Origin of the sequence: Streptomyces sp. NPDC096046 (assembly GCF_040303285.1) — a bacterium.
Classification (GTDB): domain Bacteria; phylum Actinomycetota; class Actinomycetes; order Streptomycetales; family Streptomycetaceae; genus Streptomyces.
On record NZ_JBEOSZ010000014.1, the window covers coordinates 57,221 to 112,997 of the forward strand.

Genomic DNA, 55,777 nt, shown 5'->3' on the forward strand with positions numbered 1-55,777 from the left:
CGCAACCGCTCCCCGTACACCCAAGAAGATGTCTGTCATGTGCCTTCACATTGGGACACTTCACCCGCGTCGGCCCACACGGAGAAGTGCGGGACGGGCCGGACGTACCCGCCCGGCCTGGGCGAATAGTCAGCACTGGGGGTGAGTGTCAAGCCATCGCACCGTATCAGCCGCACATAAGCCCCTCAAGACGCGCCCGGCCTCACGGGCCGCAGGATGCGGCCTGTTATCCATCCGCAACGTCCCACCCACTCAACCCGGCCGGGAAAAGCTCGGCATGGGCACACGACCTGTGCGCCAGCGAATCGGCGTCCGCCCCAACTCCCGTGCGCGTGCGACTTGTTCGTCACCTGGCGGCCATCATGCCTGCACGATTCACTCACGAAGTCGGGGCGGGGCTTCGCGCGATCGCGCTCTCGCGAGGATGACTGCCGTAAGCCTCGCCATCAGCCTTCGGAGGCATCCAGACCCAGGCGACCTGGTTGCGGATCCGGCGAGGGATCCGACCCGGCTGACGTGATCTGTAGCACTCACGAACGGCCGAGTAGAGTGCCGCGCGAACATCGAACGGACCGCGGGGGACTCACCGGTGAGAGCAATCACGACGAACGACGCCTGCCCAGTGCCGATATGGGCAACGAGCAGCAGGCGCAAGCGCGTTCTCCGGCTGCTTCTCACCCTGTGCGCGCTGACAGCCCTCTTCGCGACCGCCACACCCGCCGACGCCATGGACACCGCCCACGCCGCCGACGCCCCCACCCAAGCCGCCTACCTCGCCGACCGCCTCCGCGAGAACCCGGTTCACGTCACTGACCAGCTCCCCCGCGAGATCCCCCGCTCCACCGCCCCCGACCTCGCCCGCATCGCGAAGAAGACCGGCGTCCCGACCTACGTCCTGGTCCTGCCCATGCAGAGCAGCACGGACGGCGGGCAGTTGCTCGGCGCGGTGCACGACCGGCTCGGGCGGGACGGGCTGTTCGTCCTGTTCGGGGGACCGGACATCGCGGAGGCGAGGGCCTTCGGCGTCCGCGCCCCCGCTGACGCCGCCCTCACCGTCACACGATGCGAACTCCCTTACGACGCGGGTCCGTTGCGCAGCTTCGAGCGCTTCGCCGACGTCATCGCGCAGGGCGACGAGAAGGCCACCGCCCGCGCCGAGGCCGCCCGCGAGACGTACCGGGACGACGAGGCAGCCGACATGTACATCGGCCCCTCCGACCGCCGCAACCAGTCGTTCCTCACGGGCATCCTGCTCACCGGCGTACCCCTGACGATCCTGCTGCTCGCGGCCTTCGCGGGGCGCGGGCGGCCGAAGAAGCCCGTGCTGCGCCGGTCGGTCTGGGGTGCGGCTCTCCTCTCCGCCGCCGCTGTCGCCCTCACCGCCACCGTCGTCTTCGACCAGACACGGTCGAGCGCGGCGCGGCCTCCCACCCCCGCCGACCTGTCCGCCCGTGTGGAGCGGGTCGCGGCGGGACTGAAGCAGGACCCGGTGTACGCCGATCCGGAGAGCCCGCGCGTTCTCGACGCCCGGCAACTGGACCGGCTGCACGAGCGGATCCGGGACTTCCGGCGTTCCGACGGCGGCGGCCCCGTGTACGTCTCCCTCGTGCCGCAGACTCCGGCGAGCGAGTCGGCCGGCGACTCGGGGCTGTTCGCCGCGGCGGTGCACGCCAAGGTGGGCAGGGACGGGGTGTACGTGGTCGCCGACCCTGACGACGGCACGATCGACGTCTACAACCACGGCCTGCGCCTGGACGGCAACCGCCTCTCCTTCGACGTACCGGACTCCGTCACGCTGGGCGACAGCAGGGCGGACGAGGCCGACGACCACCTCCTCGGCGAGCGCCTCGACGCGCTGATGACCTTCCTCGACGACACCCCGCGCACCGACCGGCCCTGGTCCGAGCCCGCGCCCCCCGCAGCACCGAGCGCCGCCGACGAGACCGCCCTCCCGCCCCTGTTCTCCACGGACTTCTGGCCGGGCCTGGTCGTGGGCGCCTTCGCGGCCCTCCTGCTGTCGAGCGTCGTGGCCGGGGCGACATGGATCGTCCGGGCCGTGCGGCGGCGTTCCCCCGCGCCCGAGCCCTCCGGCCGCCTGCCGCTCACCGCACCGACCGAACCGTCTGTGTCCTACCTCCGACGCATCGCCTACGCCGAACTCACCGCGCTCACCGCTGGATTCACCGACCCGGAGGACCGCTACCGCGCCTGGGACCACCTCGACGCCGCGCTGCTCCTGGTCGACGGCGACCCGGGGCGGGTGCGGCAGCCGGGGACGGATGCCGCGACCCTGGTCGCCGTCATCGTGCTCGCACGAGCCGGCCGTGCCGCGCTCGCCGGCGAAACGGCCGACCTGTGCTGCGGCGTCAACCCGCTGCACGGCCCCGCCGCCCGCCGTCACCACGTCCGCGTCTCGGCCGAGGGCAACAGCCGCCGCCTGCTCCCCGTCTGCCCGCCCTGTGGCGACTCGGCCGTCGCCGAACCGCGCGGCATCCCGGGCCGGTTGCTCAAGCTGCCCGACCCCTCACTCGGCAACACCCGCCTCCCCTACTACGACGTGACCGACGGCCCCCTGACCGCCGTACCGCAAGGAATCGCCCGGCTCATCGACAAGGTGAGGGAGACCACAGGTGTCCACTGACGCGAAACGCCTGATCACCGCCCTCGCGGCACTGCTGCTGACGGCGCTCACCACGACGAGCGGCGCCGTCGCGGCGGACGGCGAAGGCCCGAGCGCCGGGCAGCGCATCGCGAACGCCCTGCGCACCTCCCCCGTCTACGTCGACGAGGCCTACGCCGAAGCCGTACCGCCGTCGCGGCGGCGGCAACTGGCGGACCGGATCCGCCGCACGGGCCTGCCCATCAAGGTCGTGCTCATCCCCCTCACCAAGGGTGACGCCTTCGACGGCGAGTCCGACATCCTGGCCGGAACGGTCCGCGACCGGCTCGCGGACCGGCGCGACCTCGTCCTCATCACATCGGACAGCGACTTCCCCGACTCCCTGCGGGGCTACGAGTGGCCCGGCGGCGCCCACCAGGCGAGCAGGGCCGTGGCGGCCGCCGGGTTCCTGGACGAGACGCGGGACGCGGGACTGGCGGACCTGGCCGCGAAGGCCGTGGACCTGGTGGCGGAGGGCAAGGGCGAGCAGCGCTACGAGGAGGCGACGAGGGACCTGGGGGGCTCGGCCCGGCCCACGCAGTCCGGGCCCGGCTCCGATTCCGGCTCCGACCCCGGCTCCGGCGGGGCCGGCTGGTGGCTGCTCCTCGCCGTACCCGCCCTGTCCCTGACCGCGCTCGCGACCCGCGCGGCCCTGGTCCGTTCCCGTACGCCCTCCCCGGCCGTTCCCCAGCTGGTCTTCGCCACCGCCCGCGCCGCCGACGAGGCGCAGGTGCGGCGCCGGGCGGAGGCGGAGGTACTGGCGCTGGGCGAGGCGACCCAGGCCGCCGACGTGACCGCGACCCCGGCACTCCAGCAGGCCCTCGACGCGTACGCCGCGGCCGGCAGGGTCCTCGACGAGGCCCGGGGCCTGCCGGACCTGGCGGGCGCCCTGGCCCTGGCGCACGAAGGCCGCGATGCCCTGACCGGCTCCCCCGGCCTCCCCCTCTGCTTCTTCAACCCCCTGCACGGCCGCGCCGCCCTCCGCACCGGCTGGCGTCCGCTCGGCCGCCGGGACCGGCTCGACGTGGCGGCGTGCCAGGAGTGCGCGGACGCACTGCGGGACCGCCGCGCCCCGGAGGTCCTCCCCGACACGGACGAGGACGGCCGTACGGTGCCCTACTTCGAGATCCCGGCCGAGCGGAGCGCCTGGGCGGCGACCGGGTACGGGTCGCTGATCGCGCCTCTGGAGGGGGTCAACACCGCGCGTCGAAAGGCCCGTTGACAGCCCATGTCATGTTCTCCGCTCACATCAGCAACCGAGGAGCCCGTTTTGAACCGCGCCGCCCTGGCCGTCGTCTCCGCCCTGGCCCTGGCCTCCGCACTGACCGCCTGCTCGGGCGGCGAGGACACCCCCTCTGATGCGCCGTCGACACCGAAAGCCAAGCAGACCACTCCGGAACAGCGGCTGGCGAAGGCCATCGTGACGAAGGACGACCTGCCCGGCTACAACGTGTCCGAGCCGGAGGCCGAGTACGCCTTCGCCAGGTCCTCGGACGAGGTCACGGTCGACAAGCCCGGCTGCGCCCCGCTGGCCTACGCGATGAATCAACTCCCGCTCGGTGAACCGCGGGCCGACCTCACGCGCAGTGCCGGGGCGGGCTACGGCAAGACGAGCACGTACATCACTCTCGCCGTGTACGAGCCGGCGGCCGAGGCCGAGTCGGTGCTGGCCGGGCTCGCGAAGGCCGTGCCGGAGTGCGGAGAGGGGTTCACTGCGAAGGCGGGCAAGAACACCACCGCCTACGGCTCGGTCACCGCCGAGAAGGGCACGACGACTGGTGCCGTCGCCTTCCGTTCGACGATGACCTTCCGGGGTATCACCCACACGCTGCACACCGAAGCCGTCCGCCACGGCGACGTGCTCGCCGTGTACTTCTCGGTGAACGGCTTCGCCATCGCCGACAGCAGGCGGCCCAGCGACGCCGAGATGCCCGCGAACGTGGTACGGGCGCAGGACTCCAAGCTCGCGAAGTAGTCCTCCTGCGGAGCTCGTTGATCAGCCGGGCGGCCGGTCCCTGTGCGAGGCTCGTTGATCAACCGGGCGGCCGGTCCTCGCGCAGGGCGTTCCCACAAAGCGCCCCGGCGAACCTGACTACGCGTCGGTTCCCACCGAGCCCCCTCGGAGCCGCTCAGCGCTCCGCGACGAACGATCCCATGCCCCGCGTGGTGACGATCAGCCCTTCCTCCCGCAAGGCTGCGGTGGCCTTACGAACGGTCTCACGAGCAACTCCGAACTCCTGCTCCAGCTTCACCTCGGAGATCAAGCCGCGCACCCGGTACGGTCGGCGGCCCCGCCGATCCCGTCCCGTACACCTCCGCATATCCGCCATGCGCGTGTGCTGGATGCAGGGCGACGCGATAGCAAAACCCAGGCGACAGCGACGGCCCCGGACGCGGCGCGATCGAGCGTCCGGGGCTGCCATCGCTGAGACACGACCTGAGCACAACTCCGCGCCACTACACCCTCATACGCCCCAAATGCCCTGCGCACCGCCCAGTTCGCTGTGGCGAAACCCAGAACCTCACCGATAGCGTCTGTCTCCCTGACCTCACATCTGTCTCACGGGGAGAGTCCACTGTGAAGCGCCGCCCTTTGCTCGTTGCTGCCGCGCTGGTGGCGACGGCAACACTGCTGTTGACGGCCTGCGGTAGCGGGGCCGACAAGTCCAGCGACTACGACAAGATCGCCGGCGCCGACCAGGGGGCGAAGACGCCGAAGGAGTCGGCATCACCGTCGGGAGCACCGGCAGAGGACAAGCCGGACGGCGTGGACGTGTCCCTGCCGAAGGACATGAACCTGGTCTTCGACTGGGACAAGCCGCAGGACAAGAACGAAGCGGCTGCAATGGACGACGCCGCCAATTTCATCCGTGCCATCTACCACGGCGTTTACAAGCGCACGTCCAATGACGCAGCCGTAACCACCTATTCCACAGGCGAGGGGATGCATTACGCGAAGACTCAGATCGACAGCAGGGTCGACGGCGGCTGGACCGCCACTGGTACACGGCGCCACTATCAGGCCACCACGAGGTCTGCCCCGAACGGAAAATCCGTCGAAGTCGCGTTCTGCGTAGACTCAAGCAAGTTCTACGGCAAGGAAGTCAAGACCGAAAAGATCCTGAAGAGCAAGCCCAGCATCGCTGACTTCGACTACTTCAAGATCGTGATGGTCAAGTTCCCCACTGGTGAGGGTCTGTGGCAAGCGTCCAAGGTGTTCGTTGAGGCCAAGGCGGCGAAGTGCCAGTGAACGTGTCTCGGAAAATCCTCCTCCACACGAGCACAGTTGCTTCGCTGATAGTCGGCACTCTCATCCTCACGGAGCCGGCCCACGCGGTGGAACCAACGAGCAATGGCCGGGGCGCCAGCACCGAACAAGTAGGCGGCGGCAAGAAGGCCGGAATCTACGCCGCCGCCCGCATCCAGTACTCCGGATCCGTAGCCAAGGGCGGCGGCACCGGAAACGTGACCTCCTCTGATGTCAGCTGGACGCCTCCGCCCTGCTGGTATGCCCCTTACCTCAGCGCCAAGGACTTCAAGAAGAAGATGTCCAAGGACATCGAGAGCACGAAGAACAGTCCCGGCATGACCGGCACGGCGGGTGCGGCGATCGGCGAGATGGAACGCCACTACGAAGACGGTTACGGCTGGACCGACACTCCCGGCTACAAGGACTACAATATCGAGAACGACGGCAAGGGAATGTTTTGGGCCGGCGTCGAGAACCCCAACGAGCCGGACTACCTCAAGCGGACGTCGTGCACGGACCTTCCCTTCTGGGTGGAGAACGGTGAGGCCCCGCCACCCCAGTACGAAGAGGCCATCTCCCCGGAGATCCTCGCCGCTCTCGCCTACCAGCACATGGAGCTCCCCGACACCAAGGTCACCCTCGCTCCCGAGGCCAACACCAAGGTGAACCTGCCGACCTGGGCCTGGCTCGACAAGGCCGTCTTCGACGAGGTCCAGGCGACGGCGGCCCTCAACGTCCCCGGGTTCAACATCCAGGCCACGACCACGGCCAGGCCGGTGTCCCTCAAGCTGGAGCCAGGCACCAAGGACGCCGAGACCTACCCGGCATCCGGCGAGTGCGTCATCAACGCCGACAAGTCCATCGGCGAGCCCTACGCCAAGGGAAAGGCCGACCGGACGCCGCCCTGCGGCCTCAAGTACTTCCGCTCGTCCGGCGACGGCACGTACAAGCTCCAGGCCACCATCACGTGGGAGATCGCCTGGACCGGCACCGGCGGCGCCGGCGGCGACCTGCCCGACGGGACGTTCGGCAACGAACAGGCGGTCACCGTCCAGGAGATCCAAGCCGTCAACCGGTGAACCGACAACAGCGAGCACACACACGGGGGAAGGGTCATCCATGAGCGACTCGGACCTGACGGTCGACTACGAGTTCCTCGCGGACTGCGAGCGCAAGCTCGGGCAGCTCAAGAAGACCTTCGAGGACATCGAGAACCGTCGCGACGACATGGACAAGCACTGGGGCTCCGGTGAGATAGCCGAAGTGATGGTGCACTTCGTCGACAACTGGGACGACTACCGCACCCGGCTCGTCGAGTCGCTCGAATCCGTCGGCCAACTCGTCGCCGGCACCAAGAAGGCGTTCGTGAGCCTGGACGAGGAGTTGGCCAAGCAGAACAAGAAAAAGCAGAAGAAGTGACACCTACATCCAAGCGCCGTCCGGTCGACTGGCAGCCGCTCTGTGACTCCGACCCGGTGCCCGGTGACCCGGAGGAGATCCGCGCCGAGGTCAAGCACATGGTCTCGGTCGCCAAGAAACTCCGGGAACAGGCCAAGAACCTCCAGGCGATCAGCAACGAGGACACCCTCAAGGGCAAGTACGTCAAACGCCTGCGCGAGGAGTCCGGCACGCTGGAGAAGCACATGCGGGAGGTGGCCGACCGGTACGAACGTGTGCACGGCCATCTGACCACGTGGTCGAACGAGCTGGAGGACTTCCAGTCGGACGCCGACAAGGTCCTGCGCCAGGCGAAGGAGAAGCAGGGCGAGATCGAGGCGGAGAAGAAGAAGGAAGCCGCCTCCGCCGACAAGGACACCCCTCAGCCCTCCGTCAGCGGCACCGACCACGACCCCCTCCATTCGTACCGAAGCCGGCTGAACGAGATCACCGGAAACCGGGACACCCGCGCCGGCCATCATGCCGGGAAGATCCGCGCCGAGATCGACGACGTGATCGAGGACTCGCCGTGGGACGACATCAAGGGCTGGGTCCATGACAATGCCGACCTGATCAAGGCGTTCATCGATGTTCTCGGCTGGGTCGCGACGGCTGCGGGTTTTCTGGCGCTCGCTATTCCCGGCTTGAACCTGCTCGTCCTCGGCATCGCGGGACTCACGATCGGCCTCAGACTCCTGCTGGTGGCATCCGGCGACGCCACCTGGACGGACGTCATCTTCGACGTCGTGGGTGGGCTGCTCGTCGTGGGTGGCATCGGGGCCGCCTCAAAGCTCGCCAGAGGCGCCAAGGCCACTGTGGGTGCCGCTCAGGCCGCCCGAACCGCCGGCCTGAGCCGAGGGCTCAGGGGTGTCAAGGGCATCCTGGACGAAACGGGCCGGACGATGACCAAAATGCCGCAAGGAGCAGGGCGTCAGGCCCTCGGAGCGGCCCGTAACGCGATGCGCAAGTCCATCTCCCAAAACGTCGGCCTGGTCGCCAAGGGACCGCTCAGGGTAAGCCCGTTGTCGACGCTGGTACACCTCGGCGACAAGGAGATGGCCGGCATGGCGAAGATGCTGCAGGCGAACAAGGCTGCCTTCCCGGAGGCCGCAGGGGCCGCCGCGGACAAGGCGTACAAGTCTTATCAGGTGGGCCTCGGCATCGCCTGGACCGGCATGGGGATGGACGTCACCGACAAAGCGCTGGGCAAAAGCGACCTGACAAGCTTGACCGACGAAAAGTTCGGAAGCGGCGAGAAGCCGTACAACACGGCGTACTCGGACTGGAAGGACAACACACTGAAGCCCGCGCCCGACACCCACTGGTGAGGAATGAGCATGGACCTTAACTCGGCGCAACGCATTGTCGAGGCCGAAGCCGCCCGCACCGGGCTCGGCACCGGCCCCAACAGGCGGCTTCGGCTGACACTGATCATCGGAATGCCCCTGTTCCTCCCGGTATTGGGGCTTATGATCCTGGTGCCGAAGTCCCTGATGCATGAAGTGCTCTATGTCTATGAAGCCGGGATCGTCGGCTGCCTCCTGCACTACGTCTGGGTGTTCGCGAAGTACCCCCGTTATGCGGGCCGCCCGCCCTATCTCACCCGAGATCTGGCCATGGGCGGCGGTTTCTTCCTGCCCTCGTTGTTCTTCGGCTTCTGGCCGGGCATGATCGCCGCCCCGGCGTGGGCTCTCTTCGTAGGCGTTGCCTATGCCGTGGAAGTGACGCGGGGGCGCAATGACCAGCGTTGAACACCGCCTGGCCCCTGATGGCTTCAATCTGGTGCCGCCGCCCGGCTGGGACGTGATTCCGCTGCACTCCGGCACTCAGGAAGCGATGGACCGCATCGTCCGCAAGGCCGTCAGGCAACTGCCCGTCGGTTTTCCCAAGGACGACATTCCGAAGGCCCGGATGAAGCTCACCCAGGAGATGAAGAAGGTCGTCCGCCGGGCCAGTGCCAAAGGAGGAATGACCCTCTACCTCCCCACCGAACGCCTCCACGGCGTCGCGCTGCCCGTCTCGATCGTGGCCTCCGAGCCGATCGAGGTTCCACGGGTCAGGCCCAACAGCGGTCCAGAAGCGGTCCTGGCCGCGCTCGCCTCCGAGACCCGCGGAGCCGAGGTGCGAGAGCTCGACGGCACCGCGGCCCTGCGCTCGGAACGAGATGTGCCCGCCGACCCGGACCGAGGCGTCGATGTCGCTCACCGCAGAGTCGAGTACTTCCTGCCAATCCCGGACAGCACGCCTGACCGGTACCTCAGTTTCTCCTTCAGCACCCTGATCGCGCCCGGCTCGGATCCCGCCTTCTACGACACCCTCGTGGAGCTGTTCGACGCCGTCATGAGTACCTTCCGCTGGAGCTACTCCTGAGGACCTCCCCCTTACTGCCCGCGCACCGACGAAAGAGACCACTCATGCCAGACGGCACCCTCTGGAGCACCGACCTCGGCGCTCCGCTCCACATCGACACGGATGCCGACCCGTTCCTTTGGGGCTATTTTCATCTCCAGATCGACAGACGGACCTTCAAGGAATGGCTGAACCAGCACCTGATCGGCCTGGCCGCCATTCACAACATCGAACTCACCCGTAAGCTCCGCCGCTTCCACAAGACCTTCTACGAGCAGACGCTTGTCATCCTGCGGGACAAGCTCCAGGCCGACGAGGCGTTCATCTACCACCCCGTTCCGCTCACCTACATGCCCTTGGTGATGCACGCCACCCGCATCCACTGCGAAGCCCCTGACGCAGCCTCCTGTGAGGGGTTCAGCGCGCCGACCGTGCCGAACCCGGACATCCCCGAGTGGCAGCAGCGCACCGGCAGCATTGCGTTCGCCTCCCCGCATCTGGGCGAGGACGGCGTCCGGGTAACCCGCTCGTACCCGGCGGACAGCACCATCATGATGACCTCGGTGACCTATCACTGGCACACACCGCCTGGCATCCCTGACGTGTGCCTCCGCGGGCACCACGACGATCCTGAAGTGATCGCCGCGGCAATGGAGGCACTGGACGACTTCGCGCGGAGGCTCCGACTCCCCGAGACGGCTCATTGACCGGCGCCGCCCGGGGCGGATTCAAGCGGCGAGCATCGTTGAGCGGCATTCGCGAGAGCACGTGGAGCATGGGCGGAGGAACTGGTCTCAGCCTCCGCAAGGTTGGGGTACGCGCTGACTGTCGCTCACCCAGCGCTGCTGCACTCGGACGACCATTTTCTCCTCAAACGCCGGCGCAGTCCTAACGCCCCCGTGCCGCCCGGCTCTTCCCCTTGCCCTTCTTCCGAAGCCTCCGCGCCCTCTCCCGCTCCTGAGCCCTCCGTTCCTCGGTCCGTGCCCTGTTCCAGCGATACAGGAGCCAGCCCACCAAGCCCGCACAAACGACGTACGCGAGAAACGCGATGCCCGTTCCCGGAATGTAGGCGCAGCTCGCCGAGTGGCAGTTCCTGGCGCGAAGGCCGCTCAGCAGATAGAAGAACGGCCCGAAGGCCGCAGCCCAACATGCTGCCGCTCCCGCCGTCCGCAACCCGTGCGCCAGCGCGGTCCTGCCGGCGACCCAGCGGCACAGCGCACGCCTCCGATCACACCGAGAACGGTGATCACGCCGAGGACTGCACCGAGCGCCCATGAGCCTGCGGGCAGTTCCACGAGCGTCGGGATGGTCTCGCGGGCGAACCGTTTCCACAGGCCCATGAGCAGCAGGACCACGCCCGTACCGATCACCAGGCAGAGGATCACTCCAGCGATCCCGAAACCGTCGCGCGCTCCCGAGCGACGGTCGACAGCCGGTTCGTCACCTTGCCTCTGCATCTGCAGTCCTCCCGTGCCGTCGGCGGGGCCGGCTCTTCACGTCACTCCACCCACCGCAGGGAACCCGTGATCGCATCACACAAGCGCCCCATCGGACCGGACATCCCAGTCAGCGGAGCCGAGGAGGAGAGCGTCAGAATCTTTCAAGCTCGAGGCCGACCCGCCCCAGTGGTGCCCCCCTGCACCGACGAGCAACGAGTGGAGTCAGGACGCCGCCTGGCAGGTCGAGCCGACCAGGCGGCAACCCGGACCTCACCACCCGTCTCGTCCGATGTGCACCCCGGAGTGGAGCTTCAAAGGTCCACCGTTACCGTCTGCGCGATGCTGTCCGCCGCAGCTTCCATTTCTTCCGTGATACCGGGCACTGTCCACGACACCAACAACATGACGGCGCTCTCGGCTCCAGCCGGGAGGATCCCGTACGTCAATGTTTCCATCAGGACTCCAGGCTCGACACGTGAGGCCGAGTCAGCAGCGAAGTCCTGACGGATGCGTACGGCACTGCCGACCGGAAGATCTGTATGCGAAATCTGCGGGGTGCCGAAGTCGTCGGCACTGAAGGCCTTCGCCAGCCACTCCAACGTGATGCTGGGAACTGTTTCATCGGGGTGAATCAGATCGACTTCCAGGACCGCCAGCGCGGTGTCGAAGCCGTCAGGAAAGAAGGCGAAAGCGTAGAAGGGATCTCGGCTGCGACTGTCATCGGCACGGGCCCGCAGCTCCTTCCTCAACGTCCGTTTGTCCAGTTCATAGCCCGCAGCCTTACTGCGGTCACGCAGCTCCGCCGCGGTTCTCTTGGCCCAATCTTTGACATCGTCCGACGGCTCAAGCGGGAGCGGCACCCAATCGGTCGGAACGACGATGCCGCATGCACTCATCTCACCCATGATCGGTGTCACCGCCCACCCAGACCAAAGAGGCTGCTACCGCGTCGAAGAGCTGGACCATCGCGTCCGCGATCTGCACCAAGGGGGTGGAGAAGGTCAGCAGTAGACATGCGTCGGCTCTGGGGACGGGCAGTTGATAGTCGAGCGTGACTGAGGGAAGAGTCTCGTCAGGACCACCCGGCATACCTGGCGGAGCCGGGCGGTCAGGCTGCCCTGTCGACCTGCGGGTGCGCACAGCAGGCCCCGACGATAGTTCGACCACTGACACTTCCAGCTCTGGGTCAGAGGAGAGGCGGGTAGCGATGTCCTTCACATGCAACTGGCCTCCGCCGGTCGACGGCATGAAGGTGACGAGCAGAGAAGCCGGGATGGTGAAAGCAGCGGCCTTCTGCAGGCTCAGGTACAGCTCGATGCCACCGTCCCGAAAGGCCGCGGCTGCCTGCGCCAGAAGGCTTTCCCGCAGCTGCCTCTTGAGGTGAGGAGCATTATCAACTCCCTCGAATTGGCGGTTGACCAGTACGTCGACCGAGCGCTCACGGCGCTCTGGATCGATGTCCACCCGGAACCACCCCTCCGGCAGAAGAAGCCGGTAGTCAGTCGGCGGTGCGACGCTGCCACTGCCTTCAGGCAAGGTCATGGTGGCTTCGATGTGGTCGGCTGATCTCATACGTGGTCCTCTACCTTCTCGATCACCTTGTCGTCCGAGAAGCGGCTGACAAGGGCACTCGTTCCGGCCGGAACCAGAGCCGCGGCGATGGTCAGAGCAGACAACAAACCCGCGAGAAACGCCGGCAGTTGGTCACTGAAGAGGCCGGCCAACAGCACAGCACTGAAGAGCGAAAGCGTGAGGAGTTCATTCCTACCGATGACAGAACGGTGCCAATCGGTCTCTTTCCTGGCTTCCTTGGCTTCCATCGGTGACATCTTGCGGAGGTCCGCGCTGAGGACGTGTCCCTGCCACCAGACGTCCGCGCTCCTGGTCTGCCGGAGCTTCTCGTCCTCGACGGCAACTGCCAGTGCCGCTTGCAGCTCAGCCCAGCGATCGTGCCCCTGCTGTCCCGCGAACCAGTGTTTCCACGGCAGCAGTGCCCGCGTCTCGCCCTTGCCGTCCAGAAACGCGACAGCCAGCGGTTCCCCCGTCGGGGGAGCGACAAGTCGCACCAACCTCGCCACTCCGTGAGTGCCGGCCCTCCCGAGCCAGCGTTCTTCTCCCACTGTGTTGGTCAAGACCACGTCGTTTGGAAGTACCCGAATGGAAGCCATTCGCAGAAATCGTCGCGTCGCTCCGGCTGCCGGTGGAGGCCTGAACGTCAGGGCTCCGCCGAACGAGTCGCTTCTTGTGTTCCGCCACCACGCTGTGATGCGCACGAGGCCATCCGAAGCGGGAATCAGGAGGAGGGCGCAGGCAGCAATAGGCATGGCCCAGACCAGATCAGCGGCGAAAGCGGTCACAACAGCGACGAACCAACCGAACATGCCGAGCCCTCTTGCCCAGCTGTGCCACCGGGGCAGGTCGCCATGGACAGCACGGTCCGGTCGGGGTCCCCGACCGGCTTCCCGTACCTCGACTCCGTTAGCTGGCTGCAATCCGTCTTCCAGTGGAATTCCAAGAGTCGCGACAAGGTCCCTGAGTCCAGTCCGATCCAGGCACGTCGACGGCCTCAGGTCCATGGCCCCGACGACCCCGGCCTCGGGCAACCAGGCCGCGAGCGGCACACGCAGGACTTCCCGCCCGGCCTCGCTCTTGAAGGCCAGAACGCCCCAACGTTCCATGGGGCGCTTCTGCACGGTCTCCCAGAGGTCGTCTGGCGGGATGAAGACCGCGTGCCGGATGCCATCAGCTCCGACCGCATACCGGCGCTCCCGCAACCGGCCGTCACGCACCACCAGGGTGCGCCCTTCCGCGTAGAGCCGAGCCCTGCGCACGATATGGGCATGGTGGGGCGGCATCCCCGCCGGGCGCGCAACCGGCTCGATCGCCTGCCGTAGCGGCGTACTCTGCCCTGACTGTTCAGCCATAACTCGCCCTGATCATCCGTCACCCGTTGTCGTGGCGTCCTTGATCCCGGTCGCCGACCAAACCCCGTCGCCCAGTCCTTGTATCCCGACAAGATCACCGATGCTCCCGGTGATCTCTCCCTTGTCGAGCAGGTCGGTGGTCGACGCGACAGCAGTGGAGCCGGCCCAGATGCGGGTTTGGGTCTCGAAAACGTCGGTTGCGGCCTTCACCGCACTGTCGGCCCGCAGACCGTCGGACATCTGATCGAGGCTCCTCTGCAGACTCGTGACACCGGGATCATTCAACCCTGGCCGGACGCCGGTCCAGGTATCAGCCTGCCGAAGTTGCCGAAGGTTGCTAGGGCGCAGGTCCTTGACCGCCTTGAAGCTGTCTACTGAATCCTTCAAGATCAGCTTCGGGTTGAAGGCATCCGCCATCCGCTGGGCGCCAGGGAACCAGCCCTTCGGCGCCTTGGCGATCGCCTCGGCAGCGGCCTTTCCGCGCAAGGCTCCACCGCTTTCTTGATTAGCCTTCTTCCAAGCTTTGTTGACCGCCTTTTTGTACGCGGCGGAACCTGGCTTCGCCTTGATGCCCTCCCGGAGTGTTCTCGCACTCGCGGATCGACCCAAGCTCTTGGCAGCCGCCGATGCGCCCCTGGCTCCGGCGAGAGCCCCGCGTCCGATCCCCAACGTCGCAATGCCCACGACGTCCAAGGCGACATCAAACCAGCTGCCCTTACCGGCCAGTGCCAGAAGGGTGTGCCCCACGAGCGAAACCAGAGTGGCCACAAGTGCTATCGTACCGAGAACCCCGGCAAGCACCTGGCCAACAATCGGGATCCATCCCACCATAAGGGCCAGCGTCCCGCAAATAGTCGCGACCCATCCGGAAATTTTGAGAGCCTTCTCAATCCATCCGGAATTATCGTTGACCCAGTCCTTGAACTTGTCCCAGGCACCATCCTTCAAACCATCGTTGTCGATGGCATATCGAATGGCATCCCGCGCCCTCTTCGCTGCAGCATCGCGTACGTCCTTGGCTGCCTCGAGATCCTTCTTAGCCCGCTCCAATGCCAAAGTCGCCGCGTCCTGACGCTTCTCCAGCTTTTGACGGTCCGGGTCGTCGTCGCCTGCGTCCTTGGGGAGTTCATGGATCGCGGTGCTGCTCGCGTTGCGCTCGTCGTCAGCGTCCCGGGCATCGCGGAGCGCCTTGTCGGCCATGGTCTGCGCACGGTGGAGTTCCGAGGCGTACTGACTGGAGCAGCCACCCTCGGTCACCTTCTCGCCGAGGGCGTCAGCAGCGGCATCGTAACGCTTGAATGCCTTCCGCAGCTTTCCCTCAGCCTCTTCGGCGTCCTTACGGAATTCTTCAGCCGTCTTACTCTTCCACTCATCGACAGACGCAAGCGCTTTGATCTCGTCCGCCTGTTTCCTGATGGCCTCAGCAGTCCTCCGGAGTTCCCGTCCCAGCTCGGCGACGGCATCCGGATCGCCGGGGATCGGATCGACCGCCTCGCCGATAACGGCCCATTCTTCAGCGCGCGGACGCGTCACTTGGAGCCTCCCCCGGATTTCGACTCCTTGCCCGCATTTCGAAGCGCCTCGGCAAGTTGGCGGTCGATGTCATCATAAGATTTCGCCGCAGTGGAAAGGAGCTTCGAAAGACTCTCCAGTTCCTCCGTAAGACGCTCCCGATGGATCTTCCAGTTGTCGCCGAACTCGTCGAAAACGTCAACCAAGCCCTGATCGCCCAGGGTGGCCGTCCCCAACCCGTCAGCCGGGTTGGCGTTCTTGTCGAACTCCCGGTGAATCTTGGAGAGAGACTTGGCGCTTTCCTTGATGCGCTCGATATCGGCAGTCTGGTCCGACATGGATCCCCCGCTGAGGAACGTAGAAACGCAGCCCGACGGGGCGGACCGTCAGAACCCGCCCCATCGCCCTAGATCTTCTAGTAGTCCGTCACTTGCTCCGAGCCTGCTTGGCCAGTTCCTCGTCGATCTGCTCGAACTTGTCCGCGGCCATGGTCAGGTAGTCGCCCATGCCGTCGAGGCCGTCCAGCGTGTCCTTCATGCCGCGTACGAACTCGTCGAAGTTCTCGTCGAACGCCTTCGACGAGCTCTTCGTGACGTAGCCGCCCTGCACGAGGTTGTTGATGTACTTCTTCAGGCCCTCGAGCCTCTCCTGGAGCTTTTCCTTCTCCTTCACGACATGCTTGGCTGCATCCCGCATGTCCTGATAAGTGATATCCAGGTCCTTGGCCATGAAGCCGCTCCCTCTCGCAACGCCGCAGGGCCAACCCCCGTGGCTTCCCTGTTTGCGGACTCGCCGACCCGGAAGCCGAGTTGCCGGTCACCGCCGGCGACCGGTGTGATCGTCCGCTCTTGCGTCAGCAGCTTACGGGTGTGGCTTGTGGGGCCACATCCCCGGCTTGTGAACGAGCCGTCGTGAAAGCGTGTACGCCGTTGCCATCGGGAACGTCACGGCGCCTCCCCATTGCCCCGCCGTCGTACCGAGCGGATATCGTCCCTGTACCACTGGGACCCGCGTGACCGAGGGCAGCGGCACAGCGGACCAGCGACAGACACCACAGCGGCCACACCGGCCCAGTGGCACGGGGAGGACAAGTCGTGCGCCTGACTCTGACCGTCGTCGACCCGTACGGCGGTGGCACCGCCGACGTGGTGCTCGATGCCGATCCTGAGTCCACCGTGGGGGACATCGCGCAGGAGTTGGCCAAGCAGGTGGGGCACAGCGGGGCGCAGGTCATCCCGCTCGGGCAGCACCGGCACGCGCCGGCGAACAACGCGCCCCTCGTGTACGTGGACGGGTACGCGGTCGATCCCGGCGCCACCGTCGTCGGATCGCCCCTGCGTGAGGGTGCCGTGGTCAGTCTGCAGGATCCGTCCGGGTGTCTTCCCGGGGAGCCGACCGGGCTCGTCGAACTGCGGGTCGTCGGTGGGCCGGCGGCCGGGTTCGTGCACCGGCTGGGCGTCGGGCGCTACGACATCGGCAGCGGCGCGGCCTCGTACGTCCGGGTCGACGATCCCGAGGTGGACGCCCGGGCCCTCACCCTCTCCGTCGCCACCGACGGCACCTGTCAGGTCGCCGTGCACATGGACAAGGAGCACATCACCCTCGACGGCACCCCCCTCGCGCAGGACGAGGACCAGGACGAGCCCAGCGGCAAGAAGCGCGACAGGAAGCGCGGCAACAAGAAGAAGGAGCCGGGGAAGAGGGAAGAGAAGGGGACCGGCCCTACCGAGTGGCCGCTCGGCGCTCAGATCGGGCTCGGCAACACCCTTCTCGAACTGACCCGCTACACACCCCCGAACGCCGCTCTCAAGTGGTCCGACGACGGTGTCGGCCTGGACTACAACCGGCCCCCGCGGCTGCGTCCGGCCGAGCGGCAGACCAACTTCCGGCTGCCGTCGTCGCCGCGCGAGTACGAGGCCAGGCCGCTGCCCTGGCTGATGGCGCTGACGCCCCTCGTCGGTGCCGCCGTGGCGGTGATGATCTTCCAGCGCTGGTACTACCTGATCATGGCGGGCCTCAGCCCGATCCTGCTCTTCGCCAACTACTACAACGACAAGAAGCACGGGCGTAAGTCGCACGCCAAGCAGGTCAAGGAGTACGAGGAGCAGAAGGAGCGGATCGAGAAGGACGCCCAGGACGCGCTGGTCGCCGAGCGGAACGACCGGCGGCAGGCCATACCCGACCCGGCGACCGTGCTCGCCCTCGGGACGGGGCCGCGTACGCGTCTGTGGGAGCGGCGGCGCACCGACCGCGACCACCTTCTGATCCGTTTCGGGACCGGGCGGTTGCCGTCCGAGGTGGTCCTCGACGACCCGGAGCAGGACGACCACCGCCGTCAGGTGACCTGGAAGATCGAGGACGCCCCGGTGGCGCTCCATCTGCGCACGCTGGGTGTCGTCGGTCTGGCGGGTCCCGGGGACGCCGCCCGTGCTCTCGGGCGCTGGGCGGTCGCGCAGACCGCGGCCCTGCACAGCCCGATGGACGTGCAGTTCTACGTGCTGAGCGACAACGCGGCGCGGGAGTCGTGGGACTGGGTGCGCTGGCTGCCACACGCCCGGCCGTCCGGCGGGCAGGACGTGAACGCGCTGATCGGGACGGACGCCGAGACCGTCGGTGCCCGGATCGGCGAGCTGACGCAGATCCTCGACGCGCGCAAGAAGGCGGCCGAGGAGAACAAGTCGCAGGGCAATTCGAGCTTCAGCGATCCCGACATCGTCGTCGTGTGGGACGGCTCGCGGCGGCTGCGGTCGCTGCCGGGTGTGGTGCGGCTGCTGCGCGAGGGGCCGTCCGTGTCCATGTTCGCGATCTGCCTGGACGCCGAGGAGCGGTTCCTGCCCGGCGAGTGCCAGGCGTACGTCGTGGCCGAGCCGAAGGCCGAGGAGTTCCAGCCGGCCGCCCAGCAGGCGCAGCCGTCCCAGCAGGCGCAGCCGTCCCAGCAGGCCGCCGGTGGGTTCCCCTCGTTCCAGGCCTGGCACAGCACCGCGCAGCCCGAACAGGACGAGCGCGGCGAGAAGTTGCGGCTGCGGGTCGAGGAGGCCGGTGCGGAGCGGCTGAAGGACGTTCGGCCCGACTTCGTCTCCGCGGCCTGGTGCCTGCGTCTGGCCCGGTCGTTGTCGCCGCTGCGGGACATCAGCGGTGAGACCGAGGACTCGGCGCTGCCCGGGTCGAGCCGGCTGCTGGACGTGCTGCAGTTGGAGCCGCCGACCAGTGACGCGATCGTGGCCCGCTGGCGGATGGGCGGGCAGTCGACGCTGGCCGTCATCGGTGAGTCGTACGACGGGCCGTTCGGCATCGACATCCGCAAGGACGGGCCGCACGGTCTGATCGCGGGTACGACCGGTTCGGGTAAGTCGGAGCTGCTGCAGACCATCGTGGCGGCGCTGGCGGTGGCGAACACGCCGGAGAACATGACGTTCGTGCTCGTCGACTACAAGGGTGGCGCGGCCTTCAAGGACTGTGTGCATCTGCCGCACACCGTCGGCATGGTCACAGACCTCGACGCCCACCTGGTGGAGCGGGCCCTGGAGTCGCTCGGTGCGGAGCTGCACCGGCGCGAGCACATCCTGGCCGCGGCCGACGCCAAGGACATCGAGGACTACCAGGACCTGGTGCGCCGGGATCCGTCGCACCGGCCGGTGCCCCGGCTGCTCATCGTGATCGACGAGTTCGCCTCGATGGTGCGTGATCTGCCGGACTTCGTGACGGGGCTGGTGAACATCGCCCAGCGTGGTCGTTCCCTCGGTATCCACCTGCTGCTGGCGACGCAGCGCCCGTCGGGTGTCGTGTCGCCCGAGATCCGCGCCAACACCAACCTCCGTATCGCGCTGCGTGTGACGGACGGCGGCGAGTCGTCGGACGTCATCGACTCGCCCGAGGCGGGGCACATCTCCAAGAACACCCCGGGTCGCGCGTACGCCCGGCTCGGGCACGCCTCGCTGGTGCCGTTCCAGTCCGGCCGGGTGGGTGGCCGTCGGCCCGGTGCGGCCGATCCTGCGCTGCTCATGCCCTGGGTGGGTCCGCTGACCTGGGAGGATCTGGGGCGGGCGGCGCTGGTCAAGCCGAAGGCGGAGTCGCGGGAGGACGAGGAGATCACCGATCTGAAGGTTCTCGTCGACACCATCCGCGACGCCAACCGCTCCCTGGGCATCCCGCCGCAGCACAGCCCGTGGCTGCCCGCCCTGGACGAGACGCTGCTGCTGGACGACGTGGAGGTGCCCGCGTTCGCCGGTGGGCCCGGGAAGCTGCCGCCGGCGCCGTACGGCGTCGAGGACCTGCCCGCGAGCCAGTCGCGCCGCCCGGTCGTCGTGGACTTCTCCTCCTTCGGCCATCTGATGATCGGCGGCGCCCCGCGCAGCGGCCGCTCCCAGGTGCTGCGCACCCTGGCGGGTTCCCTCGCCCGTACGCACTCGGTCGCCGATGTGCACGTGTACGGCATCGACTGCGGCAACGGCGCGCTCAACGCCCTGACGCGGCTGCCGCACTGCGGTGCGGTCGTGAACCGCAACCAGACAGAGCGGGTCGTGCGGCTGGTCAACCGGCTCAAGGGCGAGATGAGCCGCCGTCAGGACGTGCTGGCGGAGAAGGGCTTCGCGGACATCGGGGAGCAGCGGGCGTCGGTCGCCGAGGACGAGCGGCTGCCGCACATCGTGGTGCTGCTGGACCGCTGGGAGGGCTGGGTGCCCACCCTCGGCGAGGTCGATCACGGGGCGCTGACCGACGAGTTGCAGACGATGATGCGCGAGGGCGCGAGCGTCGGCATCCACCTGGTGCTGACGGGCGACCGGACGTTGCTGGTGGGCCGGATCGCGACCCTCACCGAGGACAAGTACGGGCTGCGGCTCGCCGACCGCAGCGACTTCTCGGCGCTGGGCATCCCGGCGCGCAAGGTGCCGGAGGAGATCCCGCCGGGCCGTGCGTTCCGCAACGAGTTCGGTACGGAGACGCAGTTCGCGCTGCTCGCGCAGGACACGACCGGTCAGGGCCAGGCGGCGGCGCTGGCGGCGATCGGTGAGGCGGCCACGGCCCGCGACGCCGCCGTCCCCCGCTCGCGCCGCCCGTTCCGCGTCGACAGCCTGCCCAGCCGCATCTCCTTCCCGGAGGCCTGGGAGCTGCGCGACCCGGAGGCGTCCCGCTCGCGTCTGTGGGGTCTGGTCGGCATCGGTGGCGACGAGATCATCGGCTTCGGGCCCGATCTGGCCGAGGGGGTACCGGCGTTCGTCGTCGCGGGCCCCGCCAAGTCCGGCCGCTCGACGGTGATGACGAATTTCGCGCACTCGTTCCTGTCCCAGGGCACGCGTCTGGTCATCGCGGCCCCGCGTCAGTCCCCGCTCCGCCGACTCGACGGCACGGACGGCGTGCTGAAGGTCTTCACCGGCGACGACATCGACGAGGACGAGTTCGAGGAGCTCATCGACCAGGCGTCCCTGGAGGAGCCGATCGCCGTTCTCGTCGACGACGGTGAGCTCCTGGAGGACTGCGACGCCGAGAGCCAGATGAAGAAGCTGGTCTCCCGCGGCGCCGAGCGCGGGCTCGCGCTCGTCATCGCCGGTGACGAGGAGGACGTGTGCAGCGGCTTCTCGGGCTGGCAGGTCGACGCGAAGAAGGCCCGGCGGGGCATCCTGCTCTCCCCCCAGGAATCCTCCAGCGGCGACCTCGTCGGTGTCCGCCTCAACCGCGGCATGGTCGGCGGCCAGGTCGTCCCCGGCAAGGGCATGCTGCACCTCGGCGACGGCGAGCTGCGCACGGTCGTCATCCCGGGGTGAGGCGGTGCCCGGGGCGGCCGGTCCGAAGCGGGACGGCCGCCCCTGGTCACCGCACCTTCGGCATCCGGGCCTGCGGCCGGCCCGACTCCGCGCACTCCGACCGGTACCGGAGGTCGTCGCCCACCGGCTTGAGGTGGACGGTGGTCTTCGCCGGGTTGCGGCCGCTGTGGTTGGTCTTCGCGCCGACCGACGTCGCGACGAGTTCCTGCTTCCTCACCTGCCTCAGGGTGAGGACCCCGGCGACCGCGGCCGACGGCGACGAACCGGCTGCGTACACCGTCGCCACCCACCCGTCGACGACCGCGGCCGACGGCGACGAACCGGCTGCGTACACCGTCGCCACCCACGGCACCCGCGCCCCCGGGTCGGCGTCCAGGACGGGCGCCGTCCAGGCACCGCCCACCCGGCGCGCGGCCTCGACCTCGCGCCGGAATCGGGCCGGGAACTCCTCGTCCAGCGCGACATGCGGATGCACGATCTTCAAGGCGGCCGTGCGGCCTCCAGCGCTGCGGGCCCCGGTTGGACCCGGCCCATACCGCCGGAGCCCAGCCGGCCGAGCAGCCGGTAGGGTGCCACGACCGTGGGTTCGCCGACGTCGAGCGGCCGCATGGCGTCACCCCTCCCCCGTAGGCCCGCGGGGACGTTCCCGGCCCCGGCACGCCTGCGCTCCCCAGAAGAGGAGTGCCGGAACGCCGCCCGGCTCACGGCTGGAGCAGGTCCACCTTCACGTCCGCCGGGAAGCCGGTCGTCGGGCCGACCCGCCGCGCGAACTCGGCGACGGCCGCCAACTGCGGGCCGCCGAAGCGGAAGTCGAGGGTGGTGAAGTAGCGGGCGAGGGTCTCCTCGTCGAAGGCCTCCCAGCGGGCGGCCTGCTCGGCGACCTTGCCGACCTCGTCCAGGGAGAGGTTGCGGGAGTCGAGGAAGGCCTCGTGCACCCGGCGGGTGATGACGGGCTCGCGCTCCAGGTAGTCGCGGCGGGCCGCCCAGACCGCGAAGACGAACGGCAGGCCCGTCCACTCCTTCCACAGCGCGCCCAGGTCGTGCACGGCCAGGCCGAAGCGCGGCCCGTCGAGCATGTTCGCGCGCAGCGCCGCGTCGCCGATGAGGACGGCGGCGTCGGCCTCCTGCATCATCAGGCTCAGGTCGGGCGGGCAGGTGTAGTAGTCCGGCTGGACGCCGTAGCGCTCGGCGAGGAGCAGCTGGGCGAGGCGGACGGAGGTGCGGGAGGTCGACCCGAGGGCGACGCGGGCGCCGTCCAGCCGGTCCAGGGGGACCTGCGAGACGATCACGCAGGACATCACCGGGCCGTCGCAGCCGACGGCGATGTCGGGGAAGGCGACCAGGTCGTCGGCGTGCCGGAGGAACTCGACGAGGGTGATCGGACCGATGTCGAGTTCGCCCTGCACCAGCTTCTCGCTGAGCTTCTCCGGGGTGTCCTTGGAGAGCTCGAAGTCGAGGAGCGTGCCCGTTCTCGCGAGCCCCCAGTACAGGGGCAGGCAGTTCAGGAACTGGATGTGGCCGACGCGCGGCCGGGTGCGAGGATTGTCCACATCGCGAGGCTAGCCCTCGGGGCGCGCGGGCCGGTGCGCGGGCCCGCGGTCGGGGTACGGGCCCTGGTGAGCACCCCCTCCGCCAGTCGGCCGGAGGATGTTCAAACATTCGGGTGACGTGATCTTGACCCCTATTGCATTCCACGGCCTGCGTGCTAGGCTCGTCGCAAGTTGCAGTTTGGTTTCCCTTGCAGTACAGAGCCTGCGGAGCATGTGACCGCGGGCTCTCGTCATTCTCAGACATATGCACTTGTGCGGAATTCATCTTCACACTTGCTGGTTCTGGAGCAGGGCAACCCTTTTGGGCCCAAGGAGGGCTTATGGCTACCGGAACCGTTAAGTGGTTCAACGCCGAAAAGGGCTTTGGTTTCATCGCCCAAGAGGGCGGCGGCCCCGACGTCTTCGTCCACTACTCCGCGATCAATGCGACCGGCTTCCGGTCCCTCGAGGAGAACCAGCAGGTGTCTTTCGACGTCACGCAGGGTCCGAAGGGCCCGCAGGCTGAGAACGTCACGCCGGTCTGATTTGTAGTACCCAAGGAGCCCCGCGCCGCCAGGCGACGGGGCTCCTGCCCTTTTCGGGCCCTTCCGCCCGGTGAATTCCCGGCGAATTCCGGCCATGCGACGATGGGCGGATGCGCGACGATCGGGAGAACAGTGGCAAAGCCGACGGCACCCCCGCCGACGAGACCCAGGACGGCTCCCCCGCCGGCAAGGCCTTGGCCACGGGCCTGTCGATAGGCCTGGCCCTCGGCACGGCCATAGGCCTCGTACTCGGCATGACCGTCTTCGACAACCTCGGCATGGGACTGGCCTTGGGCACCGGCTTCGGCACGGCGATCGGCGCGGGGGCGGGTATCGGCGCGGGGGCGGGTACCGGCGCGGGGGCGGGTACCGGCGCGGGGGCGGGTACCGGCGCGGGGGCGGGTACCGGCGCGGGGGCGGGTACCGGCGCGGGGGCGGATACCGGCGCGGGGGCGGATACCGGCGCGGGGCGGACACAGCCGGAGCAGGGGGGCCGAGAGCCGGGGGCGGGCCGAGAGGTCGGCTCGTCGGGCGAGGGCCGAAAAGATGAGGGGCCGCGCGAGGGCTGAGGGATGCGAGGGTCACGAGCCGGTTCGGCCGGTACGTGCGGGGCGGAGGGACAGGGGCTCGCGTTAGGGTCTGCGGCCATGGCCGATGCTGACTTCCTGATCGAGACCCGCAGGTTCTACGACACCGTCGCCGAGGCGTATGCCGTCCACTTCGGCGACCTGGGGGCGGGAACGCCGCTGGACCTCGGGGTGCTGTACGGGTTCGCGGGGCTCGTGGGTGAGGGCGGCGCGGTCGCCGACCTGGGGTGCGGGCCCGGGCGGGTGACGGCGTTCCTGGCCTCGCGCGGGCTGTCGGTGTTCGGGCTGGACCTGTCGGAGTCGATGCTCGCGGTCGCCCGTCGCGAGCATCCCGACCTGCGGTTCGTGCAGGGCTCGATGCAGGAGCTGGACCTGCCGGACGGCTCGCTCGACGGTGTCGTGTCCTGGTACTCGACCATCCACACGCCCGAGGAGCACCTGCCCGCGCTCTTCGCCGGTTTTCACCGTGTCCTGCGCCCCGGCGGCCATCTCCTCCTGGGCTTTCAGTGCGGTGACGAACCCCGCCACTACGAGGAGGCCTTCGGCCACCCGGTGGCGCTGACCTTCCGACGCCGCAGGCCGGAGCGCGTCGCGGCGCTGCTGGAAGCAGCCGGATTCACCGTCCGCCAGCGGACGCTGCGCGAGCCGGACGAGACGAGCGGCGAGCCGGTCGCCCAGGCGAGCCTCGTGGCCCGCAAGCCGGGGCGGTAGGCCGCCGGGCCTCGCCGAAGCCCCCGTGCGATCTCCAGGGGTCCCCTCCCGTACGGTTGACGGCTGCCCAGCACGTCAGAAGGGGGCACGGTGGCCCCTGGGGCATCCCCCAAACCCCGACACCGACCCGGGCCCCAGCCCCGCCCCCGCCCCTACGAACCCCCCGCGATGTCCCGTGCCGCGATGTAGCCGAACGTCATCGCCGGGCCGATCGTCGAGCCCGCGCCCGCGTAGCTGTGGCCCATCACCGCCGCGCTCGCGTTCCCCGCCGCGTACAGGCCCGGGATCACCGAGCCGTCCTCGCGCAGCACCCGGGCCCGGGCGTCCGTGCGGAGGCCGCCCTTGGTGCCGAGGTCGCCGGGGACGATGCGGAAGGCGTAGTACGGGGGGAGCCAGAGGGGGGCCAGGCAGGAGTTGGGGAGGACCGACGGGTCCGTGTAGTAGTGGTCGTAGGCGCTGTCGCCGCGGTGGAAGTCGGGGTCCTCGCCCCGCCGCGCCTGGGCGTTGAAGCGGCTGACGCTGGTGCGCAGGGCCGCCGCGGGGACGCCGATCGAGGCCGCCAGGGCGTCCAGGGTCCACTCCTTGTGGGCGGCGCCGGAGTCGTACCAGGTGTCGGGCAGGGGCAGCGTCGGCAGGACGTCCTTGAAGAGGTAGCGGTTGCGGTAGTTCTGGTCGACGATCAGCCAGCACGGGATGGCCGGTTCGGTGTCGTGGACGTCGTACATGGTGTGCACGACGTCGCTGTAGGGCGCGGCCTCGTTGACGAAGCGGCGGCCCGCGCCGTTCACCAGCAGCCCGCCGGGCAGCGTGCGTTCGGCGAGGCAGAAGTAGGGCCGGCCGGGGACCGGGACGGCCGGGCCCCACCAGGCGTCGTCCATCAGGTCGAGCGCCGCGCCGAGCCGCTCCCCCGCGAGGATGCCGTCGCCGGTGTTCTCCTTGGCCCCGACGGTCCAGTCGGTGCCGATGGGTTGGCGCTGGAAGCGTTGCCGCATGGCGGCGTTGTGCTCGAAGCCGCCCGAGCCGACGATGACGCCCCGGCGGGCGCGGACCAGGCCGGGAGCGCCGTCGCGGGTGACGACGGCTCCCGTGACCGTGCCGTTCTCGACGTGCAGGTCCGTCAGGGGCGTGTTCAGCCAGACCGGGACCCCGGCCGCCCGCAGACCGGCCCGCAGACCCGCCGCGAGCGCCTGGCCCATGGTCAGGGGCTTCTGGCCGAGCGTCGCCGCCTTCGCGCCGCGGGCGAGGCACTGGGCGGCGACGGCCGCGCCCCGGGCGTTGACGGCGGCGAGGGCGATCCACTTGTAGTCGGCGCTGAAGACCACCATGCCGGCGGGGACGTCCATGTACGGCGGGTTCAGGCGGGCCAGTTCGGCGCCCAGGAGGTTGCCGTCGAACTGGTCCGGCTCGATGGAGCGGCCGTTCGGCAGGCCGCCGGGCAGCTCGGGGTAGTAGTCGCTGTAACCCTCCATCCAGCGGAACCGGAGCGGGCTGTTCGCCATGACGAGGGAGATCGTCGCCGGGCCGTGGGTGAGGAAGGCCCGCTGCCGGTCGGCGGGGACGTCCGGGCCGACGACCGCGGCGAGGTAGGCGGCGGCCTTCGCGGGGGTGTCGGGCACCCCCGCGGCGCGGAGCACCGGGTTGTTCGGGATCCAGATGCCGGCTCCGGAGCGGGCGGCCGAGCCGCCGAAGGTGGGGGCCTTCTCCACGACGACGCAGCTCAGGCCCTGGCGCGCGGCCGTCAGCGCGGCGGTCATGCCGGCGGCGCCGGAGCCGATGACGACGACGTCGTACGTGCCGAGCGGGGGTAAGTCGGCCGCCCGGGCGCTCTGGTGCACGCCCGTGGCGACCGCGAGGCCGGCGCCGGCGGCCCCGGCCAGCAGGCGTCTGCGGGACGGGGCGCCGGCCGTCGCCGCACGGAGCCCTGGTGCACTCCCGGGTTCGGCGACGGTGTCCGTACGTGTGGTCATGGCCGCTCCAGCCTGAGGAGAACGCGAAAGGGGTGGGGACTCTCGCGCGGGGGTCTTGCGAAGTCAAGACCCGTGCGGCACACCCGTGCGGCACCCACCGCTTCGGCTACTCGAGACCGATGGCCGCGCAGTCCGCCTTGTACTCGGCGGTGCAGATGTCCTTCACGGTGTAGACGCCGTCGGTGATCACCGTGTCCTCGATGTTGTCCTTGGTGAGGGCGACCACGGGGACCAGCATCGCGGGGATGTTCTTCTGCGTCGGGCTGTCGACCGTCTCACGAACCAGCGCGGCGAACTCGATCGAGCGGCCCTGGACCTTGGCCACGGCGATCTTCGCGGCGTTGGTCGCCTCCAGCAGGAAGGACTTGTACACGGTCATGTACTGCTCGCCGGAGACGATCCGCTGCACCGCGTCGAGGTTGGCGTCCTGCCCGGTCACCGGTGGCATCTTGGTGGCACCGGCCTCCTGGAGCGCCTCGATGACGGCGCCCGCCATGCCGTCGTTGGCCGAGTAGACGGCGTCGATGTCGTTCAGCCCGACGGCCTGGATCGCCTCCTTCATGTGCTCCTTGGCGATCGCGGGCTTCCACTCCTTGGTGTCGTACTGCTTGACGATGTCCACCTGGCCCTGGAGTTCGCTGAGCGCGCCGTCCTTGAAGCGTGCGGTGTTGGGGTCGGCGGGGTCGCCGTTGATCATGACGACCTTGCTCTTCTCGGCCTTCTCGCCGAGTTCCCCGGTGATGGCGCGGCCCTGCACCTGGCCGACGAGTTCGTTGTCGTGGGAGACGTAGGCGTCGATGGGCCCCTCGGCGAGCCGGTCGTAGGCGATGACCGGGATGCCGGCGTCCTTGGCCTTCTGGACGTCCGCGGCGATGCTCTTGGAGTTCAGCGCGTCGACGAGGATGACGTCGACCTTCTCGCTGATCATCTTCTGGAACTGCTCGCTCTGTCTGGACACACTGGCCTCGGCGTTGGCGTAGCGGACCGTGCCCTGGTCGTCCGTGAGGGCGGCGACCTCCTGCTTGATCAGCGGGTAGTCGAACTTCTCGAAGCGTGCCGTGTCCCGGTCGGGCAGCAGGAGGCCCACCGTGATGTCGTTGCCCTTCTTCACGGCGGTGTCCTCGCTCCCGCCGTCGCCGCAGGCGGTGAGGGACACGGCCGACACGGAGACCGCCAGGGCCATGGAGAGGTGCCGGACGGCGGCCTGACGGGGGTTGCGCGCTATCACTGGTGGTGCCTTCCGATGAGGGATGCATCGTGACGAGGTGGTCGAAAGCCAACGGGCAGACGCCCGGCGTCGTCAAGAACCACGTGTGAAGAGATCGCAAAGGTGCCTCACCGCGTGTACAGGGCCTCCACTTCCGCGGCGAACGCGCGCAGCACGGCCTCCCGGCGGAGCTTCATCGACGGGGTGAGATGGCCCGCCTCCTCGGTGAAGTCCTCGGGGAGGACGGCGAAGCGGCGGATGGACTCCGGGCGGGAGACCATCTTGTTGGCCTCGTCGACGGCCCGCTGGAGCACGGCGCGCAGTTCCTCGTCGTCGACGAGGAGCCCCGGCGGTACGGGGTGCTTGCCGTTCATGTGACGCCAGTGGGTGATGCCGGCCGGGTCGAGGGTGATCAGCGCGGAGACGAACGGGCGGCCGTCGCCCAGGACGAGGCACTGGGAGATCAGCGGGTGGGCGCGCAGCCAGTTCTCCAGGGGGGCCGGGGCGACGGACTTGCCGCCCGCGGTGATCAGCAGTTCCTTCTTGCGGCCGGTGATCGTCAGGTAGCCCTCGTCGTCCAGTTCGCCGATGTCGCCGGTGGCGAGCCAGCCGTCGGGGGCGGCGGGGGTGACGCCGCCGGCCTGCGGGTCCCAGTAGCCGCGCAGCACGTGGTCGCCGGCGACGAGGATCTCCCCGTCGGCGGCGATGCGGACGCGGGTGCCGGGCAGGGGCCAGCCGACGGTGCCCAGGCGGGGTTTCAGGGGCGGGGTGACGGTGCTCGCGCCGGTGCTCTCCGTCAGTCCGTAGCCCTCGAAGATCTCGATGCCGGCACCGGCGTAGAACGCGGAGAGGCGGCGGCCGAGCGGGGAGCCGCCGCAGATGGCGTAGCGGACTCTGCCGCCCATGGCGTTGCGGATGCGGCGGTAGACCAGCGGGTCGTAGAAGGCCCGGGCGGTCTTGAGGGCGCGGGTGGGGCCGGGGCCGGTGCCCGTCTGCTGGGCCTCCAGGGCTTCTCCGTAGCGCTGCGCCACCGCCACCGCGCGGTCGAACGACGCGGCCCGGCCGCCCGCCTCCGCCTTGGCGCGGGCGGAGTTGAAGACCTTCTCCAGCATGTACGGGATGGCCAGCAGGCAGGTCGGCCGGAAGCTCGCCAGGTCCGGCAGCAGGTGCTCGGCCTTGATGCTGGGCGCGTGGCCCAGCCGTACGCGGGCCCGGACGCAGGCGATGGCCACCATGCGGCCGAAGATGTGGGACATCGGCAGGAACAGCAGGACGGAGGCCTCGTCGCCGGTCTTCGCCCGGAAGACGGGGTAGAGCAGCTCGATGGCGTTGTCGACCTCGGCGAAGAAGTTGCCGTGGGTGAGTGCGCAGCCCTTGGGGCGGCCGGTGGTGCCCGAGGTGTAGACGAGGGTGGCGAGGGTGTCGGGGCCGAGCATGCCGCGCCGCACCTCGACCTCCTGGTCGGACAGGTGGGCCCCGGCTTCGGCGAGCCGCGCCACGTGGCCCTTCTCGACGACCCACAGGTGCTTGAGGTCGGGCAGGCGTTCACGCTCGGGGCCGAGGGCGGCGGCCTGTGCGGCGGTCTCGGTGACCAGGGCGACCGCGCCGGAGTCCTGGAGGATCCAGCGGGCCTGGAAGACGGAGGAGGTGGGGTAGACGGGGACGGTGACCAGTCCGGCCGCCCAGGCGGCGAAGTCCAGGACCGTCCACTCGTAGACGGTGCGGGCCATCACGGCGACCCGGTCGCCCGGCAGCAGACCCTCGGCGATCAGGCCCTTCGCCACGGCCGTCACCTGCCCGGCGAACTGCCCGGCCGTGACGTCGCTCCAGCGCCCGTCGGCGTCCTTGCGGCTGAGGGCCACCGCGCCCGGGTCCGCGCTCGCGTTGTCGAACGGGAGGTCGGCGAGGGACCCGTGGGTCCACGGCGGGGCCAGCGGCGGTACGGAGGCCTCCCGCACGGCCCCGTCCAGCCGCCGTACCTCGGGCTCGACCAGCACCGGCCCTCCGTACGCGTCGCCGTAGGCGGAGGAGGGATACGCAGTGGACACGGGCGGCTCCTGGGGCGTGCAGCGGGAGAAACTGCTTGCTGCATGACGTACGTGCCTCGCACGCCGAGGCGCTCAACCGGCGAAACCCCAGAAAGTGGTTACTGCCGGTAGGAACGGGATCGTACGGCGTTCACGTGGCGGGTCTGTGCGGGTTCGGGGATGGTCCGGAGCCAGGCCTGTGCAGTATCGGGGATCGGGTGAGGGTTCTTCAGGTTCCGCGTGAGCGCCGCCCTCAGGCCCGCTCCAGGATCGCCGTCACCCCCTGCCCGCCCGCCGCGCAGACGGAGATCAGCCCCCGGGCTGGGGCGTCCCGTTCGGCGAGGAGTCGGGCCAGGGTGGCCACGATCCGGGCGCCGGTGGCGGCGAAGGGGTGGCCGGTCGCGAGGGACGAGCCGGCGACGTTCAGCCGGGCGCGGTCCACCGTGCCCAGGCCGCGCTTCTCCCAGGCGGCGAGGGTCGCCAGCACCTGGGAGGCGAACGCCTCGTGGATCTCGACGAGGTCGAAGTCGTCCAGGCCCAGCCCGGCCCGCTCCAGCATGCGCGGGACGGCGTGGGCGGGTGCCATGAGCAGCCCGTCCTCACCGCCGGCCACGTCGCCGCCCACGAAGTCGACGGCCGCCGTCTCGTGGGCGGTGAGGTACGCCAGTGGCTCCAGGCCGCGTTCGCGGGCCCAGTCCTCGCTCGCCAGCAGCACGGTCGCGGCACCGTCCGTCAGCGGGGTGGAGTTCCCGGCCGTCATGGTCGGGTCGGGGTGGTCGAGGCCGAACACCGGTTTCAGGGAGGCGAGTTTCTCCACCGTCGAGCCGGGGCGCAGGTTCTGGTCGCGGGCCAGGCCGCGGAAGGGGACCACCAGGTCCTGGAAGAAGCCGCGTTCGTACGCCGCCGCCAGCCGCTGGTGGCTGGCGGCCGCGAGTTCGTCCTGTGCCGCGCGGGCGATGCCCCACGCGCGGGCGGTGACGGCGGCGTGTTCGCCCATGGACAGGCCGGTGCGCGGTTCGGCGTTGCGCGGGATGTCGGGGACGAGGTGGGCCGGGCGGAGCTTCGCCAGGGCCTTCAGGCGCCCGCCCGGCGTCTTCGCCCGGCGGGCCTGAAGCAGGATGCGGCGCAGGGAGTCGTTGACGCCGAGGGGGGCGTCGCTGGCGGTGTCCGCGCCGCCCGCGACGGCCGATTCCGTCTGGCCGAGGGCGATCTTGTTGGCGGCGGCGATGACGGCCTGGAGGCCGGTGCCGCAGGCCTGCTGGATGTCGTAGGCGGGGGTGCGGGGGTGGAGTTTCGAGCCGAGGACGGTCTCGCGGGCCAGGTTGAAGTCGCGGCTGTGCTTGAGCACGGCCCCGGCGACGAACTCGCCGACCGCGCCGGGCTCCTGGAGTCCGTACCGCTCGACGAGGCCGTCGAGGGCGGCGGTGAGCATCTGCTGGTTGGAGGCGGTGGCGTAGGGGCCGTCGGAACGGGCGAAGGGGATGCGCGCTCCTCCGACGATCGCCACGCGCCGCACCGGCGGGGACGGCTGCTGAGGGCTCATGTCGACCTGCTCCTCGTCTGTGACGTAGCCTTACCTCCGGTAACCTTACTTCAGAGTAAGAACCTGTGGGTTTCTGTGAGCCGTCCTCGGAACTGGGAGTTGGACATGGCCGACCGCTATCTGCGCTTCACGGGTACCGCGCCCGGCCGCTTCCTCACCCGCCGGCTGGGCCTGCCGCAGCCGGCGGCGCTGACCCGCTGGTCCCCCGAGCGGCCCGCCCTGGACGGCGGTCTGCTGCATCTCACCGCCGGCCGGTCCGCCCTCGCCCTGGCGCCGGTCCTCGCCCGTACGGGGATCGGACCCGCCGGCTCCGACCGCACGGCCGCCGTCGTCCTGGACGCGACCGGCGTACGGGACGTCGAGGGACTCGCCGAGGTGCACGCGGCCCTGCATCCGGTTCTGCGGTCGGTCACCCCGAGCGGACGCGTGGTGGTGCTCGGCGCGCCGCTCGACCCCGCCGACCACCACCGGGCCGCGGCCCAGCAGGCCCTGGAGGGCTTCGCGCGCTCCCTCGGCAAGGAGATCGGCCGGGGCAGGACGGTGAACCTGCTCCGGCTCACGGACGCCGCCGCCGCGGAGTCCACTCTGCGCTTCCTGCTGTCGCCGAAGTCGGCGTACGTGAGCGGGCAGGTGATCGAGGTGGGAACACCCCACGACAGCGCTCCCCCCGACGGGGAGCGCCCCCTGGCCGGACGCACCGCCCTGGTCACCGGCGCCGCCCGCGGCATCGGAGAGGCGGTCGCCGAGACACTCGCCCGGGACGGGGCCCGGGTCGTCGTCCTGGACGTGCCGCAGGCCGAGCAGGACGCCCGGCGGGTCGCCGAGCGGCTCGGCGGCACCGCGCTGCCGCTCGACATCACGGCCGCCGACGCGGGCGCGCGGATCACCGACGCCCTGCCCGACGGCCTGGACCTGCTGATCCACAACGCGGGCGTCACCCGCGACCGGCGTCTGGTGAACATGCCCGCCGAACGCTGGAGTTCCGTCCTCGAAGTGAACCTGGGGAGCGTGCTGCGCACCACGGACGCCCTGCTGAAGGACGGGACTCTGAAGCGCGGCGGCCGGATCGTCGCCACCGCCTCGATCGCGGGGATCGCGGGCAACGCCGGGCAGACCAACTACGGGGCGAGCAAGGCGGGCGTCGTCGGCCTGGTCCGCTCCCTGGCTCCGCGTGCGCTCGCGGAGCACGGCGTGACGGTCAACGCGGTGGCGCCCGGCTTCATCGAGACGAGGATGACGGCGGCCGTCCCGCTGTTCATCCGCGAGGCGGGCCGCCGTATGAACTCCCTCGCCCAGGGCGGTCTCCCGGCCGATGTCGCCGAGACCACCGCCTGGCTGGCCCACCCGGCCTCGGGCGCGGTCAACGGCCAGGTCGTCCGCGTGTGCGGCCAGAGCCTGCTGGGGGCGTGATGGCCGCCCCCGCCGATCTCGCCCTCGTCCGGTCCCCCTCCCTCGCCCCGCTCCTCGCCCGCGGTGCCCTGCTGTCCCCCTTCAAACGCCCGCGCTCCGACGCGGAGTTCCCCCGCACCCGGCTGGTCGTGCCCGGGCTGCGCGTCGACCTCGCGCGGCTCGCGGCGTACGAGCGGGTCTGCGGGTTCCCGGCCGGGGAGGACGCGCTGCCGCTGACCTATCCGCATGTGCTCGGGTTCCCCCTGGCCATGCGGCTGATGAGCGGCCGGGACTTCCCGCTGCCGCTGCTCGGCCTGGTCCACACCTCGATCACGGTCACGCGGCACGGCCGGATGCCGGCGAGCGACGCCTACGAACTCTCGGCGTACGTCGACGGGTTGGCGCCGCACCGACGCGGTACGGAGGCCACCGTCGTCACCGAGGTGCGCGGCGGTGGGGACGTCGTGTGGGAGTCCAGGAGCACGTACCTGGCCCGGCACCGCACGCGGCACCCGGCCGCGGCCCCCCGGGAGACGCGGGCGCGCGAGCCGCTGCCCGAAGTCGCCGAATGGCGGCTCGCCGGGGACGTCGGCCGCCGCTACGGGGCCGCGTCCGGCGACCGCAACCCGATCCACCTGCACCCGCTCACGGCCCGGCTGTTCGGCTTCCCCCGGGCCATCGCCCACGGCATGTGGACGGTGGCCCGCTGCCTCGCCGCGCACGGCGTCACGGAGTGCTGCCGTCTGCGCGCGGAGTTCAGGGCACCCGTCCTGCTGCCCGGGACGGTGACGTACGCGGCGCGCGAGGGCCGGTTCGAACTGCGCGGCCGCCAGGACCGGATCCATGTGACGGGGGACGTCTACCCGGTGTGAGGGCCCGGCTGCTCCTCCGGGGGTGCCCAGGGCCGCCCGGCCATGAGGTCGCCGAGCCCGGCCCAGGCGAAGTTCATCAGAGTGGCCGCGGCCTGGTGGGCCGTGACGCCGGGGGTGGCGTTGGCCCAGGCGGCGAGCGACTCGGCGGCACCGACCAGGGCCTCGGCGAGCCCGGCGACCTCGCCCTCGGGCAGGTCGGGGTCGCGGTGGGCCTCGCGGGCGCCGACGAGGATCAGCTGCGTCACGAAGGCGACGATCTCCTCGCGCATCGCGGTGACCTCGGCGGCGAACGGCTCGCCGTGCGTGCGCGCCTGGAGGTGCAGGACGGACCACGCGTCCGGGTTCTCGGCGGTGTGCGTGAAGAAGGCGCCGAGGCCTTCCCAGAGCTGCCGGTCGGCGGGCAGGCCGCGGCGCACCCCGGCGCGCACCGCCTCGACGAGGGCCCCCGCCTCCCGGCGGATGCAGGCGGTGAAGAGGTCTTCCTTCGAGTTGAGGTACAGGTAGACCAACGGCTTGGACACGCCGGCGAGTTCGGCTATCTCGTCCATCGACGCGGCCATGTAGCCGCGTTGGCCGAAGATCCGCACGGCGGCGTCCAGCATCTGCTGCTCACGGACCGCGCGCGGCATCCGCTTGGTCTTCACGGCACCCATGGCGCTTAGCGTACGGGCCCCCTGGACGGCCCTCGCCCGGGAAGCCGGGGAAGGACCGCTCAGGGGCCCGTCGACGCGTGCGGCCGGCCGGTCGGTCAGGCGACCGCGGGGACCGGCTCCGCCTTGTCGCGCGGCTCGTCCAGCGGCTCGTCGAGCGACTCCTCCAGGGAGGAGCCGTCGGCCGTGGCGTACGCGTCGCGGTCGAGCAGGTTCTCGCGGGCGGAGACCAGCACCGGGATCAGCGCCTGCCCGGCGACGTTGGTCGCGGTGCGGATCATGTCCAGGATCGGGTCGATCGCGAGGAGCAGGCCCACGCCCTCCATCGGCAGGCCGAGGGTGGAGAGGGTGAGGGTCAGCATGACCGTCGCGCCGGTGAGACCGGCCGTGGCGGCGGAGCCGACCACCGAGACGAACGCGATCAGCAGGTAGTCGCCGATGCCGAGCTGGATGCCGAAGATCTGGGCCACGAAGATCGCGGCGATCGCCGGGTAGATCGCGGCGCAGCCGTCCATCTTGGTCGTCGCGCCGAACGGCACGGCGAAGGAGGCGTACTCCTTGGGCACGCCGAGCCGCTCGGTGACCTTCTGCGTCAGCGGCATGGTGCCCACGGACGAGCGGGAGACGAAGGCCAGCTGGATCGCGGGCCAGGCGCCCTTGAAGAACTGGACGGGGTTGACCTTGGCGACGGTCGCGAGCAGCGTCGGGTAGACGCCGAACATCACGATGAGGCAGCCGATGTAGATGTCGGCGGTGAACGTCGCGTACTTGCCGATCAGGTCCCAGCCGTAGGTGGCGATGGCGTAGCCGATCAGGCCGATGGTGCCGAGCGGGGCGAGCCGGATGACCCACCACAGCGCCTTCTGCAGCAGGCTGAGGACGGACTCGCTCAGGGTGAGGATCGGCTGGGCCTTCTCACCGAGCTGGAGCGCGGCGATACCGGCGACGGCGGCCATGAAGACGATCTGGAGCACGTTCAGCTGAGTGAACGGCGTGATGACGTCGGTCGGGACGATGCCGGTCAGGAAGTCGATCCAGGAACCGGTGCTCTTGGGCTTCCCGCCGTCCTTGGGCGTGAGGCCGGTACCGGCGCCCGGGTTGGTCAGCAGGCCGATGACCAGGCCGATGCTCACCGCGATCAGCGACGTGATCATGAACCAGAGGAGGGTGCGCGAGGCCAGGCGGGCCGCGTTGTTGACCTTCCGCAGGTTGGTGATCGAGACCAGGATCGCGAAGAAGACGAGCGGGGCGACCGCGAGCTTCAGCAGCCCGATGAAGGTGTCGCCGACCTTTTCCAGCGTCGTGACCAGCCAGGAAAGGTCCTGACTGCGGGCCAGCCAGCCGAGCAGCACACCCAGGACGAGACCGGCGAGTATCTGGGCCCAGAAGGGCACCTTGAAGGACTTCGTGTGTGAGGACACGGACTGACTCCGTTGGGGGGACGCGTAGGGGAACTGACGTGGGAGACGGCGGGGGGTTGCGTTACGTCAGGAACGACAGAAAGCGGACGCGCACCGACAGAGATCCACGTGCAGGCGCGCCACGAGCGGAACGCTCAGGGGCGAGTGGGGCGCGGCTGCCGACTTCATACGACGACCTTAACACCGGAGCTTTGAGGACCTCAAAGCCTGGCTTTGAGAGGTGATGACTCACACACACCCATACAACGCAAAGCGCCCCGTTTCCGAGCATGTACGGAAACGGGGCGCCGCGAACGCGTGTGGGGGACCTTACGAGGCCTGCCCCTGGGCCCGGGCAGTGTCGTCGGCCCCGTCCTCCTGGCTGCGGTTGGCGTCCAGGTTGGCCTTCATCCGGTCGACCCGCCGCGCGACCTGGACGGACGCCCGGTCCCGCTCCTTGCGCAGCACGACGAAGCTGATCGGCGCGGAGATCAGCAGGGCGAGCATCACGATCCACAGACCGTTGGACGCGCCGAGGCCGCGCGGGGCGAGGCCGGAGTAGACGAGGCCCCAGACGACCACGAGGCAGCCCACGAAGATCCCGAGGCGCATCAGCGTGTAGCGGAGCATCTCAATCCACTCTTCCGGTTCGAACGGTCGGAACGCACCCAAAGGGGCACCGTCCAGTGAAGCACGCCGGGGGGCCGATCTTGCAGGGGGGTCAGGCCAGGGGCAGCAGCATGACGACGTCGTCCCGGTCGTCCCCGGGGGCCACGCGGATCGCTCCGGGAATCCGCCCGACCTCCTTGTAGCCGCAGGTGGCGTAGAACCGCTCCAGCCCGAGACCGCCCCGGCAGGTCAGCCGGATCGCCTCGATCCCGTCCATGCCCCGGGCCGCGTCGGCGGCGGCGGCGAGCAGGTCGCGGCCGTAGCCCTTGCCCTGGTGACGCGGATGCACCATCACGGTGTACAGCCACAGCCAGTGGGTCATCAGGTGGTGCGTGTTGAAGGTCAGGAACGCGGTCGCCGCGACCCGCCCCGCCTCGTCGTGCCCGACGAGCAGCTTGACCCGCCCCTCCGCCATCAAGGCGAAGTGCTGTACCAGCGCGGGGCGGATCTCCTCCCGCGTCACCGGCGGCACGTACCCGACGGCGCCGCCGGCGTTGGAGACATCGGTCCACAGATCGAGCAGGCCGTCGCGCATATCGGGGGTGACGGCGGGGTCGAGTGTGAAGGTAAGGGGCATGCCGGGATTGTAGCTATTACGCCAGGGCGTCTGCCGCCACCTTCAAATCCGACACCAACCCCCGGTAGGCCGCCTCCCGGTCGTCGGACCGCAGCACCGACGACGGATGCACGGTCGGCACGAGCCGCTCCGGCCGCCCGTGGATCTCCTCCTCCAGCACGGTGCCGCGCACCTGGGTGACCCGGAAGGAGGACCCGAGCAGCGCCTTCCCGGCGGTGGCCCCCAGGACGACGATCAGCTCCGGCTCCACGACCGCGAGCTCCGCGGCGAGCCAGGGCCCGCACGCGGTCATCTCCCGCAGGGTGGGCGCCTTGTGGATCCGCCGCTTGCGGGGCTCGGCCCGGGTGAACTTGAAGTGCTTCACGGCGTTGGTGACATACGCCTCGGAGGGATCGATGCCGGCTTCCGTCAGAGCCCGGTCCAGCAGCTTCCCGGCCGGCCCGACGAACGGCTTCCCCTGCCGGTCCTCCTGATCCCCGGGCTGCTCCCCGACGAGCATGACCCGGGCGTCCTTACTCCCGTCCCCGAACACGGTCCGGGTGGCGTCCCGGTGCAACGGGCAGCCCCGGCACTGGGCAGCGGCCTTCCGCAGAGCGGGAAGCCCACCGCGCTCGGGCACAAAGGGCTCGGCGGTGTAGGCATCCTCAGGGGCCTGGGTACCGACCATGCCCTCCGGGTACCCACCGCAGGAGCGCGGGACTCCGTGGATATGCGGCTCCGCCGCGGGGCGCGACCAGCCCCACGCACCCGCGGCCGCCGACGAAGGGGTCAGACCCTCATCGGCTGCGGAGACTCACGCCTCTCAGGGTCAGGCCCGTCATACTCCCGGATGATCTCGTACCGGGTGTTCCGCTCCACCGGCCGGAACCCGGCATCGCGGATCAGATCGAGCAGGTCCTCACGCGTCAGCTTGTTCGGCGTCCCGTAGTTGTCCGCGTCGTGCGTGATCTTGTACTCGACGACCGACCCGTCCATGTCGTCGGCCCCGTGCAGCAACGCGAGCTGCGCGGTCTGCACGCCGTGCATGACCCAGAAGACCTTGACGTGCGGCACGTTGTCGAACAGCAGCCGCGACACCGCGAAGGTCTTGAGCGCCTCGGCGCCCGTCGCCATCTGCGTCCGGGCCTGGAGCCGGTTGCGGACCTTGCCGTCCCGCATGTCGACGAAGTCGTGCTGGTAGCGCAGCGGGATGAAGACCTGGAAGCCCCCGGTCTCGTCCTGCAGCTCACGCAGCCGCAGCACGTGGTCCACCCGGTGCCGGGGCTCCTCGATGTGCCCGTACAGCATCGTGCACGGGGTCTTCAGACCCTTCTCGTGCGCGAGCCGGTGGATGCGGGACCAGTCCTCCCAGTGGGTGCGGTGGTCCACGATGTGCTGCCGGACCTCCCAGTCGAAGATCTCGGCGCCACCGCCGGTCAGGGACTCCAGACCGGCGTCGATCAGCTCGTCGAGGATCTCCGACGCGCTCATCCCCGAGATGGTCTCGAAGTGGTGGATCTCCGTCGCCGTGAACGCCTTCAGCGAGACGTCCGGCAGCGCCGCCTTCAGTTCGCGCAGCGACCGCGGGTAGTAGCGCCACGGCAGGTTCGGGTGGAGCCCGTTGACGATGTGCAGCTCGGTGAGGTTGTCCGACTCCATCGCCTTGGCGAGCTTGACGGCCTCCTCGATCCGCATCGTGTACGCGTCCTTCTCTCCCGGCTTGCGCTGGAAGGAGCAGTACGCGCAGGAGGCCGTGCACACGTTGGTCATGTTGAGGTGCCGGTTGACGTTGAAGTGCACGACGTCGCCGTTCTTGCGGGTGCGCACCTCGTGCGCCAGGCCGCCGAGCCAGGCCAGGTCGTCCGACTCGTACAGCGCGATGCCGTCCTCACGGGTCAGGCGGACGCCCGCCCTGACCTTCTCCTCCAGCTCGCGCTTGAGCCCGAGATCCATGCCCACACCTTTCATCGACAACGCCCCCACCGTACGACTACTCCTCTTCCGGCAGCTCTCCGACCCGGTTCTCCCACTTGGTGGACAGCACGATGGTGGTACGCGTCCGCGAGACGCCCTTCGTGCCGCTGAGCCGCCGGATGATCTTCTCCAGGCCGTCCACGTCCGCCGCCCGCACCTTGAGCATGTACGAGTCGTCGCCGGCGATGAACCAGCAGTCCTCGATCTCCGAGAGGTCCTTCAGTCGCTGCGCCACGTCCTCGTGGTCGGTGGCGTCCGAGAGGGAGATGCCGATCAGGGCGGTGACACCGAGGCCGAGCGAGGCGGCGTCGACGGTGGCCCGGTAGCCGGTGATGACCCCGGCCGCCTCCAGCCGGTTGATGCGGTCGGTGACACTGGGTCCCGACAGTCCGACGAGGCGTCCCAGCTCCGCGTAGGAGGCCCGGCCGTTCTCCCTCAGGGCCTGGATGAGCTGCCTGTCCACCGCGTCCATTGCGATCGAAGCCTTCCGCTGAAGTTGTCGTTGAGTCCGATGAGGTTCGGGTGCCGCTCAGCCGTCGGGGTGCGCACCGCCGCCGAGTTCACCCTGCCAACGGCGGTAGAGCCGGTGCGGCACCCCCGCCGCGTCGAGTACGCGCCCGGCGACGAAGTCCACCAGGTCCTGGATGTGCGTCGCGCCCGCGTAGAAGGCGGGCGAGGCGGGCACGACCGTCGCGCCGGCGTCGTCGAGGGTGACCAGGTGCCGCAGGGTCTGGCCGTTCAGCGGGGTCTCGCGCACGGCCACGATCAGCTTGCGTCCCTCTTTGAGGGTCACGCTCGCCGCCCGCTGCAACAGGTCCTTCGACAGGCCGAGCGCGACCCCGGCCACGCTCGCCGTCGAGGCGGGCACGATGAGCATGCCCTTGGTCGGGTACGACCCCGAGGACGGCCCGGCGGCCAGGTCGCCAGCGTTCCAGTGGCGTACGGCACCGATGTCGACGGCGAAGGTGTCCGGCTTGCCGTCGGCTCCCCGGGACAGCCATTCCCGCAGGTCGGCCTGCCAGTGGGCGTCCCGGAAGGAGATCCCGGTCTCGTCCAGCAAGGTCAGCCGGGAGGCCCGGGACACCACGAGATCGACGCTCTCCCCGGCGTCCAGAAGAGCCCGCAGCACAGCAGCGGCATACGGGGTGCCGGAGGCCCCGGACACCCCTACGATCCAAGGCGTACGCGGCATCTCGCCTGGCTTGACTGGGTTCACAACACCGAGCCTATCCGGCGTCGCGGAAGGGAACCGGCCAAGGGGGGCGGGCCGTTGCACGGAAAGGACGAGCGAGCGCTGGAGGCCGCCATGTCAGACACCGGAGCCGGGTGGTCGACGAGCGACCGTGCGCCCGCCGCGATCAAGCTGATGCTGGCCTGGGTGGCGCTGCTGTGGCTGCTGGAAGTGGTGGACGTGGCGACCGGCCACGCGCTGGACGGCTTCGGTGTCACCCCGCGTGAGCCGTCCGAGCTGGCCGACGTCGTGCCCTCGGCCTTCATCCACTTCGGCTTCGCCCACCTGGCCGCGAACACCGTGCCGCTACTGGTGCTCGGCTTCCTCGCCGCGCTCACGGGCCTGCGCCGGTTCCTGCTGGTGTGCGCGCTGATCGTCGTCGTGGACGGCCTGGGTGTCTGGCTCGTCGCCCCGGACCGCACCAACACCGCGGGCGCCTCCGGCCTGATCTTCGGCCTGTTCGGCTTCCTCCTGGTCAGCGGCTTCGTCGAGCGGCGTCCCTGGGGCGTCCTGGCCGGCGTGCTGATCGCCGCGGTCTGGGGCGGCTCCATCCTCGCGGGCCTCGCCCCGACCCAGACGGGCGTCAGCTGGCAGGGCCATCTGATAGGCCTGCTCGCGGGAGTGGCGGCGGCGTTCCTGTTCCGCCGCCGCCCGCGACAGGGGCGAGCGCCCCTCGCACCGTGATCAGACGGTCAGACCCCGCACCAGCAGGTCCAGCAGCGCGCACCCGAACAGGGCGATCCCGATGAAGCCGTTGACGCTGAAGAACGCACGGTTGACGCGGGACAGATCGTGGGGCCGGACGATGGAGTGCTCGTACACGAACGCTCCGGCCACGATCAGCAGGCCGAGCCAGAAGAACGCGCCGGCGCCGGTGGCGAGGGCGTACCAGACGAACAGGGCCGTCGTCAGCGCGTGACAGACCCGGGCACCCCAGATCGCCGACGGGATGCCGAAGCGGGCGGGGACGGACATGACGCCGATCTCGCGGTCGGTCTCCACGTCCTGGCAGGCGTAGATCAGGTCGAAGCCGCCGATCCAGATGCCCACGGCCAGACCGAGGATCACCGCGTCCCAGGACCACTCCCCCGAGATCGCCAGCCAGCCGCCGACCGGGCCCATGGCCTGGGCGAGGCCGAGGATGGCCTGCGGGAAGTTCGTGAACCGCTTGCCGTACGGGTAGACCACCATCGGGATCACCGCGATGGGGGCCAGCGCCAGGCACAGCGGGTTGAGCAGGGCCGCCGCGCCGAGGAACACGGCCAGGGCGATCAGCGCACCCACCCAGGCGTGCTTCACCGACATCGCGCCCGTCACCAGCTCGCGCTGCGCCGTACGCGGGTTACGGGCGTCGATCTCCCGGTCGATGATCCGGTTGACCGCCATCGCGAAGGTGCGCAGACCGACCATGGCGATCGTGACCAGCAGCAGCCGGCCCCAGTGGACGTTCCTGTCCCACTGGTACATCGCCGTGAGCGCGGCGATGTAGGCGAAGGGCAGCGCGAAGACCGAGTGCTCGATCATCACCAGCCGCAGGAACGCCTTGGTGCGTCCCGGCTGGGGGATCGCGGCGGAAGCGGAGGTCACAGCCCGTACTCCTTCCAGCGGCGGTCCACCTTCGCCGCGGTCTCCGGGTCCGACTCCACCATGTCGGGCCAGCCGCCGTCGCGCGTGTAGCCCTCCTCGGGCCACTTCCTCGTCGCGTCGATACCGGCCTTGCCACCCCAGAACTGCTGGTAGGAGGCGTGGTCGAGGTGGTCGACCGGGCCCTCGACGATCGACAGGTCCCGGGCGTAGTCCGTGTTGCCCAGCGCCCGCCAGGCGACCTCGTGCAGGTCGTGCACGTCGCAGTCCGAGTCGACGACCACGATCAGCTTGGTCAGCGACATCATGTGCGCGCCCCAGACGGCGTGCATCACCTTCTGCGCGTGCTTCGGGTACTTCTTGTCGATCGAGACGATCGCGCAGTTGTGGAAGCCGCCCGCCTCCGGCAGGTGGTAGTCCACGATGTCCGGCACGATGATCTTCAGCAGCGGCAGGAAGAAGCGTTCCGTCGCCCGGCCCAGGGGCCCGTCCTCCGTCGGGGGCCTGCCCACGACGATCGACTGGAGCAGGGGCCGCTTCCGCATCGTGACGCAGTCGATCTTCAGCGCGGGGAAGGGCTCCTGCGGCGTGTAGAAGCCGGTGTGGTCGCCGAAGGGACCCTCGGGCAGCATCTCGCCCGGCTCCAGCCAGCCCTCGATCACGACCTCGGCCTGCGCCGGCACCTGGAGCGGCACGGTCTTGCAGTCGACCATCTCGATCCGCTTGCCCGCGAGGAACCCGGCGAACAGGTACTCGTCGATGTCCCCGGGCAGCGGCGCGGTGGAGGCGTACGTCACGGCGGGCGGGCAACCGAAGGCGATCGCGACGGGCAGCCGCTCTCCCCGGCGCGCGGCCACCTGGTAGTGGTTCCGGCTGTCCTTGTGGATCTGCCAGTGCATGCCGATGGTGCGCTGGTCGTGCCGCTGGAGCCGGTAGAGGCCCAGGTTGCGCACGCCGCTCTCCGGGTCCTTGGTGTGGGTGAGCCCCAGGTTGAAGAACGACCCGCCGTCCTTCGGCCAGGTGAACAGGGCGGGGAGCCGGTCCAGGTCCACGTCGTCCCCGGTCAGGACGATCTCCTGCACGGGGCCGTCCTTCACCTTCTTCGGCGGCACGTGCGTCATCGCGCCGAGCTTGCCGAAGGCCTCCCGCACACCGACGAACCCGTGCGGCAGCTCGGGCTTCAGCAGCCCGCCGATCCGCTCGGAGATCTCGGCGTACGACTTCAGGCCCAGGGCCTTCAGCAACCGCCGGTCCGTGCCGAACACGTTCATCGCGAGCGGCATGCTCGAACCGCGCACGTTCTCGAAGAGCAGTGCCGGGCCGCCCGCCTTCTGCACCCGGTCGACGATCTCCCCGACTTCCAGGTACGGGTCCACCTCGGCCTTGATGCGCTTGAGGTCGCCCTCGCGCTCCAGCGCCCTGAGCAGGGAGCGAAGATCGTCGTAAGCCATGGGGTCCAGTATCCCCGAGCCGCTACTCTGGCCTGGAACCGCCCACCGCTTTCGCTGAGAGGCCGCATGCTTCGGGTACTGATGTTCCTCGTGCCGCTGGCGCTGAGCGTGTACGCGTTCATCGACTGCATCAGCACCAAAGACGACGAGATCCGCCACATGCCCAAGCCGCTGTGGGCGATCCTCGTGCTGTTGTTCCCGCTCGTCGGGTCGATCTCCTGGCTGATCGCCGGCAAGAAGCGGGTGCCCGCGGCGGAGCGTCCGCGGCAGTGGGTCGCGCCCGACGACAATCCCGACTTCCTGAAGTCGCTCGACGAGGACCAGAGGAAGGACGACGACCCCAGGCGCGAGGAGTCCTGACCCGGCCGGTTCCCCACCGGGCCCGTGAAACCACTTGCCCTCGGCACACGCCGTCGTCAATGGTGTTCACGCAGTCACCGCTGCCACACCACACGCGTCGGCACTCAGGGCACTCAGGGGGACCACATGGAGACACAGCAGCCACCGGGCCAGTACGACGTGCCACCCCCGCCCGCCGCGCCGCCCCGGTCGGTGACCGACGTGGAACTGCGGGTCGGCAAAGGGCTGTTATGGGTCGGCGGAGCGGCCTACCCGCTGCGCAACATCGCCCGGGTGTACACCTTCACCCTCCACCCCAAGCGCAAGGAGGCGGTCATCCGCTTCCTCGCCCGCACCGGGATCATCCTGGCCGCGGCGGTCGGCCTGTCGATCATCGCCGGTCTGACCGTCCTCGCGGACGAGTCCACGGCCGGCGGGCTCCTCGTCTTCGTGTGGCTCGTCGCGGGCGCGGCGCTCGTCTTCTCCTTCGTCGACATGCTCTCCGTACTCACGGCACAGTCGCACTACGTGCTCGCCGTCGAGACGGCCGGCCCGTCGACAGCGATGGTGACCAGCGGCAACCCGCAGCACCTGGACCAGCTCGTGGGCTACGTCGCCGGTGCCCTGGAGAACCCGGACACCGAGTTCCGGGTGACCGTGGAGCGGCTCACGATCAGCTCGCCCACGAACTACTACTTCGGCGACAACGTCAACATGTACGGCGGCAGCGGGAACGTGGGGATCGCGGCATGAACGGCAACAACTACTACTACGGCGACAACGTCTCGATGCATGGCGGCAGCGGCAACACGGGCATCGTGAAGAACGGGGCCACGGGCGACGCGGACCCCGCCCTGCGGCTGGCCCTCGCCGAACTGATCCGTGAGGTAGGCGAGTTGCGCGACCGGTTGCCGCAGCCGAGCGCGCAGCTCATCGACGAGTCCCTGCCGGTGCTGGCCGCGGAAGCGGCGCCGCCGGCCGAGCGGCACCGTGCGCTGCTGGCCGTCGCCGCGATCGCCGCGGCCGTCGGGGCGGTGGGGCAGCCGGTGGCGGAGGCCGCGAACCGGATCCTGCAGATGGTGAGCGGACAGTAGTTCAGCGTACGGAGCCGACGAACGCCGCCCAGGCGGACCGGGTGACGACCAGGACCGGTCCGTCAAGGTTCTTGCTGTCGCGCACGGGGACGGTTTCGGGGAAACCTGGGGCTATTTCTATGCAGTTGCCGCCGTTGGCGTCGCTGTAGCTGCTCTTGATCCACGTAACCGCGCTGAGTTCGGGCTCGGTCATGATGCTCGTACCTCTCCATCACGTCGCTGATCAGAGCGGCGGACTCGGGGGCTGACAGAGCGTCCGCCCTGAGCACATCATAAGTGCGGCTATGCCGCGCGAAGAGGGCCGGATCGTCGTTGAAATGACCGCGATCGAGCGATTCCGAGTAGACCCACTCATGCCCATCGGGCAGCTTGATCAGCGACATGGATCCACTGGGTCGGAACAGGCCGAGGCGCGCGGCGGGGGCGACCTGGATCCGGATGTTGGGCCGCCGTGCGACATCGAGCAAGTGAGCGCACTGGTCCCGCATCACGGCAGGGCTGCCGATCATGTTGCGCAGGCAGCTCTCGTCGAGGACGACGATGTACAGCGGGCCGCCGTCAGCCAAGAAGCGCTGCTGGCGACTCAGTCGCGCCCGCACTCGCTCTTCCAGCTCCTCGCCCCTCACGAGCAGAGAGAACAGCGACTGCGCGTAGTCCGCAGTCTGCAACAAACCCGGGATCACCCGCTCCTGATACTCCCGAAGGGCGACCGCCTCCTCATCCATCTCCGCCCGCCGCCGGAACCAGTCCGGATGCTCCACCTGCGGGTACCAGTCGATCCGGCCCCACAGCCGGAGCAACACCCCGCCCGTGCCGAGGAGTTCGTCGCAGGTCTTGGCGAACGTGTCCTGCGGCACCCTCGTGCCCGCCTCCACCCGCGCCACATGCGAGCGGTCGCACGGGATCTGCCGTGCCAGGCCCTCCTGCGTCAGCAGGGCCGCCTCGCGGAAGTGCCGCAGCACCTCCCCGAACACGGCCGCCGTGCTCGCCCCCGACTCCGCCCCGCCGTTCCGTCGGCTCACGGCTTCCCCCCTCCGTGACAGTGCACCGGTGTCACACGCAAAGCATTGATCCGGACTGTTCCCCTGCGCAACGCTCGATACACCCAGAGTGATGGAGGTGCACGGAATGGAACCGGGAACGCTCGTCTACGACCCTCGAACGGACAGGGTCGGCGAGTACCAGGACAGGACCGGCCCGTATGTGTTGCTGCGCCCGGTCGGCGGTGGCCGGGAGTGGCAGGCGGACCCGGCGAGGATCCGGCCGGCGACCCTGGACGAGCGGCTCAGCGCGGGAGTGCGGGCGGTCAACGACCGTTCCAGGGAGGTGCTGTCGGCTGATCCGAACCGGCCTCCGCTGCCGGTACGAGGGTGCGCGGCATGTGAGGAGCTGGCCGCCCGGAGGGACACCGCGCGGGCCGCGTTCGACGGAAGTGCCGTGACGGACGCGAACGTCCTGCTGCGCAAGCACCAACGCGAAGAGCACGGTGGGGAGTCGACCGTACGCAGGATCTTCCGGTACGTGCCGTACACGATCGTCCAGGACCCGTCCGCCCTGCCCGAGTACGAGGCACACTGCGTCTCGGGCGAGGACGCGGACTGCGGAGCCGGTTCCGGGCTCCGTTCGGCACCGGCCGAGGTCGAGGAGTGGCAGCGCAGGCACACCCAGGAGACCCGGCACCTGCGCTACCGCCGCTGCTTCGCCGACTACGCGGTGCTGGAGAGGCGCGCCTGAAGGCCCGGACGGGTGTCAGGCGCGCGGTGCGGGAGACGGCAATGGCGATCACCTTGCTGCGGGTCAGCCATGGACCCCCGCCGCGTAGAGGACTCCGCCGATCGCCAGGGCGCCGCCCGCCGGTCTGAGAATGCCCCGGCTGTAGGTGTCACAGGCTCTTCCAGCACCCGGCCCTCCTGTCCGCTTCGCGAACAAGGGTTGGGACGCGACCGACGTGACTCTCCGGCCTTGCGCAGAAAGCCCGCGTGCAGATGACCTCGAACAGCGCCGCCGACACCTCCGCCAGCCCGGGGACGAGCTCCTCAGGGCTTTCATTTCTCTGTCACTGCCCTGACGGATCGCAACAGAGAAATGTGACCCACGGAAGACAGTCGTTCTTGGTCAGGCAGAGGCCCGGGTCCAAGCAGTGTCAGCCAGTGGAAAGGCCCGGGGACCTAGGGTCGCTGCCTCAAGCGGTCGACGATCGCCCACTCCACCGTGTGCGACAGCTGGATGTACGTCCTGCCGGAAGCCGTAGACCCCTCACTGCGGAAGCCCAGGAATGCATAGGATTCCGCATCGAAGATGAGGTAGCTGCCCTTCTGGGACCCCTGCCCGGTGTAAGCGATCCCCACTCCCGTGCGCCCGGCAGAGTCCTTCACGCCCGGAATCGCCTTGACTCCGGGCACCAGGGCCAGTGCCTCGTACGCTGCGGGACGCATCCCCGGGGGCAGCACCGGCTGCTTCAGGAGCTCGCCGAGCAGGAAGTAGGCGCGGAACCAGTCGAAGCCGGAGAGGTCGCCGATCGACCGGTCGGTCGTGCCGCGGGCGGAGATGATGGCCGGAACGAGCTTCTCCGGATCGGTCGGGAGCTTCTTGAGCTTGTTCCACTCCCGGGGAGGCCACACGAAGCTGCCGTCCTTCATGGGCTCCTCCCAGATCACGTTGCCGCGCTCCATGGTCAGGGAGCGCTTGGAGCCGTCCACCGAGTCCCAGTTCACGTCCACAAAGGTCTTGACCTTGCCGGTCTTCCGGTCCGTCTCCTTGATGATCCGCTTCGAGTAGATGAACTGGTCGCCGCGCGGCGCTACGGGCGTCTCCTGACTGCCCGCGTACGCCGCCGCCCCGTTCAGCACCTTCGCAGCGGCGGCGTTGCGCATCTGCGGGGCGACCGTGCCCGCGCGGTCCGGGCCTTCGCCCTCGGTGGTGATCAGCACCGCCGCCCCCGTGATCGCCATGGCGACCACCCCGGCCGTCGCAAGGCGCAGCGCGCGGCGGCGGCTGGGTCCGGTGTCGGGGTGCCGCTCCGTGCGCGTGATCGTGTTGAGCAGTCGGTGCCGGGCCTGTGCCCGGGCCGGTTCGGTGAGCGGGGACGCGTCGGCGTCCCAGTCCCGCAGGAGTTCGAGTTCGTCAGTCACGGCCGGATGCCTCTCGCAGTGTCGTCGGATCGGATCCGCCCAACGCTTCGCGTAGCTTGCTGCGGGCCCGGTGCAGTCGTGATCTGACCGTGCCGATGGGGACACCGAGGGCCTGGGCCACCTCCTCGTAGCCGAGACCGCCCCACGCCACCAGCAGCACCACGTCCCGGTGCCGCGCGGGCAGTGCGGCCAGTGCCGCCGCCAGCTCCCGGCGTACGGCCCGTGCCCCCACCCGGGCCGCAGCCCGGTCGGCCAGCGGCTCCTCGTGGTCGGCGGGAGCCGGGATGCGGGCCAGGGCCTTGAACCGGCGGGCCTCGGCCCGCCGGTGCCGGCCGACCAGGTTGGTCGCTATGCCGAACAGCCAGGGCCGGGCCCCGTCACCCGTGGCCCGCGCGGGGTCGTACCGGTGCCGCTGCTGGAAAGCAGTGGTGAAGGTCTCCGCCATGAGGTCGTCGGCCGGCTCGCCGCCGAGCCTACGGGCCAGATATCGGTGTACCGCATCCGCGTGCCGGTCGAAGAGCACGGCGAATGCCTCGGGCTCATCCCGGGACCGCACGATGACCGAGGCATCGCTGTCCACCCCCGTGCGGACGCCTGGCTCGACGGTCATCGGGGCTCCTCTCGTTCTGGGAAACGCTTCGAAGGCTTGGGCTTTCACCTCTCCTTCGCCCGTCGCCCGCGACGAGTTCCCTCGGGCCCCTGGCCGCTGGTCCCTGGTGTCCTGCTCCAGAGATCCGTCGGCAGAAGTGAGCGAGCGACTCGATGATCTCATCGGCGGTCTTGGGCCAGGCTGGGAGCGACTGCTGAACTCCCCTTCGCCCCGGTCATCCGGTAGCACGACCTGCCCCGGTCGGTCATGGACTTCAAAGTGCCCCGGGTTGCCGCTCGAGGCCCATGTCCAGCGTCAGAACAGTTGGCGCCGGAGCCGATTCAGATCCCGGGTACCCCCTGCCCCACCAGCCGCCCTCCGCCCACCCCGCCTTCCGGCCCGAGGTCGATCAGCCAGTCGGAGGCGTGGACGACGTCCAGGTTGTGCTCGACGGTGACGACCGAGTGCCCGGCGTCGACCAGGCGCTGGAGGACGTCGAGAAGGCGGGCGGTGTCCGCGGGGTGCAGGCCGGTCGTCGGTTCGTCGAGCAGGTACAGGGCGTGTCCGGTGGTCCGCCGTCCCAGCTCCCGGGCGAGTTTCAGGCGCTGGGCCTCGCCACCGGAGAGAGTGGTGGCGGGCTGGCCGAGAGGGAGGTAGCCGAGGCCGACGTCGGCCATCCGTCGCAGCCGGGCGGCCACCGGCGGGACGTCCTTGAACACCGTCACGGCCTCGTCCACCGTCGCTCGGAGCACCTCGGCGATGTCGTGGCCCTCGTGCCGGACCGACAGCACCTCCGGCCGGAAGCGGCGGCCCTTGCACGCCGGGCAGCGCACCTCCACCGCCGGGAGGAAGTGCATCGGGACGGTGAGCACGCCCGCTCCCTCGCAGCGTTCGCAGCGTCCGCCGGGCACGTTGAAGGAGAAGTGACCCGCGCTCAGGCGGCCTCGGCTGCGGGCGGCGAAGACCTCCCGGATCGGGGTGAAGACGTCCGAGTAGGTCGCCGCGTTGGAGCGCGGCATACGGCTGATCGGCTCCTGGTCGATGAGGACGACCTTGGACAGGTGCTCCCAGCCGTCGACGCCGTCGTGCTCGGCGGGCGGTTCCCCGGCACCGTGGAAGTGGCGCCGGGCGGCCCGGCCGAGGATGTCCAGCAGCAGTGTGGACTTGCCCGAGCCCGACGGGCCCGTGACCGTCACCAGGCGGCGCAGCGGAACGCGTACGGTCAGGTTCTTGAGGTTGTGGGCACGGGCCCCTCGGATCACGACGGCCGTCGCGCTGTCCCCGCGTCCCCGGGACGGCGGAACCGACAGCAGGCCGGACAGATACGCGCCGGTCACCGAGCCCTCGGTCCGGGCGACCTCCCGCGGTGTGCCCTCGGCGACGATCCGCCCGCCGTCCCGGCCCGCCCCCGGCCCGACGTCCACCAGGTGGTCGGCGGCCTTCAGGACGTCCAGGTCGTGCTCGATGACCAGCACCGTGTTGCCCAGGTCGCGGAGCCTGCGCAGGACCCGTACCAGCCGTTCGGTGTCGGAGGGGTGCAGACCGATCGTCGGCTCGTCGAGGACGTAGAGGACTCCGGTGAGGCCCGAGCCGAGCAGGGCGGCCAGCCGCAGCCGCTGGGTCTCCCCCGCCGACAGGCTCGGTGTGGACTGGTCGAGGGTGAGGTATCCGACGCCGACGTCGACGAGCCGTCCGACGCGTTCCTCCAGATCCGCGACGATCGGCTCGACGAACAGCCACTCGTCCGGTGTGACCCGGTCCCGCAACCCGCCCAGCCACGCGGCCAGTCGGTCGAGCGGGAGCCGGGCCGCCTCGACGATGCCGAGCCCGTGCACGGTCACCGCCCGGCTCTCCGCCCGCAGCCGGGTTCCGCCGCACTCGCCGCAGGGCTGCTTCACCAGGCCCTGCTGCTCGGCCCGTTCGCGGTACTCGGCGTCGTCGGCGCGCTCGCCGTAGCGGCGCAGCAGGGACGTCGCCACCCCTTCGAAACGGCCCGCCGCCACGGTCGCCGGCGGGTCGGTGCCGGGGAAGTGCCGCCGGAACTCGGGGCTTTCGACGCCGTGCAGGAGCAGATCCCGCTGTCTGTCGTCGAGTTCGCCCAGCGGCGCTTCCGCGTCGAAGGTGAAGCCGTAGTGGCCGGCGGCGGCCCGCAGTACGGGCAGGCTCCAGTCGGTGTACTTCGCGTTCCAGCCCCGCACGGCCCCCTGGGCCACCGACTTCGCGTCGTCGACCAGGCGTCGTACGTCGGGCCGGATCACCTCGCCCAGGCCGGTGCAGGCCGGGCAGGCTCCGGCGGGCTTGTTGAAGGAGAAGGAGCCCATGACCAGGCCGGGCACGGGGGTGCCGCAGTGCGGGCAGGGCCGCTGCCCGGCCTCGGCGTCCTCGTCGGCTTCGTCGGCCTCGGTGTCGTCGGTGTACGGCGGCGGGACGTCCTTGCCGCAGCCGGGGCAGGGCCGGACCCCGATCCGCGACCACAGCAGCCGCAGGTAGGTGAAGACCTCGGTGACCGTGCCGACCGTGGAGCGCGGGCTGCGGTTGGTGAGGTGCTGGTCGACGCTGATGGACGGGGACAGGCCGGTGATCGAGTCGACGGCGGGCTTGCTGACGAAGCCGGTGACCATGCCCAGCGACTCCAGGTACTGCCGCTGGCCCTCCCGGTGGAGGGTGTCGAACGCGAGGGTGGACTTGCCGGAGCCGGACAGGCCGGTCAGCACGACCAGCTTGTTCTTCGGCAGGGAGAGGGAGACGTTCTTGAGGTTGTTCAGGCGGGCGCCGGTGACGCGGATGCAGTCGTCCATTCCTTCAAGTCTTCCATTGAAGTGCGGTGTTGAGACTTGAGAGCTCCCTTCGGCCGGGTTGCTGCCGTAACCTTCAAATCGATGACGAACGACCGCCGTCTGCGACCCGTCGACCTGGCCCGGCTGGCCGGTGTCTCGACGCAGCAGATCCGCAACTACGAGGACGCCGGGGTGCTCCCGCCGGCCGCGCGCACCGCGTCCGGCTACCGTGTCTTCGGGGAGATGCATCGCGGCGCGCTGCTGGCGTACCGGACGCTGATGCGGGGGTACGGGCCGGTGACGGCGACGGCGATCATGCGGGCCCTGCACGAGGGGGATGTCCCGGGCGCGCTCGCGCTGGTCGACGCCGCGCATGCCGCTCTGCACGAGGAGCGGGTGTCGCTGCGGGCGGCGAGCGAGGCACTGGAGCTGCTGGCGGCGGAGCCGCCCGCCCCCCTGCCGCGCTCGGGCGGCCTGCGCATCGGCGAGGTGGCCGTGCTGCTGGGCGTACGGACGTCGGCGCTGCGCGTGTGGGAGGGGGCCGGGCTGCTCTCGCCGGGGCGCGAACGCGGCACGGGCTACCGGGTGTACCAGCCCGCCGACGTGCGCGACGCCCGGCTCGTGCACACCCTGCGCCGCAGCCACTACCTCTTCGACCAGATCAGGCCGGTGCTGGATGGGCTGCGGCGGGAGGGCAGCAGCGCGGCGCTGCGGGCGGCCGTCGCGGCCCGCGGCCAGGCGCTGACGGCCCGCACCAGGGCCATGATCGAGGGCGCGGGCGCCCTGCACGCCTACCTCGACCGGTGCACCGCGGCCGGGACGACGAATGGCTCAACAACGGCTGGTCCCCGGTTGCACACGTGAGGACGGTCGTTACTCGGCGTTCGGATTGTCAATCATGTACAGGACACCCGCGGCCAGTCGTTCGAGGCAGCCCGCCTGCGCCTCGGCGTTCCACTGATCCGCCATGAATTGCCGCTGCGCGTATCCGGCGCCGCCCGGCCAGCCCTGCGGATAGTGATCCTCACCCATGAGTCCGCTCAGCCCTTGGGCGGTGACACGGTCGATCCGTTCTCCGGTGCGGAGATCACGACCGTCGTTGGCGCCAGGCTGGAAGGCGTAGTCACGGAAGTCGTTCTTGCTGCCGAAGGACTCGTATCGCGCGCTCACTCCGATGGTCACGGCGCCCGAATGGTCGAGCAGCAAGGTCGGATATCCGGTCCATTCCCCCGCCTTGTCGCCGTACGCATAGTGCGCTCCCCATGTCGCGCTACGCCCGATGTTGGTGTAACGCCGCTTGTTCGGCTCCAGCCACCACCACTTCCACGCTCGCATGGTGGGAACCTCCGGGGCGGGAGGAGCCGTCCAGAAAGCTCGGGCGATGCGTGAGGAAGGCGGAGTGGGAGCGGGCGGAGCCTGTTCCAGCGGGACGGAGCGCATCGGTACCCCGGCGGCGTGCAACCGTGCAGCGCTCGCGCGTGCCAAGGCGTGGAAGCGCTCGGTGAACTCGGCCTGTGTGGCCTCCTCGGCGCGTGCCGACTCCTCGCGTTCGCGGACGAAGTCGTTCTGCTCCTCCCGCAGTTGTTCGGCGGACGCGAAGAAGTCCTCGGAGTCGGTCACGGGCGCTCCTTCCGGGGGGAGGATGAGGCAGTGCCTTCCTCCCAGACGGGGTGTTCATCGGAGTCGAGCCAGGCTTGCAGGGAATCCCACCAGATGGCGACCGGCGCCTGGGGAGAGGCTGGCTCCTCGGCGCTGCCGATCGCGTGGACGTTGTAGCCGACGAGGTAGAGCGCCACCACCACGGCGACCGCCCGCACGGAGACGGTGGAGCAGGAACGCATGACGCGGCCCAGCCACCGGCCGGCCTTGACCGTCCAGTCCGCGACGTTCTCCACCCACTCGCCGTACAGCCGTAGCGGCAGGGGGATGCCTTTGCCCTGGCTGAGGAAGAACAGCGTGCAAGCGTACTCCGGGGCGAGCAGCGCCGATCCGAGCAGCCGGGACACCTTCTGGCCCGTCCAGTCGGCCGTGCCGTTCAGTCGCGCCACGACCAGGCGCAGTGCAGCCCAGATCACCAGGACCGAGGCAACGGTCAGCAGCGGGATGCGGATCGGGTACACGAACCAGGAGAAGCCCTCGCCCCAGACTTCCACGACGAGGTCGAATATCTCGATCATCGAACGCGCGGTCCCGTCACTCGTCGTCGTTGCGGGACGGGTCGCCGCCCCTGCCCGCGTCGTCCTTCACGGAAGCCTCGTTGGCAGCACCGTCCCGGTTGCGCGCTCGTTTGTCCCGGCGCCGGGGGCGGCCTTCCTGAAGTTGCCGCGGCACGTTCACCGATCCGGCCGAGGGCAGTTGGGTGGTCGCGGTCGTACCCGGCAATGTGCTGCGGATCTGCACGAGCAGTTCGCTGATCGCGTGCGCGCGTTCGTGTTCCTCGCTTCCCTCCGCCCCGGTGACGGCCTTGGCCATTTCCAGGTGGGCGAGCAGCGCGAAGCGCTTGTCCTCTCGCATGTCGCGGAGGAAGTCCATGACGGCGTCGGGGTTCTGGATCATCGCCTGGGCCATGAGACCGAACTCGCCCTCGCTGAGGACCTTGAGCGCCTGACCGCGCTGCATGTCGGTCAGCGCTCCCGTACGGGTGATGCCGATGGCCTCCGCGTCGGGGCGGAGGCCACAACTGACCTCCAAGATCTCCAGCAGGCCGTCGCCGCTCTGCCCGGCGAACTCCTCCCAGGAGATACGGGACTCCAGCTCACCGACCGCGTCCAGCCCGTAGTCCCGCGCGGCCTTCCTCAGCGGCGGCACGATGCGGCGCTTGAGCATGCCTTGCACGTCGAACGGTGCCTGATTCGCGGCGAGCCGGGCGTCGGACACGCGCCAGTCGACCTCGATCGAGCCGTGGAAGCACAGCCCTTTGTCGGCGCTGTCGAGCGTGACCTCGAAGGTGGTGGTGTGCTCCCTCAAGTCCACGATCCAGTACCGGCTCTTGGGCCGGAACCAGCCGATGCCCGAGGTAGGGACCTCACCCTTGGGCATCGGGTGGAGTTCGGCGCCGAGCAGGACCACAGCACACTCGCCTGCCCCGGGGCGGGCCCGGTCCTCGATGTCGCGGGGACGGGTGACTGGGTAAGGCCCCCGTACGGGTCCGTCGGTGATGGCCACACTGGGCTCCTGTCATTCCGTGGTGTACCGCTCAGCGCAGCGCGTCCAGCTCCGCGAGGGCCAGTTGGGCGGTGTAGGAAGGGGCGGACGGCTCGTGGGCGAGCCGCCGCAGGTGATGATCGAGGCGACGGAAGTCGCTCTCGTCCACGATCAATTCATCGAGAAGGTCGAGCAGTGCCTCGCGGAACTCGCCGTACCGGTCGGCCTGCCGGATCCAGGAGCCCAGCTCGACCAGCGCCTCCCTGCGCGTCATCTGGTGTGCGAGGGCTGCCCGCCACAGGTCGATCACGTCCTCGTCGATCTCCGCCGTGTCCCGGCGTGTCTCCTCGTCGGCTTCGTTCGTGAGTCCGCACCGCTCGAAAAGCCACAGGACCGACGGCCACTTGACGGCGTCCGGCCGCTCGTCCGCGCCGTGCAGCCGGCAGATCCGCAGAAAGGCGCCGAGGAGCTGACCGCGTGCGGGATCCTTCGCGTCGGCCAGCCAGGTGCCCATCGCCTCCAGCACGAGCGAGGACAGGCCGCTGGTGAACACGGCGGACAGCCCGACCCGGATTGCCCAGGCCACTCCGGTGTCCCGGGTGTCCAGGAGGCGGCCGAGCCCCTGGGTGGCAGCGACCGGGTGGACCGGGCTCACCGCCAGGCCCCAGGCGAGTGCCGCGGTCATCCGGCGGTACCGGTTCGGGGCCGCGCTCCAGGATTCCACCAGGCCGAGCGCGTGTGCGGCGACGGCCGGATGGCCGACGGCCACGGACAGCGCGATCGCCGCCGCGGCCCGCTCACGGTGATCGGGCGACAAGGACCAGGGCTGCAGCACCTCCTCCGCGATCTCCGCGAAGCTGAGGAGGGACAGGCGCCCCACGCAGACCGCGGCCCGGCGACGGACCGCCGCATCCGAGTCGTGCACGAGGCCGGAGAGCCACACCAGGATCTCGGACCCGTCGTAGTCCGTCCACATGACGTCGATCAGCTCCGACGCCAGGCCCCGCGCCGAGAAGTCCACGATCTCGGCCGGGCTGCTGCCGTAGCGGGTGTACACCGTCCCCGTGTACGTGACGGCTCGCACCGCGTCGAGCCGCTGGCTTCGGGTGACCTCGAGAAACGGGCGCGGCCTGGCGCCCTCGTGGGCCATCGCCCGATGCACGACGTCGGCCAGCCGATGCGCCAGACGGTTGACCGTCGCGTAGGGAAAACCGCCGAAGAACGCCACGGCGAGCGCCAGTTCCCGCGGCAGCTCGTCATCCTTCAGCAGGTCCACAGCGTCCTGCCTGATCCGTACGGCGACCTGGGCCATGCACGCGGAGACGGTGACAGAACCGTCGGCCGTCCGTGCCAGCTCACGCGCGGTCTGTGCAATCTCCGTCGGGATCGGCCGGGTGGCGAGCCACTCGATCACCTCCTGGTCACGGAGAAGAACGTCCGCGTGGGCACCCCGGTCCCTTGGCAGCCGGTAGAGCAGAT

General features: G+C 69.7%; 56 protein-coding genes and 1 pseudogene (2 of these 57 cut by a window edge). 22 read left to right on the forward strand and 35 right to left on the reverse strand.

Annotated elements, in window-relative coordinates; genetic code table 11:
- A protein-coding gene (locus tag ABTX62_RS15065) for a hypothetical protein (RefSeq protein WP_352116568.1) crosses the window boundary here: on the reverse strand, nt 1 shows a 1-nt sliver of it. Its footprint begins 743 nt before the window's first position; only 1 of the gene's 744 nt is visible here; the start codon is cut by the window's left edge — 1 of its three bases falls inside, at nt 1; its stop codon lies off the left edge, out of view.
- Between the two features lie 588 nt (nt 2–589).
- Here ABTX62_RS15065 and ABTX62_RS15070 point away from each other — a divergent pair.
- The 3 genes from ABTX62_RS15070 to ABTX62_RS15080 are packed head-to-tail and all read left to right on the forward strand — an operon-like array spanning nt 590 to nt 4,634.
- A complete protein-coding gene (locus tag ABTX62_RS15070) occupies nt 590–2,641 on the forward strand; it encodes a hypothetical protein (protein WP_352116569.1) in 2,052 nt (683 codons plus the stop codon).
- The gene (locus ABTX62_RS15075) at nt 2,631–3,881 is read left to right on the forward strand and encodes a hypothetical protein (protein WP_352116570.1); all 1,251 of its coding nucleotides are present in this window, start codon (nt 2,631–2,633) and stop codon (nt 3,879–3,881) included. Before ABTX62_RS15070 ends, ABTX62_RS15075 begins: the two co-directional genes overlap by 11 nt.
- Nucleotides 3,882–3,929: 48 nt before the next feature.
- Nucleotides 3,930–4,634, forward strand: a complete 705-nt coding sequence (locus ABTX62_RS15080; RefSeq protein ID WP_352116571.1) for a hypothetical protein — start codon at nt 3,930–3,932, stop codon at nt 4,632–4,634.
- Between the two features lie 154 nt (nt 4,635–4,788).
- Here the strand turns inward: ABTX62_RS15080 and ABTX62_RS15085 are convergent, their stop codons facing one another.
- On the reverse strand, nt 4,789–4,923 hold the full coding sequence (locus ABTX62_RS15085) for a GntR family transcriptional regulator (RefSeq protein ID WP_502997954.1): 135 nt from the start codon (nt 4,921–4,923) through the stop codon (nt 4,789–4,791).
- A gap of 314 nt (nt 4,924–5,237) precedes the next feature.
- On the opposite strand from ABTX62_RS15085, the gene ABTX62_RS15090 reads away from it, so the two are divergent.
- Genes ABTX62_RS15090 through ABTX62_RS15120 form a run of 7 tightly spaced genes read left to right on the forward strand, consistent with a single transcriptional unit; the run spans nt 5,238 to nt 10,402 of the window.
- Nucleotides 5,238–5,909 carry a hypothetical protein gene (locus ABTX62_RS15090; RefSeq protein ID WP_352116573.1) on the forward strand — a complete coding sequence of 224 codons (672 nt, stop codon included), beginning with the start codon at nt 5,238–5,240 and terminating at the stop codon, nt 5,907–5,909.
- 44 nt (nt 5,910–5,953) lie between these two features.
- A complete protein-coding gene (locus tag ABTX62_RS15095) occupies nt 5,954–6,988 on the forward strand; it encodes a hypothetical protein (protein WP_502997957.1) in 1,035 nt (344 codons plus the stop codon).
- Nucleotides 6,989–7,028: 40 nt separating this feature from the next.
- Nucleotides 7,029–7,328 (forward strand): hypothetical protein, encoded by a 300-nt coding sequence (locus tag ABTX62_RS15100; protein WP_352116575.1) that lies wholly within the window; start codon nt 7,029–7,031, stop codon nt 7,326–7,328.
- Nucleotides 7,325–8,674, forward strand: a complete 1,350-nt coding sequence (locus tag ABTX62_RS15105; RefSeq protein ID WP_352116576.1) for a hypothetical protein — start codon at nt 7,325–7,327, stop codon at nt 8,672–8,674. The genes ABTX62_RS15100 and ABTX62_RS15105 overlap by 4 nt, the downstream gene beginning before the upstream one ends.
- Nucleotides 8,675–8,683: 9 nt before the next feature.
- Nucleotides 8,684–9,097: a hypothetical protein gene (locus ABTX62_RS15110; RefSeq protein WP_352116577.1), complete on the forward strand. Its 414-nt coding sequence runs from the start codon at nt 8,684–8,686 to the stop codon at nt 9,095–9,097.
- Nucleotides 9,084–9,716, forward strand: a complete 633-nt coding sequence (locus ABTX62_RS15115; protein ID WP_352116578.1) for a hypothetical protein — start codon at nt 9,084–9,086, stop codon at nt 9,714–9,716. Before ABTX62_RS15110 ends, ABTX62_RS15115 begins: the two co-directional genes overlap by 14 nt.
- A 44-nt stretch (nt 9,717–9,760) precedes the next feature.
- A complete protein-coding gene (locus tag ABTX62_RS15120) occupies nt 9,761–10,402 on the forward strand; it encodes a hypothetical protein (RefSeq protein ID WP_352116579.1) in 642 nt (213 codons plus the stop codon).
- Nucleotides 10,403–10,804: 402 nt separating this feature from the next.
- Here ABTX62_RS15120 and ABTX62_RS15125 read toward each other — a convergent pair whose 3' ends face one another.
- The 7 genes from ABTX62_RS15125 to ABTX62_RS15155 all read right to left on the reverse strand — a co-directional run bounded on the left by ABTX62_RS15125 (nt 10,805) and on the right by ABTX62_RS15155 (nt 16,299).
- Nucleotides 10,805–11,152 (reverse strand): hypothetical protein, encoded by a 348-nt coding sequence (locus tag ABTX62_RS15125; RefSeq protein ID WP_352116580.1) that lies wholly within the window; start codon nt 11,150–11,152, stop codon nt 10,805–10,807.
- 293 nt (nt 11,153–11,445) lie between these two features.
- Complete coding sequence (locus ABTX62_RS15130) at nt 11,446–12,039, reverse strand: hypothetical protein (protein ID WP_352116581.1); 594 nt, start codon at nt 12,037–12,039, stop codon at nt 11,446–11,448.
- Nucleotides 12,032–12,706 (reverse strand): hypothetical protein, encoded by a 675-nt coding sequence (locus ABTX62_RS15135; protein ID WP_352116582.1) that lies wholly within the window; start codon nt 12,704–12,706, stop codon nt 12,032–12,034. Before ABTX62_RS15135 ends, ABTX62_RS15130 begins: the two co-directional genes overlap by 8 nt.
- Nucleotides 12,703–13,200 (reverse strand): hypothetical protein, encoded by a 498-nt coding sequence (locus ABTX62_RS15140; RefSeq protein ID WP_352116583.1) that lies wholly within the window; start codon nt 13,198–13,200, stop codon nt 12,703–12,705. The genes ABTX62_RS15135 and ABTX62_RS15140 overlap by 4 nt, the downstream gene beginning before the upstream one ends.
- 870 nt (nt 13,201–14,070) lie before the next feature.
- Nucleotides 14,071–15,591 carry a putative T7SS-secreted protein gene (locus tag ABTX62_RS15145; RefSeq protein ID WP_352116584.1) on the reverse strand — a complete coding sequence of 507 codons (1,521 nt, stop codon included), beginning with the start codon at nt 15,589–15,591 and terminating at the stop codon, nt 14,071–14,073.
- Nucleotides 15,588–15,908 (reverse strand): DUF6317 family protein, encoded by a 321-nt coding sequence (locus tag ABTX62_RS15150; protein ID WP_352116585.1) that lies wholly within the window; start codon nt 15,906–15,908, stop codon nt 15,588–15,590. Before ABTX62_RS15150 ends, ABTX62_RS15145 begins: the two co-directional genes overlap by 4 nt.
- 88 nt (nt 15,909–15,996) lie before the next feature.
- A complete protein-coding gene (locus ABTX62_RS15155) occupies nt 15,997–16,299 on the reverse strand; it encodes a WXG100 family type VII secretion target (protein ID WP_283973346.1) in 303 nt (100 codons plus the stop codon).
- Nucleotides 16,300–16,664: 365 nt separating this feature from the next.
- On the opposite strand from ABTX62_RS15155, the gene ABTX62_RS15160 reads away from it, so the two are divergent.
- Nucleotides 16,665–21,332 carry an FtsK/SpoIIIE domain-containing protein gene (locus ABTX62_RS15160; RefSeq protein ID WP_352116586.1) on the forward strand — a complete coding sequence of 1,556 codons (4,668 nt, stop codon included), beginning with the start codon at nt 16,665–16,667 and terminating at the stop codon, nt 21,330–21,332.
- Between the two features lie 289 nt (nt 21,333–21,621).
- On the opposite strand, the pseudogene ABTX62_RS15165 reads toward ABTX62_RS15160, so the two are convergent.
- Both ABTX62_RS15165 and ABTX62_RS15170 read right to left on the reverse strand, forming a co-directional pair.
- Nucleotides 21,622–21,941: pseudogene (locus ABTX62_RS15165) on the reverse strand (serine/threonine protein kinase); the annotation flags it as partial.
- Between the two features lie 92 nt (nt 21,942–22,033).
- Complete coding sequence (locus ABTX62_RS15170; protein WP_352116587.1) at nt 22,034–22,882, reverse strand: menaquinone biosynthetic enzyme MqnA/MqnD family protein; 849 nt, start codon at nt 22,880–22,882, stop codon at nt 22,034–22,036.
- Nucleotides 22,883–23,202: 320 nt separating this feature from the next.
- Between ABTX62_RS15170 and ABTX62_RS15175 the strand changes: the two genes are divergently transcribed.
- The 3 genes from ABTX62_RS15175 (at nt 23,203) to ABTX62_RS15185 (ending at nt 24,704) form a co-directional block, all read left to right on the forward strand.
- Nucleotides 23,203–23,406, forward strand: coding sequence for a cold-shock protein (locus ABTX62_RS15175; RefSeq protein WP_004984723.1), 204 nt, complete (start codon nt 23,203–23,205; stop codon nt 23,404–23,406).
- 110 nt (nt 23,407–23,516) lie between these two features.
- Nucleotides 23,517–23,975: a hypothetical protein gene (locus ABTX62_RS15180; protein ID WP_352116588.1), complete on the forward strand. Its 459-nt coding sequence runs from the start codon at nt 23,517–23,519 to the stop codon at nt 23,973–23,975.
- Nucleotides 23,976–24,053: 78 nt separating this feature from the next.
- Entirely contained in the window at nt 24,054–24,704 is a 651-nt protein-coding gene (locus tag ABTX62_RS15185) for a class I SAM-dependent methyltransferase (protein WP_352116589.1), read from the forward strand.
- 152 nt (nt 24,705–24,856) lie between these two features.
- Here the strand turns inward: ABTX62_RS15185 and kstD are convergent, their stop codons facing one another.
- The 4 genes from kstD to ABTX62_RS15205 form a co-directional block, all read right to left on the reverse strand.
- Nucleotides 24,857–26,671 carry a 3-oxosteroid 1-dehydrogenase gene (gene kstD, locus ABTX62_RS15190; protein ID WP_502997955.1) on the reverse strand — a complete coding sequence of 605 codons (1,815 nt, stop codon included), beginning with the start codon at nt 26,669–26,671 and terminating at the stop codon, nt 24,857–24,859.
- A 106-nt stretch (nt 26,672–26,777) separates the two neighbouring features.
- Nucleotides 26,778–27,899, reverse strand: coding sequence for a sugar ABC transporter substrate-binding protein (locus tag ABTX62_RS15195; RefSeq protein WP_352116590.1), 1,122 nt, complete (start codon nt 27,897–27,899; stop codon nt 26,778–26,780).
- Between the two features lie 107 nt (nt 27,900–28,006).
- Complete coding sequence (locus ABTX62_RS15200; protein ID WP_352116591.1) at nt 28,007–29,926, reverse strand: AMP-dependent synthetase/ligase; 1,920 nt, start codon at nt 29,924–29,926, stop codon at nt 28,007–28,009.
- A 232-nt stretch (nt 29,927–30,158) separates the two neighbouring features.
- Nucleotides 30,159–31,448: an acetyl-CoA C-acetyltransferase gene (locus ABTX62_RS15205; protein WP_352116592.1), complete on the reverse strand. Its 1,290-nt coding sequence runs from the start codon at nt 31,446–31,448 to the stop codon at nt 30,159–30,161.
- Nucleotides 31,449–31,553: 105 nt separating this feature from the next.
- On the opposite strand from ABTX62_RS15205, the gene ABTX62_RS15210 reads away from it, so the two are divergent.
- Nucleotides 31,554–32,858, forward strand: coding sequence for a 3-oxoacyl-ACP reductase (locus ABTX62_RS15210; RefSeq protein ID WP_352116593.1), 1,305 nt, complete (start codon nt 31,554–31,556; stop codon nt 32,856–32,858).
- Nucleotides 32,858–33,709 (forward strand): MaoC/PaaZ C-terminal domain-containing protein, encoded by an 852-nt coding sequence (locus tag ABTX62_RS15215; RefSeq protein ID WP_352116594.1) that lies wholly within the window; start codon nt 32,858–32,860, stop codon nt 33,707–33,709. The genes ABTX62_RS15210 and ABTX62_RS15215 overlap by 1 nt, the downstream gene beginning before the upstream one ends.
- On the opposite strand, the gene ABTX62_RS15220 is transcribed toward ABTX62_RS15215, so the two are convergent.
- The 9 genes from ABTX62_RS15220 to ABTX62_RS15260 all read right to left on the reverse strand — a co-directional run bounded on the left by ABTX62_RS15220 (nt 33,697) and on the right by ABTX62_RS15260 (nt 40,150).
- Nucleotides 33,697–34,362, reverse strand: coding sequence for a TetR/AcrR family transcriptional regulator (locus ABTX62_RS15220; protein WP_352116595.1), 666 nt, complete (start codon nt 34,360–34,362; stop codon nt 33,697–33,699). The genes ABTX62_RS15215 and ABTX62_RS15220 overlap by 13 nt on opposite strands.
- 95 nt (nt 34,363–34,457) lie before the next feature.
- Nucleotides 34,458–35,780: a dicarboxylate/amino acid:cation symporter gene (locus ABTX62_RS15225; RefSeq protein WP_352116596.1), complete on the reverse strand. Its 1,323-nt coding sequence runs from the start codon at nt 35,778–35,780 to the stop codon at nt 34,458–34,460.
- Between the two features lie 66 nt (nt 35,781–35,846).
- The gene (locus ABTX62_RS15230; protein ID WP_352116597.1) at nt 35,847–35,948 is read right to left on the reverse strand and encodes a putative leader peptide; all 102 of its coding nucleotides are present in this window, start codon (nt 35,946–35,948) and stop codon (nt 35,847–35,849) included.
- Between the two features lie 141 nt (nt 35,949–36,089).
- Nucleotides 36,090–36,389 (reverse strand): DUF4229 domain-containing protein, encoded by a 300-nt coding sequence (locus ABTX62_RS15235; RefSeq protein ID WP_283973333.1) that lies wholly within the window; start codon nt 36,387–36,389, stop codon nt 36,090–36,092.
- 91 nt (nt 36,390–36,480) lie between these two features.
- Nucleotides 36,481–37,005 carry a GNAT family N-acetyltransferase gene (locus ABTX62_RS15240; protein WP_352116598.1) on the reverse strand — a complete coding sequence of 175 codons (525 nt, stop codon included), beginning with the start codon at nt 37,003–37,005 and terminating at the stop codon, nt 36,481–36,483.
- A 16-nt stretch (nt 37,006–37,021) separates the two neighbouring features.
- Nucleotides 37,022–37,672 (reverse strand): UdgX family uracil-DNA binding protein, encoded by a 651-nt coding sequence (locus tag ABTX62_RS15245; RefSeq protein WP_352116599.1) that lies wholly within the window; start codon nt 37,670–37,672, stop codon nt 37,022–37,024.
- Nucleotides 37,673–37,773: 101 nt separating this feature from the next.
- Nucleotides 37,774–38,937, reverse strand: a complete 1,164-nt coding sequence (mqnE, locus tag ABTX62_RS15250) for an aminofutalosine synthase MqnE (RefSeq protein ID WP_352116600.1) — start codon at nt 38,935–38,937, stop codon at nt 37,774–37,776.
- Between the two features lie 37 nt (nt 38,938–38,974).
- Nucleotides 38,975–39,430 carry an Lrp/AsnC family transcriptional regulator gene (locus tag ABTX62_RS15255; RefSeq protein ID WP_283973329.1) on the reverse strand — a complete coding sequence of 152 codons (456 nt, stop codon included), beginning with the start codon at nt 39,428–39,430 and terminating at the stop codon, nt 38,975–38,977.
- 57 nt (nt 39,431–39,487) lie between these two features.
- Nucleotides 39,488–40,150 carry a UbiX family flavin prenyltransferase gene (locus ABTX62_RS15260; RefSeq protein WP_352116601.1) on the reverse strand — a complete coding sequence of 221 codons (663 nt, stop codon included), beginning with the start codon at nt 40,148–40,150 and terminating at the stop codon, nt 39,488–39,490.
- 114 nt (nt 40,151–40,264) lie between these two features.
- Here ABTX62_RS15260 and ABTX62_RS15265 point away from each other — a divergent pair, with 114 nt between their 5' ends.
- Nucleotides 40,265–40,873, forward strand: coding sequence for a rhomboid family intramembrane serine protease (locus ABTX62_RS15265; RefSeq protein WP_352116602.1), 609 nt, complete (start codon nt 40,265–40,267; stop codon nt 40,871–40,873).
- On the opposite strand, the gene mqnP is transcribed toward ABTX62_RS15265, so the two are convergent.
- Both mqnP and ABTX62_RS15275 read right to left on the reverse strand, forming a co-directional pair.
- Nucleotides 40,874–41,776, reverse strand: coding sequence for a menaquinone biosynthesis prenyltransferase MqnP (mqnP, locus tag ABTX62_RS15270; RefSeq protein ID WP_352116603.1), 903 nt, complete (start codon nt 41,774–41,776; stop codon nt 40,874–40,876).
- Entirely contained in the window at nt 41,773–43,224 is a 1,452-nt protein-coding gene (locus ABTX62_RS15275; protein WP_352116604.1) for a menaquinone biosynthesis decarboxylase, read from the reverse strand. Before ABTX62_RS15275 ends, mqnP begins: the two co-directional genes overlap by 4 nt.
- A 66-nt stretch (nt 43,225–43,290) precedes the next feature.
- On the opposite strand from ABTX62_RS15275, the gene ABTX62_RS15280 reads away from it, so the two are divergent.
- From ABTX62_RS15280 to ABTX62_RS15290, 3 genes are all read left to right on the forward strand, one after another.
- Nucleotides 43,291–43,584 (forward strand): PLD nuclease N-terminal domain-containing protein, encoded by a 294-nt coding sequence (locus tag ABTX62_RS15280; protein WP_352116605.1) that lies wholly within the window; start codon nt 43,291–43,293, stop codon nt 43,582–43,584.
- Nucleotides 43,585–43,710: 126 nt separating this feature from the next.
- Nucleotides 43,711–44,316 (forward strand): DUF6232 family protein, encoded by a 606-nt coding sequence (locus tag ABTX62_RS15285; protein ID WP_352116606.1) that lies wholly within the window; start codon nt 43,711–43,713, stop codon nt 44,314–44,316.
- Complete coding sequence (locus ABTX62_RS15290) at nt 44,313–44,657, forward strand: hypothetical protein (RefSeq protein WP_352116607.1); 345 nt, start codon at nt 44,313–44,315, stop codon at nt 44,655–44,657. The genes ABTX62_RS15285 and ABTX62_RS15290 overlap by 4 nt, the downstream gene beginning before the upstream one ends.
- Before the next feature lies 1 nt (nt 44,658).
- On the opposite strand, the gene ABTX62_RS15295 is transcribed toward ABTX62_RS15290, so the two are convergent.
- Nucleotides 44,659–44,772 carry a DUF397 domain-containing protein gene (locus tag ABTX62_RS15295; RefSeq protein WP_352116661.1) on the reverse strand — a complete coding sequence of 38 codons (114 nt, stop codon included), beginning with the start codon at nt 44,770–44,772 and terminating at the stop codon, nt 44,659–44,661.
- Entirely contained in the window at nt 44,720–45,679 is a 960-nt protein-coding gene (locus tag ABTX62_RS15300; protein WP_352116608.1) for a helix-turn-helix domain-containing protein, read from the reverse strand. The genes ABTX62_RS15295 and ABTX62_RS15300 overlap by 53 nt, the downstream gene beginning before the upstream one ends.
- A gap of 106 nt (nt 45,680–45,785) precedes the next feature.
- On the opposite strand from ABTX62_RS15300, the gene ABTX62_RS15305 reads away from it, so the two are divergent.
- A complete protein-coding gene (locus tag ABTX62_RS15305; protein WP_352116609.1) occupies nt 45,786–46,391 on the forward strand; it encodes a DUF7848 domain-containing protein in 606 nt (201 codons plus the stop codon).
- Nucleotides 46,392–46,825: 434 nt separating this feature from the next.
- Here the strand turns inward: ABTX62_RS15305 and ABTX62_RS15310 are convergent, their stop codons facing one another.
- The 3 genes from ABTX62_RS15310 to uvrA form a co-directional block, all read right to left on the reverse strand.
- A complete protein-coding gene (locus tag ABTX62_RS15310; protein ID WP_352116610.1) occupies nt 46,826–47,788 on the reverse strand; it encodes a CU044_5270 family protein in 963 nt (320 codons plus the stop codon).
- The gene (locus ABTX62_RS15315) at nt 47,781–48,398 is read right to left on the reverse strand and encodes an RNA polymerase sigma factor (RefSeq protein ID WP_352116611.1); all 618 of its coding nucleotides are present in this window, start codon (nt 48,396–48,398) and stop codon (nt 47,781–47,783) included. Before ABTX62_RS15315 ends, ABTX62_RS15310 begins: the two co-directional genes overlap by 8 nt.
- Before the next feature lie 320 nt (nt 48,399–48,718).
- Nucleotides 48,719–51,175: an excinuclease ABC subunit UvrA gene (gene uvrA, locus ABTX62_RS15320; RefSeq protein ID WP_352116612.1), complete on the reverse strand. Its 2,457-nt coding sequence runs from the start codon at nt 51,173–51,175 to the stop codon at nt 48,719–48,721.
- Nucleotides 51,176–51,256: 81 nt separating this feature from the next.
- Here uvrA and ABTX62_RS15325 point away from each other — a divergent pair, with 81 nt between their 5' ends.
- A complete protein-coding gene (locus ABTX62_RS15325) occupies nt 51,257–52,018 on the forward strand; it encodes a MerR family transcriptional regulator (RefSeq protein WP_352116613.1) in 762 nt (253 codons plus the stop codon).
- 9 nt (nt 52,019–52,027) lie between these two features.
- Here the strand turns inward: ABTX62_RS15325 and ABTX62_RS15330 are convergent, their stop codons facing one another.
- The 4 genes in view from ABTX62_RS15330 to ABTX62_RS15345 are tightly spaced (at most 31 nt apart) and all read right to left on the reverse strand, a layout consistent with a single transcriptional unit that may run on beyond the window.
- A complete protein-coding gene (locus ABTX62_RS15330; RefSeq protein WP_352116614.1) occupies nt 52,028–52,774 on the reverse strand; it encodes a hypothetical protein in 747 nt (248 codons plus the stop codon).
- On the reverse strand, nt 52,771–53,331 hold the full coding sequence (locus tag ABTX62_RS15335) for a hypothetical protein (protein ID WP_352116615.1): 561 nt from the start codon (nt 53,329–53,331) through the stop codon (nt 52,771–52,773). The genes ABTX62_RS15330 and ABTX62_RS15335 overlap by 4 nt, the downstream gene beginning before the upstream one ends.
- Before the next feature lie 16 nt (nt 53,332–53,347).
- Nucleotides 53,348–54,319, reverse strand: a complete 972-nt coding sequence (locus ABTX62_RS15340) for a hypothetical protein (RefSeq protein WP_352116616.1) — start codon at nt 54,317–54,319, stop codon at nt 53,348–53,350.
- A 31-nt stretch (nt 54,320–54,350) separates the two neighbouring features.
- Nucleotides 54,351–55,777 carry the 3' portion of a hypothetical protein gene (locus tag ABTX62_RS15345; RefSeq protein ID WP_352116617.1) on the reverse strand. Its footprint extends 733 nt past the window's final position, so only the last 1,427 of its 2,160 coding nucleotides appear in the window; its start codon lies off the right edge, out of view; the stop codon is at nt 54,351–54,353.

Bases quoted from the DNA above. Each gene is read 5' to 3' on its own strand.
- ABTX62_RS15100 (WP_352116575.1), top strand. From the start codon at position 7,029: ATGAGCGACTCGGACCTGACGGTCGACTACGAGTTCCTCGCGGACTGC.
- ABTX62_RS15110 (WP_352116577.1), top strand. From the start codon at position 8,684: ATGGACCTTAACTCGGCGCAACGCATTGTCGAGGCCGAAGCCGCCCGC.
- ABTX62_RS15115 (WP_352116578.1), top strand. From the start codon at position 9,084: ATGACCAGCGTTGAACACCGCCTGGCCCCTGATGGCTTCAATCTGGTG.
- ABTX62_RS15120 (WP_352116579.1), top strand. From the start codon at position 9,761: ATGCCAGACGGCACCCTCTGGAGCACCGACCTCGGCGCTCCGCTCCAC.
- ABTX62_RS15125 (WP_352116580.1), bottom strand. From the start codon at position 11,152: ATGCAGAGGCAAGGTGACGAACCGGCTGTCGACCGTCGCTCGGGAGCG.
- ABTX62_RS15130 (WP_352116581.1), bottom strand. From the start codon at position 12,039: ATGGGTGAGATGAGTGCATGCGGCATCGTCGTTCCGACCGATTGGGTG.
- ABTX62_RS15135 (WP_352116582.1), bottom strand. From the start codon at position 12,706: ATGAGATCAGCCGACCACATCGAAGCCACCATGACCTTGCCTGAAGGC.
- ABTX62_RS15150 (WP_352116585.1), bottom strand. From the start codon at position 15,908: ATGTCGGACCAGACTGCCGATATCGAGCGCATCAAGGAAAGCGCCAAG.
- ABTX62_RS15155 (WP_283973346.1), bottom strand. From the start codon at position 16,299: ATGGCCAAGGACCTGGATATCACTTATCAGGACATGCGGGATGCAGCC.
- ABTX62_RS15175 (WP_004984723.1), top strand. From the start codon at position 23,203: ATGGCTACCGGAACCGTTAAGTGGTTCAACGCCGAAAAGGGCTTTGGT.
- ABTX62_RS15180 (WP_352116588.1), top strand. From the start codon at position 23,517: ATGCGCGACGATCGGGAGAACAGTGGCAAAGCCGACGGCACCCCCGCC.
- ABTX62_RS15185 (WP_352116589.1), top strand. From the start codon at position 24,054: ATGGCCGATGCTGACTTCCTGATCGAGACCCGCAGGTTCTACGACACC.
- kstD (WP_502997955.1), bottom strand. From the start codon at position 26,671: ATGACCACACGTACGGACACCGTCGCCGAACCCGGGAGTGCACCAGGG.
- ABTX62_RS15205 (WP_352116592.1), bottom strand. From the start codon at position 31,448: ATGAGCCCTCAGCAGCCGTCCCCGCCGGTGCGGCGCGTGGCGATCGTC.
- ABTX62_RS15210 (WP_352116593.1), top strand. From the start codon at position 31,554: ATGGCCGACCGCTATCTGCGCTTCACGGGTACCGCGCCCGGCCGCTTC.
- ABTX62_RS15215 (WP_352116594.1), top strand. From the start codon at position 32,858: ATGGCCGCCCCCGCCGATCTCGCCCTCGTCCGGTCCCCCTCCCTCGCC.
- ABTX62_RS15220 (WP_352116595.1), bottom strand. From the start codon at position 34,362: ATGGGTGCCGTGAAGACCAAGCGGATGCCGCGCGCGGTCCGTGAGCAG.
- ABTX62_RS15230 (WP_352116597.1), bottom strand. From the start codon at position 35,948: ATGAAGTCGGCAGCCGCGCCCCACTCGCCCCTGAGCGTTCCGCTCGTG.
- ABTX62_RS15235 (WP_283973333.1), bottom strand. From the start codon at position 36,389: ATGCTCCGCTACACGCTGATGCGCCTCGGGATCTTCGTGGGCTGCCTC.
- ABTX62_RS15240 (WP_352116598.1), bottom strand. From the start codon at position 37,005: ATGCCCCTTACCTTCACACTCGACCCCGCCGTCACCCCCGATATGCGC.
- ABTX62_RS15245 (WP_352116599.1), bottom strand. From the start codon at position 37,672: ATGGTCGGTACCCAGGCCCCTGAGGATGCCTACACCGCCGAGCCCTTT.
- mqnE (WP_352116600.1), bottom strand. From the start codon at position 38,937: ATGGATCTCGGGCTCAAGCGCGAGCTGGAGGAGAAGGTCAGGGCGGGC.
- ABTX62_RS15255 (WP_283973329.1), bottom strand. From the start codon at position 39,430: ATGGACGCGGTGGACAGGCAGCTCATCCAGGCCCTGAGGGAGAACGGC.
- ABTX62_RS15260 (WP_352116601.1), bottom strand. From the start codon at position 40,150: ATGCCGCGTACGCCTTGGATCGTAGGGGTGTCCGGGGCCTCCGGCACC.
- ABTX62_RS15265 (WP_352116602.1), top strand. From the start codon at position 40,265: ATGTCAGACACCGGAGCCGGGTGGTCGACGAGCGACCGTGCGCCCGCC.
- ABTX62_RS15275 (WP_352116604.1), bottom strand. From the start codon at position 43,224: ATGGCTTACGACGATCTTCGCTCCCTGCTCAGGGCGCTGGAGCGCGAG.
- ABTX62_RS15280 (WP_352116605.1), top strand. From the start codon at position 43,291: ATGCTTCGGGTACTGATGTTCCTCGTGCCGCTGGCGCTGAGCGTGTAC.
- ABTX62_RS15285 (WP_352116606.1), top strand. From the start codon at position 43,711: ATGGAGACACAGCAGCCACCGGGCCAGTACGACGTGCCACCCCCGCCC.
- ABTX62_RS15290 (WP_352116607.1), top strand. From the start codon at position 44,313: ATGAACGGCAACAACTACTACTACGGCGACAACGTCTCGATGCATGGC.
- ABTX62_RS15305 (WP_352116609.1), top strand. From the start codon at position 45,786: ATGGAACCGGGAACGCTCGTCTACGACCCTCGAACGGACAGGGTCGGC.
- ABTX62_RS15315 (WP_352116611.1), bottom strand. From the start codon at position 48,398: ATGACCGTCGAGCCAGGCGTCCGCACGGGGGTGGACAGCGATGCCTCG.
- uvrA (WP_352116612.1), bottom strand. From the start codon at position 51,175: ATGGACGACTGCATCCGCGTCACCGGCGCCCGCCTGAACAACCTCAAG.
- ABTX62_RS15325 (WP_352116613.1), top strand. From the start codon at position 51,257: ATGACGAACGACCGCCGTCTGCGACCCGTCGACCTGGCCCGGCTGGCC.
- ABTX62_RS15335 (WP_352116615.1), bottom strand. From the start codon at position 53,331: ATGATCGAGATATTCGACCTCGTCGTGGAAGTCTGGGGCGAGGGCTTC.